Consider the following 57,671-nt stretch of genomic DNA (forward strand, 5'->3'; position numbering starts at 1 on the left):
GATATTGTTATGCAAACATTATTTTTTGAAATAATGTTTGCTGACATTAATAAGGAAAAAATGATAACTATATGGCCAACAAGCCTTGGTAATATTAATTTTCAAGACGTTGAAGTGAAAGCAGTTTAATATGAAAGTAGTAATTCTTGCTGGTGGACTTGGTACGCGCCTTTCTGAGGAGACTGTACTGAAACCAAAGCCGATGGTAGAAATCGGTGATATGCCTATCTTGTGGCATATCATGAAAATTTATTCTTCGCATGGTTTTAATGATTTTGTTATTTGCCTAGGATATAAAGGTTATGTTATTAAGGAGTATTTTGCTAACTACTTTTTGCATAAATCAGACGTAACAATTAACCTTAAGGATAACACCCTGAAAGTACACGACAGCTTTGCGGAACCGTGGAATATTACGCTTGTAGATACGGGGCTTAATACGATGACAGGTGGGCGCATAAAACGAGTGAAACAGCACATTGGGGATGAGACTTTCCTATTGACATACGGCGACGGGGTTTCGGATGTAAATATCCGGGAGTCACTGGATTTTCACCAGAAAAGCGGTAAGCTATGTACTGTAACCGCAGTTCAACCTAGTGGCCGCTTTGGAGCGCTGAATTTTGGTGACCGTGACGATGTAATTTCCTTTACGGAAAAGCCCAAGGGGGATGGAGCTTGGATAAATGGAGGTTTTTTTGTGTGCGAGCCAAGTGTAATAGACTATATCGAAAACGATACTACCATTTGGGAGCGGGAGCCATTGGAGCACATTGCGGCGGCCAATCAGATGCAGGCATATAAACATCACGGCTTCTGGAAGCCGATGGACACACTTCGGGATAAGGTTGAACTAGAAAGTGAGTGGCAACAAGGAGTAGCTAAATGGAAAACCTGGTAACAATGGATTTACAGGCTACTTACCAAGGTAAAAAGGTGTTTTTGACCGGGCACACAGGCTTTAAAGGTGCTTGGTTATTGCAGTGGCTACGGCTGCTGGGCGCCGAAGTCAAAGGCTACGCGCTAGCTCCTGAGCAAGCGGAAGATTTGTATAACCTTTTGGCGGGTGATACGCTGTGTGAATCGGTGATTGCCGACTTGCGGGATGCGGTCCGGCTAGAACAGGAAATCTTATCCTTTCAGCCAGATTTTATCTTTCATCTGGCCGCTCAGCCGCTTGTAAGACTCTCTTACGAAATACCAGCTGCAACCTTCACCGTCAACGCTATTGGTACAGCTCATGTACTGGATGCCGTGCGTAAGCTGGCAAAGCCTTGTAGCGTTGTGCTCATTACGACGGACAAGGTGTATGAGAATAAAGAGTGGCTGTATCCCTACCGTGAAACTGACCGCTTGGGAGGTTATGACCCCTACAGCGCTAGTAAAGCTTGTGCCGAGTTAGTTATTAATTCCTATACCCAGTCTTTTTTTAATCCCGCTACTTTTGAGCAGCACCAAAAAGGTATTGCCAGTGCGCGCGCAGGCAATGTAATAGGTGGTGGCGACTGGGCTAAAGACCGTATCATCCCCGACATTGTACGAGCATTGCGAACCAGTCAACCCGTGACGGTGCGCAACCCGCAGGCGGTGCGGCCATGGCAGCACGTATTGGAGCCCCTTGGTGGCTACCTACTGCTAGGTGCTCAACTGGCTGGAAAACCATTGGAATATGGTGGTAGTTGGAATTTTGGCCCATATGCGGAAGACAATAAAGTAGTGGAGGAGCTAGTACAGGCTGCTTTACGAATATGGGGTAGTGGCACCTACGAAAAGCCTGTTTTGACAGGGCAGCCGCACGAGGCTGGCCTGCTGAAACTAGATATAAGTAAGGCTGTGAGTCAGTTGAGCTGGAAACCGCAGTATACTGCTGATGCCGCTATTGCCGAAACGCTGCACTGGTATAAATTCTACCAAGAAGAGCCGGCCGCTATCCAGCAATTCACCATCGGACAGATTAACGCGTTTATTCCACATGAAGACTAAACCGACTGCTATAGAAGGCGTTTTTCTATTGGAAAACTTTGTTAGCCAAGACAAGCGCGGCACGTTTGTTAAGACTTTTCACGCCAATGCTTTTCGTGACCAGGGCTTAGCCATCGATTTTCAGGAAAGCTATTATTCTGTGTCCCACAAAGACGTCATTCGGGGAATGCACTTTCAATTGCCACCGCACGAGCACGCTAAACTCGTATATGTGACCCATGGAAGTATCTTGGACGTAGTTGTGGACCTACGCCGTACCTCTGCTACCTACGGGCAGCACGTAGCCATTCCTTTAACCGAGCATTCGCACACCATTTACATTCCCAAAGGGTGCGCCCACGGTTTTCTGACGCTCAGCGCAACAGCTACCGTCGTGTATAATGTGACGAGCGTGTACGCGCCGCAAGCCGACGCGGGTATCAGATGGGACAGCTTTGGCTTTGAGTGGCCGGTGCAAGCGCCCATTATATCAGACCGCGATGCCGCTTTCGGCAGCTTGGCGAGCATTAACGCTGCTTTCTAGTCGCTATGAATGTTCTAATTGTTGGCGCTTCCGGCTTAGTCGGAGGCAATTGTCAGGCTTACCTGACTCAGTTTGCTGAGTATACAGTGCATGGAACTCACTTGTCCTACGGTACCCCCGCCAGTGTTTATTTTAACTCATGCGACTTAGCTGACCCTAAAAACGCGGAGTTTACTGGCTTTGCTCCCGATGTTATTGTGCATTGCGGCGCCTTGACTTTTGTGGATTACTGCGAAAGCAACCAAGAAGAAAGCTACCTAAAAACGGTTACTTCTACTGCTAATCTACTAGCGTTATCTAGTCAGCACAAATCCAAATTTGTTTACCTATCTACAGATTATGTCTTTGACGGTCAGCAAGGCCCTTACACTGAAGAGCAATTGGTAAATCCTATTTGTGTGTATGGGGCGCACAAACTGGCCGCCGAGCGACTCGTAATTGATAGTGGATTGCCTCATCTTATTTTGAGGATTACGAATGTATATGGCAATGAACTGCGCGGTAAGAACTTCGTGGCGCGTATACTTAATCAAATAGCTGCTCAAGAGCCAATTAGTTTGGTACTACCTATTGACCAATATGCGACGCCTATTAATGCGCTTGATGTTGCCAAAGCCTTAAAATCGCTATTAGATGGTGACAAGCAAGGTATCTATCACTTAGGTAGTACCGACTATATGAACCGCTACCAGCTAGCTGACCGGGTAGTGCGTAAATTTGCTTATGCAGCTGCCACGCTCACTCAAACTACCACTGCGGCCTTGGCCCAGCCCGCTCCACGCCCCCTCAATGGAGGGCTGATGTCGCATAAGTTTCTGAGCGAATTCCCTGATTTTCGTTTCTCTAATATTGATGATTATTTAACGACCAAGACTCATGCTTAAGAATATTACGGCCGATAATGGCCTCCTACAGTCCCTAACTGAGGTTGCTACTAAAAACGTTACCAAGACTATTCAGCCGGGGATTGACTACATCCCTGTCACGGGAAAAGTACTCGATGCGGAGGACTTGCTGTACGGTGTAGATGCTACCCTAGATGGCTGGCTAACTACCGGGCGCTTTGGTCCCAAATTCGAGCAGAAGCTGGCCAAATGGATGGGGTGTAAGTCGGCTATCTTGGTCAACTCCGGTTCTTCGGCTAATTTGGTCGCGTTCTATACGCTCACCTCGCCTAAGCTTGGCGACCGAGCTATTAAGCCTGGCGATGAAGTGATTACAGTGGCAGCGGGCTTCCCTACCACCGTTAATCCTCTAATTCAGTTCGGCTGCGTGCCGGTGTTCATCGACGTGGATATTCCCAGCTATAACATCAAAGTTGAGTTGCTGGAGCAGGCCGTTACCCCCAAGACCAAGGCTATTATGATGGCGCATACGTTGGGCAATCCTTTCAACCTGGATGAGGTAATGCGCGTGGCGAAGAAGTACAACCTCTGGGTGATTGAGGACGACTGCGACTCGCTGGGTGCCACTTACAACGGTCAGAAGACCGGTACCTTCGGCGACCTTGCTACTCTTTCGTTCTACCCCGCCCACCACATCACAATGGGAGAGGGTGGGGCCGTACTCATCAACAATATCCGGCTGAAGATGATAGCCGAGAGCTTCCGCGACTGGGGCCGCGACTGCTACTGCGAACCTGGTAAGGACAATACCTGCAACAAGCGCTTCTGCCAGCAGTTGGGCGAACTTCCTTACGGCTACGACCACAAATACACGTATTCGCACATTGGTTTCAACCTGAAGGTAACCGATATGCAGGCGGCCATCGGCCTAAGCCAGCTCACCAAAGCCGATTATTTTGTGCAGCGCCGCCGCGAAAACCACGCGATGCTACTTAATAAGATGAAGCAATTCGAAGAACACTTCATTCTACCCGAAGCAACGCCTGGCAGCGAACCCAGCTGGTTTGGCTTCCTACTCACGCTGCGCGATGACAGCCCCATCGGCCGGGCGCATCTGGTAGAACACCTAGAGGCAAATAAGATTGGCACCCGCCTGCTGTTCGCTGGCAACCTGTTGCGTCAGCCCGCTTACCGCAACATCGAGCACCGTGTGGTAGGTGACTTAAGCAACACCGACACTGTAATGAACCGCTCATTCTGGCTTGGCGTGTGGCCCGGTTTACAGGAGGAACATTATGATTACATGGTAGAAGTTATTAGTAAATATTTAGTTGAGGCAAAAGTGTCTTCTAAAGCGGTTTAATACTGATGTCATTATTATTTGCATAAATTTAGTTGACTGTGCTTTGACCAAATTTAAGCAAATAACAATGATAAATAATTTTAATAAATGGACAAGCAAAAAATAGACTCGCAGACCGTACCGAACGACGGTTTGCTTGGTATATACGTGATAACTTATAACAGAGCAGAAAACCTGAGGCAAACCTTGAATTATATTGATAATTCAAGGTTACGTGATTTCCCAATAACTGTCCTGAATAATTGTTCGGATGATAATACCGTAGCAGTGGCAGAATCCTTTATTGGTCAATTACCTGATTTTAAAGTAATATCTAATAAATATAATATTGGGCTAGGAGCAAATTTCCTCAAGACATTTGATTTAGGAGACTATAGATACACATGGGTTTTGTGCGACGATGATTTCATATCCCCTTCTGATATGGATGATGTGCTTCAAGTTATACAAAAAGGCGAAGTTGACCTCATTCATGTTGGAGCACACGCACAGAAAGTATGGCCATTTGGTGGTTGTACTTTAACCCCTAAACAGCTACTGGATAAAGGATACCCATATTTTAAGTTTTCTAGTTTTATACCTTGTAACATTTTCAAAACCGAATCTTTTATAAATTATTCAATGGCTAAGGCCTATGGGAATATAGTCAATGCTTATCCACATATGCCTTTTTTATTCAACATGTATGAACAGGATGTTGAGTTATATATATGCAAGAACCCCTTAGTCATTGCTAATCCTTCTAATAGTGGGTATTCACTAGAAACTTGGTATAATTGGTGGATGAAAACTTGTGAGTTGCTATCTAACAAGGAGGATGTGCGCCAAGCTTATTTAGACCAATGGCAAAGCATTTGTGAAAGCAATGTTGAGGATGCTTTTAGGAATTTTTCTCGCGCTAAAAAAGAATTTAAAAACAAGAGTTATTTTATTCAATTTCAGGAAAAATATTTCAATAAGCAAGATATAAAAACTATTGCAAAATATGATAAATTCCTTCAAACCCGAAGTGAAAGGATTCAATCTATAGTTTCTAACAAACTAAATGCGTTAAAAAAAGTATTAATTAGCTAAGAGCTTCTGAATTATTAAGATAGTTGTTTAATAAATAATAGGCCTCTTGTATCAGTGATAACACCTACCTGCAATCATGTTCGGTGTTTGCCACAGCGCATAGAGAGCATATTTACCCAAGCTTTCCAAGATTTCGAGGTAATGATGCTTCTGGAAATAATAGCAGGGAAGTGATAAGCAGTTAGAAGTAATAGGGAGTTATGCGTAACACCCTAAGGTAAGTTGTGTATTGTTTAATGAATCTAATAGTGGTTCAATAATTAAGCAATGGCAGAAAGGTATTGCGCTAGCGAAATGCGAATGGTTGTGGATTGGTAAATGTATGTACACAATGCCCAGGATAGCTGTTGGAGAAAACTCAATAATTGGTGCTAACGCGGTAGTCACTAAGAACATTTCATCTAGTTTCATTGTAGCGGGTATGCCTGCATTGATTATTAAATAGTTTAAGCTATATTTCCTGAGCACATTTTCCTGAATATTATGATAAAGAAGTTCTTAATAATAATATCTAATTTTTTATATAAGATTCATTATAAAATATATATACTTCTTAACGATTACTTGCAAGATAAGAAGCATTTTAGTCCTTATATTTTGAAGAAAAAATATAGTAAGGGTACAATAAGAATAGTTCATGTCAATGGTAATTTTGTGGTTGGGGGTACTACCCAACTTATAGTGGATATTATAGAGAACATGTCTGAGAAATATGCTCATGAAATAATAGTTCCTGATTATCCTGAACCTTTACCATACCAGCCTGTTAATATTCATAAATATTCTATTTATGAATTAAGCAAATTGTACGATTTTTTAAAAGAAAACCCGCCTGCTGCTATTCATATTCATTATTGGGTTAGATATAATAGCAGACATGATTCTATCGCGCTGTGGTACGCAGCAGTATTTAAAATTTGTGAAGAGCTTGCAATAAAGGTAATTCAAAACGTTAATGTGCCTACAGAACCTTTTGATTCTTCTGCTGTTGTTTGTAATATTTTTGTAAGTAAATATGTCCTAGACAATTTCAATACTAGTAAAATTTCTTGCTCAGTAATTTACCCAGGCTCAAATTTTAATCATTTTAAAAATGATAGCGATTCTTTATTGTCTAACGAATCAATCGGTATGGTATACCGTCTCGATAAAGATAAGTTAAACGCTGAAGCTATTGAAATCTTTATTTCTGTCGTTAAGAAGAGGCCCTCTATTCAGTGTTATATTGTCGGTGGAGGCTTCTACTTCGATTATTACAAGCAGAGAGTAAAAGAGGAAGGACTCGAAAGAAAAATTATTTTTACTGGATACGTTAGCTACAAAGCTCTACCTGATTACTACAAAAAAATAGGGTTGTTGGTGGCTCCAGTTCATGATGAAAGTTTTGGACAAGTTACTCCATTTGCAATGAGTATGGGTTTGTGTGTTGCAGGATACGACACCGGAGCATTAAGTGAAATTTTAGGCTCAAAAGAAACTTTAGTGAAGTACGGAGACATAGATAAGCTTGTAGATTCTATTGTTTCGTTGATGGGTGACCATAGAAAACGTTTAGCTATTGGCTTATCAAACCGAAAAAGAGCACATGAATTGTTTGCCGTCGAAAGTATGATAGTAGAATATGAAAAAATATATAATACTTATGTATAACATTTGTAAAAAATAAGTATAATAAAAAACTTAGAATGTATGAGAATTGCTTTTGTCTCTTTAATGAAAGTATTTCCTTGGGGAGGTAGCGAAGAATTATGGTATAAAACTGCAAAACTTGCTGTAGAAAAAGGCCATAAGGTTTATTCACTTACACAGTATTGGTCTGCTCCACATCCAAAGATTATTGAATTACAGCAGGCAGGTGTTAACACTATGTTCTACCAGAGTAAAGCATATTCTTTGATTAACAGAATCGCTATTAAAGTTGGTATAAAGACCAGAACTGTAGAAATTGTACCTGAATTAGACGCTGACATTTATGTAATATCAAATGGTACCCTTTTTGATTTTGTTAATCACCGTGGAACCATAGAAGGAATTACTGAGGGAAATAAGCCATATATTATAATTAACCAGCACAATTATGATAATGGGAATATTCTGCCTATTGCCGCTAGAGCTTCCACTGTTAAAATTATTGATAAGGCAAAATTATTCTACTTTGTATCAGAAAGAAATCTATTATCTGCTGAAAGACAAATATCTTATAAATTTACGAACGCTAAATTAATTAATAATCCTATTAATATAAAAAATAGTTGCGTAAAAGCATTTCCTGAAAATGATAAGCTTTTGATGGCTTGCGTTGCTAGGTTTGACTGTAATTACAAAGGTCAAGATATTCTTCTAGAAGTTCTCAGCGCATTACCGTGGCAAAGCCGTTCTTTTAGTTTGAATTTATACGGTGCTGGTCCACACTTAGATTATTTAAAAGCATTGGTAGAGTTCTATGGCCTAGCCAATAAAGTTTCTATTATTGGGCACGTAAATAATATTGATGAGATATGGGAGAATAACCAAGTGCTGGTGCTCCCATCACTTAGCGAAGGCACGCCATTATCATTAATCGAAGCTATGCTCTCCGGGAGAGCAGTAGTTTCTACGGATGTTGGTGGTAATGCATTATACGTTATTAATGGAGAAACGGGGTATCTAGCAGAGGTAGCGTCTGTTAAGTGTATAAGTGAGGCTTTGGAAAAACTTTGGAGTAATAGAAGCCTCTTGCCTAATATGGGTATAAATGCTTTCAATAGAGCAGTGGAAATTACGGATTTACATCCTGATGATACCTTGTTGCAAGCTATTGTAAGTTGCGCTTAATATTTAATATGCGTAATTTTTTTGCTTTCAAGTAGAAAACTGAATACACATGAAAATTTCTCTTTCAGTAATAATTTGTTGCTATAATAGTTCGCATTTATTGCCTGAAACATTAAAGTATATAGCACATCAAGAAGTAAGTGCAGATATAGACTGGAATTTGATAATTGTTGATAATAACTCTTCAGACAGTACTAGCGAGGTAGCAGACACTCACTGGTGCCAATTAGGTGCACCTGTGCCAATGCATATCATACATGAGCCAAACCCAGGTCTATCAAATGCCAGAACTGCAGGTGTTAAGAAATCAACTTATGATTTGATTTTATTTTGTGATGATGATAATTGGCTTGCATCTGATTATATTGAGGAAGCTTGTAAATTGATGTTTGAATTGCCAAAAATTGGTATCCTTGGAGGTTTAAATATACCTATTTCTAGTGTTGCATTACCTGTATGGTTCGCTAATTTTGAAACAGCTTATGCTTGCGGACCACAAGCCACTTCTGATGGCGAAGTATCAATTGAGCGCCTGTACATTACTGGCGCGGGAATGGTAATTAGAAAAGAACTACTCAATTTACTTCAGCAAGTAGGATTTACATCACATCTTACTGACAGGAAAGGGGAAGAATTATCATCTGGTGGTGACACAGAAACTTGTTTCATTGCCTCTATATTAGGTTACAAATTATATTATTCCTCTAAGCTTAACCTTAAACATTTCTTAGAGCCAAGGAGACTTAACTGGTCGTATCTAATCGCGTTAATGCGGGGGCATGCAAAATCATATTATAAGTTGAGTTTTTATAAAAAAATGTACACTGGCGAGAAGTATGATTATCGCTGGTTCCCCATGTTTTGGAAGAATAGTAAGTATTTTCTCAGTCGCAACGGGTTATCAACACTCTACCGCTACTTTTATAAAGATGTACAAGACGTTGAGAATATTAGCAGTATAAGCAGATTATGGCAGATTGAAATGTGGAAGGCTCACTTCCAAATGCGCACTGAGTATTCTAGTTTTATTGATTCATTATCAAAACTTGCTAACATCTTAAAAGAACAACGCATTTATACCCAAAAGCTATAGTTAAATGATAGATGTATTATTTGAGGTTTTAAAAAATTTATCTAAATATCATATGACAAGCAATAAAGTATGATATTTAAATAGATTTTAAGTTAGCTTTATAGTTGAGTGCTGAGTAGACAGTTGTACCAGTCGCTATGGAAAGAGTTTTACATCAGAGAGGAATTTCTGTCCTTATCTGTACATACAACGGAATTGGTAGGTTAAAACCTACTTTAGCACATCTTGCACGGCAAGTAGTGGCATCAACAATACCTTGGGAAGTTATAGTCGTCGATAATAATTCCAGCGATGGTACTTTGACGTATTGCAAAGCCGAATGGAATTTACTTGGGAAACCAGTTCCGCTATACCTTCTGAGTCAACCAATACCAGGCAAGCAGTTTGCTTTGGAAATGGCTTACGATGCAGCTAACTATGAGTTCATGTGCATCGTAGACGATGACAACTGGCTACAAGTTGACTATTTGCAACGGGGATATGATATACTCTGCGTCAATCCAGCTATTGGGTTGGTAGGTGGCAGGAATGTGGGTGCCTTTGAGATAAAAATGCCAGCTTGGTTTCCAGCTTTTCAGGCATCCTATGCGGTAGGAAAGCCTATTGTTTACTCGGCGGAGAGTAATGATAAAGTTGCGTCTGGCGAAGTTCTAAATGGTACCCTATGGGGTGCTGGGCTATTTGTTCGACATGCCATATGGCGCGAACTACGAGCACTGAAATTTAAAAGTCTCTTCACGGGTCGCCAAGGTGATAAGCAACTGGTTGCAGGAGAAGATGATGAGTTGTGCTTTTTAACTCGTTTGCTGGGGTATAAAATTTGGTACAGTGACGACTTACAACTCACTCACTATATGACAGCCGGCCGACTGAATGAGAATTACTTATTGCGGTTGTGCTATGCTTCCTCACGAGCTTACCCAACTATGTCGGTATACCAGCGAATGATGGCTCCTGATTGGCTGAAGTACCGCACACTTACTCCTTGGCTAAAAGATTGGTTCTATATATCATTCAAGAGTATACAGGCAGCAGTGTCAAGCGATTATATAAAGTCTTTTTTTCGACTCGATTTAGCTTCTCGTCTTCGAGTAAATGGGCAATTGCTGACGTGGTATTATTTTACAAAACAGTTTGCTGTTTGTAGAAGAAATTTTGAAAATGTAGCCTTTTTTCAAAAGCGTATTGAGCAGTTTCAAGCACTTGTTGAAAATAATCCGCTATATTCTTTATCTACCATTAGGCCTGACGAAATTGAGCCAACTAACTAAAATTAACAAGTGAGCTATCATGCTAGCACGTTTTATAGGTTGGGTGCAACGCCGTCAGCTATATGCCGGTCAACAGATAGAGCGCCCCTGGCCTAAAAATCTGCTTGAAGAAGACCGGTCTTTTTTTGCGAAGAACCAAAAATACGAATTGCCACCTAGTTGGCTACTGCAGCTGCGGGAAGTTAGCTTGTATTGGGATGGGGTAGCTTTTCATGGTTTGCAACTTTATCCGGAGACGCTGATACTGCCTGACCGGCCGACCCATAACTGGCGCGGCTTGCTGCATATGCACCTGCGCCTACGTCGGCAGAAGTTATCGGCAACGTCTCAGTACCTGCTGATACACGATGCCTGGTCGGAGCCGTATTATCACTGGATGGTGGATGCGTTGCCCCGACTGCTGGCGATACGCAGCAAGTTGCCAGAACTTTTGGCTGAGTTAGTTCTGATACTGCCAGCTCATTACCAAAGCGATTATCACTACCAGACATTGCAAGCGCTAGGCGTGCATAACGTACAACGCATACAGCCTAAGACCCGCTATGTAGTCCCGCGCCTGCTGGCTCCCGGCCGGCTTTCCCGCGTGGCCAGCTACAACCCCCAGGTGATGCGAGACCTGCGCCAACTCTTGTGGGAAAAGTTTCCGCTATTGCCACAAGCTGATTTAGGCGACCGGATATATATAAGTCGTGAGCGGGCAACCCGCCGTAAGGTATTGAATGAGAGTGAGGTAACGGCTTACCTACGTGAACAAGGCTTTGCTATTGTCCAGCTAGAATGCTATGGCTTTACTGAGCAGGCAAGCATTATGGCTAGGGCTCGCTGCCTAGTGTCTATACATGGGGCAGGCCTTACTAACATGCTTTTCATGGTGCCGGGTAGTAAAGTGCTGGAACTGCAAATGAAGGACGACGGTACTAATCATTACTACTACACGCTGGCGGCCGATTTAGGTATTGGCTACTATTACCAATTCTGTCAGCCGAACGACCACACCCTAACTGTTCAGGATGCCGATTTACTGGTAGATGTAGCTAAGATGGCGCAGGTAGTACAGCAAATGCTGGCAGGCCATAATACCTGATACTTTACTTTCAATCAGTTTAGTAAAGGATAGTAGGTTCATAAATATTTTAATATATAAAAATAAATACAAGTAATGAATATATTTACACGGGTTGTTCGCTCGTTTTTATGGCGTTCTAAAATTGGTAGACTCACAGCAGAGAAATTTTGGAAAAGAAGGAATGCAGGGGATGATATGCGCTACCTTTTTTATAAGGAGGCAAGTGTTATAGAGGATTTGCCAATTTGTTTTGAGGAAGAAGTTTTCAATAAATTTCTTCGCGAGAACTTAGGTAAGTGGGAAATTCAAAGGCAAGCTGAGTATGTTCTTGAGATAGATGATGTGCTAGTAGAGCCTGAACGCAGCTTAGGGACAAAAGGGCTAAACCAATTGATAGAGCAAACCGTTGTTTTTACAGTTGACTATCAATATCCATATATTCTTCCTCACCTTCTAAATAGGAATAAATCCAAATTTATTAAAGCAGCTGTGCTTTATGACGGTTCCGCGACCAGAAACCTGTATCACCATCTCGTAGAAACGGTGTGCCGTCTTTCGATGCTGTCGAAGACGGATTTGCCAGCAGATATCCCTATCATCGTAAACAGATTTGTTTATGATAGCCCTTTCTTTCAATACCTCTTTTCTAAGAGTCCTTACTTTAAATCCTTTAATTGGCTCATCCAAGAACCACATGAGTGGTTACAAGTAGAGAAATTGTATCGGCCTAAAGCTCTTTACTTCGGAAAAGAGAGTTGGAATTTTACCAGAAAGTTGTATAATCTTGGTGAAATAACTCCTAGTAAGAAAGTATTTCTTAGCCGCGATAAGAAGCGCTATACGAGAGGCCTGAGCAATGAGGTAGAAATAATCAACATGCTTCATAGCTATGGATTTGAGGTGGCATATGCGGAACATTTAAGTCTTGACGAGCAAGTAAAGCTTTTTCAAGAAACCGAATATCTCGTTGCTCTAACTGGAATGGGACTTATACAACAATTTTTTATGAGCTACGAAAAGGCGCATGTTATCGAAATCATCCCAGTAAACAGGTTGATGCCTGAGTACTACTGTCAGGCGTATTCTTTAGGAATAAAGTATTATGATGTTGTTTTAGGGGAAGATATTGACCGAGTACCTATGTCAAACAGTAGCCACAAAAGGTATGAGGGGTTAAAGGAATATGAAGTAGATATTCACAAGCTAGAAAGTGCAGTCTTGAAAATGCTGAATGCTCCAGCTGATAAAAAACATTACGGAAACTTTAGTGCGCCACTTATTTAGGTGAAAATTTAGAGCGACTTTCAAAATGGTTTTGAGGGTTGATGGCAAATAAGCCTTACAATGTAGGTAGGGATATAAGTTTAGGTTTGCTCCCTGTTCACCGATGTCGCTGCAGTCTCAGTTAAGGCTTAACTCACGACAGAAATTCTGAATCTGGGTTTCATCCGAGGCTGGCCTGACAGCATCATTGAGGTGCTGGGCTACTTCGCAAAAGTTTGCGTTATAGCTTTTTATCAGGCCACTACTAAAGTTGGTTGCAATTTTTTAATGCGTTAGGTTACCTACGACGGGAAACAGTTGCCTGCATTGCCGAGCGCCTATTTATCCTTGCTGGGTTGTTGAAAAGATGATTTTTATGCCCGCTCGGCCATCACGCGGTATCTTTGTCCGCGGTTTGCCGTGCTTTTGATTGGCTATTTGTTTCGTATACATGAGTCTTGCCGCTATCCTATCGACCCGTTCGTACCTAAAGGCACCGCTGTATCATCTGATTTATGAATGGGAGGACGAACTGGCAGCGGACTTCAAGGTACCCGTGCTGAATGCCCTGCCGCCGTTTCGCCGGGCGCTTATCAACCAGGTGAGCCGAAAAATTCTCAAGGCTTTTGGCCCGCAGGCGTTAGCCGCCGCCAGCAATGCCGCCGAAACGGCCAATGTATTCCGCCCGTCGGCCGGGCTGTACTTGGTGTTCGAGTTGGGAGCCACTACGCAACCCAGTTTTTCTACCTCGCCCAAGGCCATTCCTGCGTTTATTGACTTGTGGAAGCACTCGGACTGGAAGGCGTTTGAGGCACTGTACCAGGCCTGTCCCCTGGTGCTGATTTCCAGTCTAGAAACGCTGGAGTACATGAAAAGTATTGGTTGCGCGCTTAACCTAGCGCATTTTCCCCTCAGTCTGGCCGACCGGCACCGCGCGTTACCAGGCACGGTGTACGAAAAAAAGTACGACATTTTGCTGGCTGGCCGGCTCGACGTGCGCACTAGCCAGATACTGCGCGACTACCTGCAGGCCTTTGCACAGAAGTACCCGCAAGTGGAGTTTCTCTACCAGCAGGAGATAGATGGCGAGTTTCACTATGTGTCGAACAAGCGCGGGCCGATTGGCAAGTTTCAGGACCGCGAATCGTATCTGGAGCTGCTGCGCGCCAGCAAAATTTCCTTTTACAGTACGCCGGGCCTGGATGGAGGCGAAAAGCGCACTGGCGGCTTCAACCCCGTGACACCCCGCTATTTAGAGCTACTCAACGCGCAGTGCCTGCTGCTGGGCCGCTACCCCGACAACGAGGAAACGCGCTTTTACGAGTTGGCGCGGGTGTGCCCCAACGTCACCTCCTACAAACAGTTTGAGGAAACTATGCTGCGGTACCTAGCCCAGGAAACCGCGCCGCTGGCGCTCTACGACGAAATTCTCCAGAAGCACTACACCTCGCAGCGTGCCGAACTGCTGCGCGGGCTGCTGCAAATGGCCTAACCAGGCGCATTGCGCCGGTAGTTGCATTTCCCCTTTTTTTACACCGTCCATGAATTCGAAGTCCTCCATTGTCATTACATCCATTTTCGCGCCGACTGAAGCCGTGACGAAGTTTGCCGCCCTGCCTGACTACCAGCTCACCGTGGTAGGCGATAAGAAGTCGCCAGAGCAGTGGGCGGCCCCAGGCGTAAACTACCTTTCCGTGGCCGACCAGGAAGCGCAGGGCTTCGCGCTTGCCAGCAAGCTGCCCTTCAACCACTACGGACGCAAAATGATGGGCTACCTACACGCTATGCAGCAGGGAGTTCAGTTGATTATCGACACCGACGACGACAATATTCCCTACGACGACTGGGCGTTCCCGGCGCTGGAGGGCACATTTGCGACGGCTCCGGTCAATAAAGGGTTCGTCAACATCTATAAGAGCTTCACGCCGCACCACATCTGGCCCCGGGGCTACCCGCTCGACTTGATTCTGGACGAAACCCACAACCTGCAAAACGACGAGCTTACGCAGCAAACCAGCAAAATTGGCATCTGGCAGGGCCTGGCCGACAGCGACCCCGACGTGGACGCCATCTACCGGCTGGTGGACAACACCGAAGTCTTCTTTGATAAGCGCGCCCCCATTGTGCTGCCCGAAGGCACGCTCTGCCCGTTTAACTCGCAGAATACGGCCGTGCGCCGCGAGCTGTTTCCGCTGTTGTATTTGCCGGCGTACGTCACGTTCCGCTTCACCGACATTCTGCGTGGCTTAGTGGCCCAGCCCATCATGTGGGCGCACGGCTACCGGCTGGGCTTCACCGAGGCCACAGTGATTCAAGTGCGCAACCCGCACGATTACGTCAAGGATTTTGAGTCGGAGATTCCTTGCTACCTGCACCCCAACCGGGTGATTGCGGCCGTGAGCCGCGCTATTGACGCCGGCGCAACCGTGGCTGAGAACCTGCGTCGGGCCTACGCCGAACTCGCCAGCGAGAATATTGTGACGGCGCAGGAACTGGAGCTGCTGGACTTGTGGCTGGCCGATGTCCAGCACCTGATGCAGCCAAGCGCCTAACTGTGGCGGGGCACCGCTGAATAACTTACGCCTGCATCAGGTGTCCTGCCTGCTCCAATTCGTCCCTTGCCGATGACCCCTTGTGTATCCGTCGTACTGCCTGTTTATAATGTTGCCCCTTACATTGAGGACACCATTGCCAGCATTCTGACGCAGACGTTTGCGGACTTTGAGTTGCTGGTGCTGGATGACTGCTCCACCGATGACACGGTGGCCAGGGTGCAGGCAATTCGGGACCCACGCCTGCGTCTGGTGCAAAACCCGCGTAACCTGGGCCGGGCCGGCACCGACAATGCGGCGCTGGCTTATGTGCGGGGCAAATACGTTGCCAAAATGGACGGCGACGACCTGTGCCATCGCGAGCGGCTGGCCCGGCAGGTAGCCTTTTTGCGCCAGCATTCGGAAGTAAATATGGTAGGCTGCTGGCTGCAAAACTTCGGGGCCAGCACGTATTTGCACCGTTACCCCGCGAGCCCCGCCGATTTAAAGGTGCACACCCTATTCACGCTGCCGGGTGGCAACAACTGCTTTATGCTGCGCGCCAACCTGCTGCGTGAGCGCGGCATGCACTACGACGCCAGCCTGCGCCAGACGGAAGATTATGAATTCTGCGTGCGCTATCTTGACGAGCTGGTTATTGCCACCATTCCGGAGGCATTGGTACAATACCGAGTGCTGCCCCGAGTAGTCAAGCAGGAAATTTTAACCGAGCGGGCGCGGGTTTCTGAGCAGGTACAGGCGCAGCTGTTTGCCAGCTGGCAACTCCCAGTATCGGCCCGCGAGCGGCGTATTCACAGTGCGGTATCGCTACTGGATAGCCCGTTGGGTGACCTGACACTGGCCGAAATAGAGCAGTGGCTCTGTCGCTTGCTTGCCCACAATGAGCAGCACCCACGCTTCGACCCCGTAGCCTTGCGCCAGGGGCTAGGCAAGCGCTGGTTTGAGGTATGCTACACCCACACGCAGCCGTTTTTCGCCAACTGGCGGCATTTTAACAAAAGCCAGTTAGCGGCTTATTATCCCCTTACAGCCAAGCAGCGACTCAAAATGTGGGCTAAATCAATGCGAAAGCCTTTCTAGAAATTGTTAGTGTTCAGTAAGCTGCTTATTTATTCATGCTATTCAAAGCCAACGTCTTACTTGTAATTCCGAATTTTGGCCTGGGGGGGGCACAGCGAGTTTTTCACGACCACAGCGTAGAACTGGCCCACTACTACCACGTTACGGAAGCAGTCTTTAACCTGGATGGCGGCAATATGTACCCCAGTTCCAACGAAGTGGTGAGCCTGGACGTGGCCGGCGCGGGTGGCCCCATCAATAAGCTGCGCAACTTCTGGCGCCGCGTGACCCGGCTCAAAGCCCTGAAGCGTCAGCTGAACGTGGCAGTAAGCATCAGCCACCTGGAAGGCGCCGATTATATCAACCTGCTCAGTAAAGGGCCGGAGAAGGTTATTCTGTGCATTCACGGCTCCAAGCTGCATGATGCCAATATTGCGGGGCCCGTGGGCTGGCTGCGCAAGAATATGCTCATGCCCGCCCTCTATAATCGCGCTGACCGCATTGTAACAGTTAGCCGCGACATCATACCAGAACTGATAACAAGCTTCGGCGTAAAACCAGAAAAGCTTTTGACCATCAATAACTTTTTTGAGGTGTCAGATATAGAGACCAAAAGCCGGGAGGCCCTTTCAACTGCTGAAGAAATGGTATATGCTGCCGCACCGGTGCTAGTAACCGCCGGCCGGCTGTCTATCCAGAAAAACCAAGCGCCACTGCTTGCCATTTTTGCTGCTTTGCTCAAGCAACAGCCTACCAAGCTCCTATTTGTGGGTGATGGCGACTTGCGGGACTCGCTAGTGGCACGGGCGCGGGAGCTAGGGTTGCGCGTGTATGCGCAATGGGAAAATCCGTCAGCACTCACCCCCGACTACGACGTATATTTTCTGGGCTTGCAGCACAACCCGTTTAAATACCTGCGTCCAGCTACGGCCTTTGTCTTTCCCTCGGCGTGGGAAGGTTTTCCGATGGCACTAGGCGAGGCTATGATTTGTGGCCTACCCGTGCTGAGCGCTGACTGCCCTACCGGCCCTCGTGAAATGCTGTCACCCACTACGACTACCCCTGCTACGCCATTGCGCCAAGCTGAAATGGGTGCCTATGGCCTACTACTCCCTGTGCTGACGCAGCCGACTACACTAGCTGCCGACGAAGCTGTATGGGTTGCCGCCTTGGCTGCGCTATTAACTAACGCTGCTGAGCGCGAACGCTTGGGCCAACTAGCACGCGGGCGGATGCAGGACTTCACTCGGGAGCGTATTGCAGACCAATGGATACAATTGGTAGAGCAAGTGTGTCAGGCATAGCAACGCTACACGCACTCCTTTTTAAGTTGGGTGCCAGATTGCTTTGTTAGTATTCACGGCTACTTACTATTTGCTTAATATAACTGATTGCTAAACAAATATTTAGTGTTCTATAATTGCCTCTTGCCGCTGGCAGTAGCGTGCCGCTGCCAACTAAATTAGTCGGGTTTTTCTTATGCAGCCATCTATTCTGCAGGTGCTATTAACTACTCCGGCCACTCGGCGCATCTATTTTCCCAACCTGGACGGCTTGCGCTTCCTGGCGTTCTTCAGTGTTTTCCTGTTTCATTCCTTTTACACGCCTGACGCGGCTATTCGGACCAGTACGGCCTACCGGTGGGCGCACGGACTAACCCGCTCTGGTGACCTAGGCGTAAACTTCTTCTTTGTACTAAGCGGGTTTCTAATTACTTACCTGCTTCTATGTGAGCAACAGGCAACCGGGCGTATTGCCATTGGGCCGTTCTACGTGCGGCGCATTCTGCGCATCTGGCCGCTGTATTTTATACTACTACTACTCGGGTTTGTAGTACTGCCAATTGTACGAGCGCACTTTGGAGAGTATGAGTTCCACGAAACGGCGCATCCTGCGTACTTCTGGCTATTTCTGGCCAATTTCAACAACTTATACTATGGCTGCAAAACGCCGACGCTTACCGTGTTGTGGTCGGTGTGCGTGGAGGAGCAGTTCTACCTGGTTTGGCCCTTGCTGGTAGCGGCTGTACCCACGCGGCGGCTGGGATGGCTGTTTGGCGGTATCCTGGTAGCTAATCTGTTATTTCGAGCGTGGCACCAGGATAATATTACCATGCTTAACCTACATACGTTTAGCGTGATAGGCGACATGGCGCTGAGCGGCACGGCGGCCTGGCTTTGCTTTCGGGATGACCGCCTTACAAACGCCGTAGCCGCATGGCCGCGCTGGGGCATCAGGCTAGGCTATGCGTTGGGCTTGGCGCTGTTGGTGGCTCGCTGCTGCAACTGCCCGGCTATATTATTTTCGACCGGCTGGTACTGGCTTCGCTCTTTGCCTTCGTTTTGCTGGAGCAGAATTACGCCCGCCACTTTTTCGTCAAGATGGGGCAGCTGCGCTGGCTCAGCTACTGGGGCAATTATACTTACGGGTTGTACTGCCTGCACTTTGTGGCCCTGCTGGCCGCCTATCAACTGCTACACCGCCTAGGCCTGAACCAAACGGTGGCTGGCGTACTGCTGGGCGATAACGCCTTGGGCCTGGGCCTAGCCATGCTGCTGAGCTGGCTCAGCTTTACGTATTATGAAAAACCTTTTTAAAGCTGAAAAACCGGTTTGCCTTCATCAAAACCCACTAATACTTTTCCGCCAGCCAGCCTAGTGCTGCTGGTGGACAACTCACGGGCCGTGACCGGTGCCCTGAATGCCCTACGCCACGCGACCCTGTCTCTACAGGAAAGCGGCTTAGCCTTCGTCTACGTGCTGCCTAAAGGCAGCGCGGCCCGGCCGGTACTGGAAGCCGATGGCTACATAGTGCATGAGCTACCTTTTGTGGAAATCAGCCGGCGCAAAGGTGACCTGCTGCGTTACCCCTTCGCGCTATTGCTCAATGGCTGGAGGCTATGGCGGCTGGCCAAGCGCGAAAAGGCTCGTATCATTCACCTCAACGACTTTTACAACCTTACGGGTTACCTAGCGCAAGCATTGAGTTTCGGGCGGCTACGGGTCATTACGCACGTACGCTTTCTGCCGCAGAGCCTGGTGCAGCCGCTGGCCCGCACTTGGCGCTGGCTGAGCGGGCGGCTGGCCAGCCGCACAGTATGCGTGTCACAGGCGGTCGGGCGCTACTTCGACGGCGTGGTTAATGCCCAGGTAGTGTATGACCCGCTGCCAAGTACTGAGCGCTACCCACTGCCGCAGCACTTACCTCGCCTCGATGGCTCGGTGGAGCTGCTGTATCTGAGCAACTACATTCCGGGCAAAGGCCAGGATTTGGCGCTGGCCGCTTTCCGGCGGGCCTATGCCCAGGATGCGCGCCTGCGGCTGCGCTTCGTGGGCGGTGATATGGGGATGGCTAAGAATCAGGAGTTCCGGCAGCGGCTGGAGGCGGAAGTACAACAAGCGGGCCTGGGGGGGGTAGTGCGGTTTGAGGGTTTCGCGGCCGATGTGGAGCATATAATAAAAGTGGCGGATATCCTGCTCAACTTTTCGGAATCGGAGTCCTTTTCCCTTACCTGCCTCGATGCCCTGTTCTTCGGCACGCCGCTTATTGCCAGCGACTGCGGCGGGCCGGCAGAGCTGTTTGAGAGTGGGCAGTCGGGCCTGCTGGTGCCCAACCGCGACGTGGCGGCGATGGCTGCTGCCATCAATAGGCTGGCAGCCGATGCGGAGCTGCGGGCCCGGTTTGCCGCGGCGGGACGGGCGTTCGTACGTCAAAAATTTGCCCCGGCCAATACGTATGAAGCGTTGGGCCGGCTCTACAGGCAGGTGCTGGCCAAAAAGGCGGGGTAGGGGCGGCGTACCTTTGCGGTTCGTAGTCAGGGCCAGTTGCCCAGCCACGATTCTGTTTTGCGTATTCTGTTTCTGATTCCCTACCCCCCTGGGCAAGCCCCTTCGCAACGCTTTCGCTTCGAGCAGTACCTGGGCCTATTGCGACAGCACGGGCACGAGTACCTCCTGGCTCCGTTTTTAAGCGAGGCTACCTGGCGAATTTTATATGAGCCCGGCCAGGCGGTGTGCAAGGCGCTCGGGATTCTGGGCGGTTTTGGGCGGCGGGTAGGGCACGTGCTGGCCGCCAGCAAGTACGACTATGTCTTCGTGCACCGGGAAGCTGCCCCGATGGGACCACCCGTTTTTGAATGGCTGCTGGCTAAGGTGCTGCGCAAGCGCCTCATCTACGACTTCGACGATGCTATCTGGCTGGCCAATACTTCAGAAGCCAACAAGATAGCCGCTGAACTGAAATGGCATCACAAAGTAGACAGCATTTGCCGCTGGGCTTATAAAAACAGCTGTGGCAACGACTATCTGGCCGCTTATGCCCGGCAATTTAATCCCCAGGCGGTCGTAAACCCGACCACAATTGATACGGAACACCTGCATAATCAGGTGCGCGACCAGCTGGCTCCCGGCCCGTTGGTAATTGGTTGGACGGGTACCCACTCCACGCTTAAGTATCTGCGACCGCTAGTGCCGGTGCTGGCGCAACTGGAAGCTGAGGGGCTGGATTTTGAGTTTCACGTTATTTCTAACCAGCCGCCCGATTTTGAGGTAGCGCTCCGCTCACTGCGGTTCGTGCCCTGGCAGAAGGCTACCGAAATACCAGACCTGCTAACCTTTCATATCGGCCTGATGCCCCTAGAGGACGACCCCTGGGCCAAGGGTAAGTGCGGCTTCAAGGCTTTGCAATACATGGCGTTAGGCATTCCGGCGCTGGTGTCGCCGGTAGGCATGAATACGGAGGTAGTGCAGGATAGTGTAAATGGCTACATCTGCCGCGAGTCGGCTGAGTGGCTGCGCCACCTGCGCCACCTGCTTACCGATGCGGGGCTTCGGCAGCAGTTGGGAAGCGCTGCCCGCGCCACTATCGAGCAGCGCTATTCGGTGCATTCAAACACGCCGAATTTTTTGGAATTATTTACGTAGTGCTCGTCTGGTTGTGGTTTAAATACTTCCTGTTCACTGCTGTTATCCAGGCGAACGCGGAGGGCGCCCCGCCCGCGTAACAGCTTTACAATTAACCTATGGCTCATCGTCTTGCTAAGCCAGTTAGGCGCGCCGCATCGTTACGGCCGGCCGCCGGGTAGTTACTACCACGGGCTGCGTCATGCTCTGTAGGATATATAACCCACTTAGGTAAAAGGGCATTAGCGGGATTTTATAACGCACAAGCGTGCCAAAATTACCGCTAGAAATTCCAACCGAAATAGCAAAAACCAGACTGAATACAAAGCACAGTGTAAGTACGGGGGAAGCGGTAATAGTCCGTAAGGCTTTGAAAAGGCCTACCCGATAAAAGATACGCACTGTTAGAAAGAGAAAGTAAGTAGCCTCCAGCGCCGAGAGCAACATCGTGGGGTTGCGCGATTCCCAGAGAAAAGGCCGAAAGAGTGCAACCACCACAGCTTGTGGAGCTAGCTTAGCCATGCCTGCGATGGTACCGTCCTGCTCGCCAATATTGTAACCAGAGCCATTTTCCTGTTTGCTGACACCTTGCAAGTAGGTTGCCGTAAGCTTGCTCTGAGCGCCAATTTTATCAATATTAAAGCGAGCATCAGCCGCGGCGATTTGCCCCATCGCGTAAATTGCTACTAAAGAACCTCCCAGTAGTAAAAAGGGCCGTGCCATCCAACGTACGGCCACTGAGCGAATGCGGGCAGTATTCTCATTAAACACCCACAAGGCTGCTGGAGGAACAAACGCCAACAAAATATAAACCTTCATGTAAGCAACAACCCGTACAGCAATTATGCCAATAATTACGCAACGCAGAATATTTTTCTTTTCAATAGTTCCGCGGTAAAAGGCATAAAAAAGCCAGCCTAATCCTCCTAAGCAAAGGGAATCCTTGAGCAGGCCCGAGCCCCAAAAAAACACGGAGGGTAGAAAAAAAACTGCCACAGCTAACTCCTTATAAACCTGTGGTCTAATTTTGGCGAAGGTCATGTACATGGCCCACATGCCGCTGAAGCTAAGCACGGCAAAAAAAAGCGCGGTAACCGAATATGTATCAAAGCCAAGCAACGCTCCTAACGCAGCTACCCTAATTACAAAATATTCCTTGCTGTCGGCTCCAAACCAAGTCATCTGACTGGTGTAGCGTGCAATGTCTGGGGTGACAGTGCCATCGGTGGTCAGCAAGTGCAGTCCCGCGCTGAAGGAGTCGCCAAACGCCCTATATATAATTGAAGCGTGGTGAAAATAGTTATTGGTATCGCCTGCGTAAATAGTATGGTACAGTATGCCTAACGCAATTGCTCCTAGTAGTTTAAGAGATAATGCAGGAATAAAATAAGGCTTCGTATACTTGTTAGTCACGCCCGGCCGAATGGCGAACGCTATAGCGTAAATTACTCCTAAGTATATGGGCGTGAGTAGGTAATCGCTTAGTTCCATAGCATTTTAATTCTTTTATATAATGCCAGTAGTAAACGAGCCGCAATGTTGCTAGTGCTTGCCTGGTAACAATCTACTAAACTTTTAAGAATTCTTCTTCAGCCACGCCTTAGCCTCTTTGTATTGGTCCGACTTGTGGTCGGCTTTATCGGCTACTACTTCGTAGTAGCGGCGGGCGGCCACTAAGTCACGGTCGCGCTCGGCCATGCGGGCCAGGTTAGCATTGGAAAATAGGTAGAAACCGCCATCGGTTTCCCCGTTGCTTTCGGCGAAGACGATGCAGCGCCGGTAGTAGTCTTGCGCCTTGGGTAAATCGCGGTATTTGTACTGCATGAGGTAGCCCATGAAATACATGGCGTAGCGGCCGCTGGTAGCCTCGTAGCCGGGCATGCCGGCGTTGATTTTATCGATGATGTCGCGGCTGACGCGCTCGCACTCGGCAAAGTCAGCTTGGTCGAAGCACAGCAGGGCGTAGAAGCGGGCGAAATAGCCGTTGTCGGGGTATTTTAGGGCCAGGCCGCGCGCGACGGGCATGGCGGCAGCTGTTTGGTGCTCATCGTTGTGTAGCAGCTTCATCAAAAATACCTTGGCCTCGACCCCAGTGTAAAAAGCGTTGTTGGCTACGGTGCGCAGCTGACTGAGGCCCAGTTTCTTGTCGCCTTTCGGAAAGAAGAGTAGTACCGGCTTGAGCAGGGGGTAGTTCTCGGGAATCCAGACGGCGTAGTAATTAAACAACGCCTCACCAAACAAAAATTCGGGGCTCAGGCCGTTGGCTTCGCTGCTCTTCTGCAAGAAATTGAGGGACCGCTTGCTGCTGACGGTGGCCTTGCGCCAGTTGTGGCGCTCGGCATTGAGGCGGGCGTCGAAGCCGTTGGCGGCCGAAAGGAAAAAATAGCCTTCGTAGTTGTGCGGGTCCTCCTTCACCATGCGCTCGGCATAGGTGTTGGCCGTGTCCATGTAAGCAAAGAAGAGCTTGTCGTACTGCTTGGTGTCGAAGTTGGTGGGCATTATCTTCCACCAGGTACTCAGGCCCAGCAGAAAGTAGGGCATGGGGTGGTGGGGGTAGCGCCGACGCAACGAACGGAATTGCTTCTCAGCCTTGTCGTACTTGAAATTGTACAAGTTCTGCACCGCACCATCCAGCTCCAGCTGAATGTCCTTGTCCAGGAGCAGCCAGCCCTTGGTGTCGGCAGCAGTGGGTAGGACGTTCACCGTATCGACTGCGATGGTGCGCATGGTCGGCACTTGGCCCACGCGCAGCCGGGTAGTATCGGCCGGCTGTTGCGCTTTACTAACTAGCGCAAAGCCCAGCAGCCCAACAAGTGACAGCAGACGTAAAAAGCAAACGGGAGCGGACATGCGGGCAAAAAGTGCTAAGTAACCAAGCGCTTACTGGCGGTGGATGGGAAATGAACTGGCGAAAGTACGGCGATAGTCCTAGCTTTAGCTTTCCTACTCTTCGCTCTTCGCTGATGCAGCTTCTCCAAACTCTTTGCCAGATTGCGGCGCCCTCGGGCAATGAGGTCGCGCTGACTCATTTTCTGCTTGACTATGTGCGCACACATGGCCCCGGCTGGCGCCAACCGCCTATCGTGGTGCACGACGAGCGCCGGTTTCAGGATTGCCTGCTGCTGGTATTTGGGCAACCGCGCACGGCGGTATTTGCCCATCTCGACAGCATCGGCTTCACGGTGCGCTACGGGCGCGAGTTGGTGCCTATTGGCGGGCCAGAGTGCGTGGCGGGCTATCGGCTGGTCGGACGCGATGCGCAAGGCGAAATAAGCTGTACGCTGACAGTGGAGAAAAAGGACGATGAAGAGGAAACGGAGGTACTCGGCTATGAGTTCAGCCGTGACATTGAGCCAGGCACTAGCCTCACCTTCGCCTGCGACTTTCGGGAGACGGACACGACCGTGCAAAGCTGCTACCTCGACAACCGCCTCGGGGTGTGGGCGGCCCTGCAACTGGCCGAAACGCTGGAGCATGGCATCATCGCGTTTTCGTGCTGGGAAGAGCACGGCGGCGGCTCGGTGCCCTACCTGGCTCGCTTCATTTACGAGACGTACGGCGTGCGGCAGGCGCTCATCTGCGATATTACCTGGGTGACGGAGGGCGTGAAGGGGGGTAGGGGCTGCGTTATCTCGCTACGCGACTCGCTCATCCCGCGCCGGGCCTACGTCGAGCGCATCCGGGCCATTGCGCGAGCAGCGGGCATAGCGCATCAGGTCGAAGTGGAGGGGGTAGGGGGCTCTGATGCCAAAGACCTGCAGCGCAGCGATATCCCCTGGGACTGGTGCTTTGTGGGGGCGCCCGAAGAAGAGGTGCATACACCCAATGAAATAGTAGCTAAGGCCGACATACTGAGCATGGTAGCGCTGTACGAGGTTTTGATGCGCGAATTGTAGCCTCAACCGCCTACATTTGCCCATCTGGGCTCATTTTCATGGGCTTAGGTGTCTTTCTCCCACCCAACCCTGCTGCTTATGCCTCCTATCCTCTACGCGGTGCCCGCGCTGGGCATTTTTGCCTTATTCTACACCTGGCTGCGCTCGGGCTGGGTAGCCCGCCAGGATGCCGGCGACGAAAAGATGACCACCATTGCCGGCTACATTGCCGACGGAGCTATCGCCTTTCTGCGGGCCGAGTACCGCGTGCTGGCGCTGTTTGCCCTCATCGCGTCCATCTTCCTGGGCTACCTGGGTTTTACGGGCGAAAGGTCGAGCCCGGTCATTGTTATTGCCTTTTTGATTGGGGCGGTGTTTTCGGCCACGGCCGGCTACATCGGGATGAAAATCGCCACCAAGGCCAATGTGCGCACCGCGCAGGCGGCCCGCACTTCGCTGACGCAGGCGCTGAAAGTATCTTTTTCAGGTGGTTCGGTGATGGGCATGGGGGTAGCGGGGCTGGCCGTGCTGGGGATGGGCTCGCTTTTTATCATCTTCTATAAGCTGTTTGTGCCGAGCGGCCTTGCCACGGGCCCGGAGATGGAAAAGGCCCTTGAAGTCCTTACCGGTTTCTCGCTCGGGGCCGAGAGTATCGCGCTGTTTGCGAGGGTAGGGGGCGGTATTTATACCAAGGCGGCTGACGTGGGTGCCGACCTCGTGGGCAAAGTAGAGGCCGGTATTCCGGAGGATGACCCGCGCAACCCGGCCACCATTGCCGACAACGTGGGCGACAACGTGGGCGATGTGGCCGGCATGGGCGCCGACCTGTTTGGCTCGTACGTGGCCACCATATTGGCCACGATGGTGCTGGGCCGCGAAGTGCGCCTAGGCAATATGGACCAGTTTGGCGGCCTATCGCCCATTTTACTACCAATGGCCATTGCCGGGCTGGGTATCGTGGCCTCGCTGGTTGGTATTCTGTCGGTGCGGGTGAAAGAGGGGGGTAGCGTGCAGGGCGCGCTCAACCTGGGCAATAATGTGTCCATTATGGTGTCGGGCGTTTTCTCCTACTTATTGATTAAGTGGATGCTACCCCCCGGCGACATCACGCTGCGCGGCTACACTTTCGATGCTAACCACGTGTTTTACGCCGTGGTGGTGGGGCTGGTCGTGGGCTTTTTGATGAGCACCATCACCGAGTATTACACCGCGATGGGCAAGCGGCCGGTAAACAGCATCGTGCAGCAGAGCAGCACCGGGCACGCCACCACCGTCATCGGTGGCCTGGCCGTGGGCATGGAGAGTACCGTGGCACCTATTTTGGTGCTGGCGGCTGGTATTGTGCTCAGCTTCAAGGCGGCGGGCCTCTACGGGGTGGCCATTGCGGCGGCGGGCATGATGGCCACCACGGCCATGCAGCTGGCTATCGACGCCTTCGGCCCTATTGCCGACAACGCCGGCGGCATTGCCGAAATGAGCGAGCTGCCCAAGGAAGTGCGCGAGCGCACCGACATCCTCGACGCGGTGGGCAACACCACGGCCGCCACCGGCAAGGGCTTCGCCATTGCCTCGGCGGCGCTCACTTCGCTGGCCTTATTCGCGGCCTTTATGGGCACGGCAAACATCACTACTATTGATATCTCGAACGCGAACGTGCTGGCCGGCTTGTTCGTAGGCGCCATGATTCCGTTCATCTTCTCGGCGCTGGCCATCACGGCGGTGGGGCAGGCGGCCATGGCCATGGTGCAGGAAGTACGCCGGCAGTTTCGCGAGATTCCGGGCATTATGGAAGGCACGGGGCGGCCCGAGTATGAGAAATGCGTGGCCATTAGCACGGAGGCGGCCATACGCAAGATGGTGGCGCCGGGAGCTATTGCGCTGCTTACGCCGATTATCATCGGCTTCGCCTTCGGGCCCGAGGTGCTGGGCGGCACGCTGGCGGGCGTCACGGTGAGCGGCGTACTCATGGCCATGTTTCAGAGCAACGCCGGCGGCGCCTGGGACAATGCCAAAAAGTCGTTTGAGAAGGGCGTGCTGGTCGATGGCGTCATGCAGTTCAAAGGCTCCGAGGCCCATAAGGCGAGTGTGACCGGCGACACCGTGGGCGACCCGTTTAAGGACACCAGCGGCCCGAGCATGAACATTCTCATCAAGCTCATGAGCATTGTGTCGCTGGTGATTGCGCCGCACATTGCCCGCGTGGGCGGCGAGCGCGGCATGGCCCCGGCCCCGCGGCATGAGCGCGTGCAGCTGAGCCAGCCCCGCGTGCGCTTCGTACAAAACCCTACCCCCGCCATTGAGGCCCTCCTGCTCACCACCTGGCGGCAGCTGCGCTAAGTAGTGATTAGCAGAAGAATAACGCGGCGCTTACCCCCAGGGGTAGGCGCCGCGTTGTCGCTAGCGGGTAGCCGGCCGGCTGATGGGGGGTAGGGGCCGGGCTACTTGCCTGCGTTGTACTTGCGCAGGTAGGCCCGCGTTTGCCGGCCCGATTCTTTCAGGTCGGCGTCTGACCACGGGCCGGTCGAGCTGGCCGATTTTTGCAGCATCGAGCACGTCTCGTCCTTGTCCGACACCGACCACACTACCCAGCTCAGGCCGCGGGCTTCGAGCCAGTCGATGTATTCCTGCCAGGCCACGGGGTTGAGTGGGCCATCGCCCGAGGCTTCCATGCCCGCCGACTCCGACACGAATACCGGCAGCCCGCTTTGCAGGGCCGCGTCGGTGCGGTCGCGCAGCCACTTGCCGTGCGTGGCGGCGTAAAAGTGCATGGTGTACATCAGGTTTTTGTAGCCTTTAATGGGGTCGGCGGCGGGCAGGTTGATATCCTGGTCCCAGTGCGGGCAGCCCACCAAAATCACGTTCGTCGGGTCGTTGGCCCGAATAACCTTAATTATCTCCTCCGAATACGCCTTCACTTCGGGCCAGCTTTCCTGGTCAGGCTCGTTGAATACCTCGTAGATAATGTTCGGATACTTAGCGTATTTCTTCGACACCTCAGCAAAGAACCCCTTGGCTTCCTGCAAGTTGATGTTGTGGCTGTGCCAGTCGATAATCACATACATATCCGCTTTGATGGCGCCCGCCACCACGGCTTCCACTTTGGCTTTTGAGAAAGCCGGGTCCTGCTTGTAATTGCGTTCGCCTACCTCAATGCCCATGGCGGCCCGCACCACCGTGCACTGAAAATCCTGCCGCAGCCACTGCACCGCCGCCTCGTTGTAGAAGCGCGGCCACAGGCTGTGCCAACCCAAGCTGACGCCCCGCAGCGCAATTTTACTGCCATGCTCATCCAGCAACTGGGTACCGGCCACATGCAGGCGGCCGTGCTGCTGCACAAACTTGCCGGCCGCCGCGCGGGCAACGGGCCGGTAGATAGAAGGATGAGAAGCGGAGGTAAGGGGCGGCGCGGGCGGCTGCGATACATTGGGCATGAGCAACGCCACCACAGCGGCGCACAGGGTCAGGAGAAAAGCCATAGTAGGGAAAATTTCAAGAGGTTACTGGAGGTAGTCAAAATAAACAGGTGCCGAAGTTTCAACAAGAAAATACACACCTGCAGCCCACAAAAAGCCAGGATAGGGTAGCTTTTGCCCACCCTACGGCTTGCGTGGCCCAGGTGGGGGTAGGGACGCAGCCGCCAACGCGCCAGCGTTGGCGGCTGCGTCCTGCGCTAGCCCTCCTGCCGGGGGTTGTGTTGCCGGCGTTACCTTTGCAGCCCGAAACGGCTACCCTGGCTGTTCTTCCTCGCATGGGTCAACCCCTTATCACCCTTCACGACAAGGCCTTCCAGCCGTATCTCTCGGCCGCTGAAATCGCCACGGCCATCGACCAGGTCGCCCTTCGCCTCAACGCTGATTACGCGGGCCGGCAGCCCCTCTTCGTAGTGGTGCTTACCGGGGGCTTCATGTTTGCCACCGATTTGCTCAAGCGCTTCACCGGCAACTGCGAGATTGTGTTCATCCGCGTGGCTTCGTACGAAGGCACGGGCAGCACCGGGCAGGTGCAGGAAATCATGGGCTTGCGTGAGGATGTGCAGGGCCGCGACATTATCCTGGTTGAGGATATTGTAGACACTGGCACCACACTCAATCACCTGCTACCCACCTTGCAAGCCAATAAACCGGCTTCCATTGAGATTGCCGCCATGTTTTTTAAGCCCGCCAGCCTGCGCTACCAGTTGGACTTAAAATATATTGCCTTGGAAATTCCAAATGATTTTGTAGTCGGCTATGGCCTCGATTACGATGGGCTGGGTCGTAACTTGCCCGATGTGTACGTGGCCGTTTAGCCCTGTTTTTCGTAGGCACCCTATCCCATCCCGCCTCGGCGTTCGCGCCCAATTCCCGTTTTTAGTATGCATAACATCGTCCTCTTCGGCCCCCCCGGCGCGGGCAAAGGCACTCAAAGCCAGAAGCTTATTGCCAAATATCACCTTGTGCATCTGAGCACTGGCGACCTGCTACGCGCCCAAATTGCCGAAGGCACCGACCTGGGCCTGCAAGCCAAAAAGCTGATGGACGAAGGTTTCCTCGTGCCCGACGCTGTGGTTATTGGCATGATTGGCAGTGCATTGGAAAAAAACAAGCAGGCCGCCGGCTTCATCTTCGATGGCTTTCCGCGCACTGTGGCCCAGGCCGAAAGCCTCGACCGCCTGCTAGCCGAGCACAACACGAGTGTAGCCTGCATGGTAGCCCTCGAAGTAGGGGAGCAGGAGCTGGTGAAGCGCCTGCTGGAGCGCGGCAAAACCAGCGGCCGCCCCGACGACCAGGACGAAGCCAAAATTAGCCGCCGCGTGCAGGTCTACAACACCGAAACGGCGCAGGTAGCCGGCTATTACGCCAGCCAGCAAAAGTTTTACTCCCTCAATGGCATCGGCGAGATTGAAAGTATTTTCGCCCAAATCAGCGACCTCATCGACCAGCACAAGCCCGCCGAAACGGCCGCTGCCGCCGCTACGCGTGAGGTAAAAGCGTAAGGCGCGTATGCATTGAAACAGCACGTCATGCTGAGCTTGCCGAAGCATCTTGGCCGCTTCATCCAACGAGGCGGCCAAGATGCTTCGGCAAGCTCAGCATGACGTGCTGTTTCAATGCATAACTCATAACTCATAACTCATAACTTAACAAGGTGGCTAATAATAATTTCATCGACTACGTCAAAATCACCTGCCGCTCGGGCAAGGGCGGCGCGGGCTCGCACCACTTTTTCCGGGCCAAGGGCCTGCCCAACGGCGGCCCCGACGGCGGCGATGGGGGTAGAGGCGGCCACATTATCTTGGAAGGCAGCGCGCAGCTCTGGACGCTGCTGCACCTGCAATACCGCAAGCACCTCTTTGCCCAGGATGGCGAGGGCGGCGGTGGCAACCTGCGCTCCGGCGCCCAGGGCGAGGATATCGTCATTCAGGTGCCGCTCGGCACCGTAGCCCGCGACGCCGAAACTGGTGAGGTAAAGCTCGAAATAACCCAGGAGGGCGAGCGCCGCATCCTGACCCCCGGTGGGCGCGGTGGCCTCGGCAACGACCACTTCAAAACCTCCACCAACCAAGCGCCGCAGTATGCCCAGCCCGGCGAGCCCGCCATTGAGGAGCAGGTCATTCTGGAGTTGAAGCTGCTGGCCGACGTGGGCCTCGTGGGCTTCCCCAACGCCGGCAAGAGCACGCTGCTTTCGGTGGTGTCGGCGGCCAAGCCCAAGATTGCGGATTACGCTTTCACCACGCTCGTGCCCAATCTGGGGGTAGTGGCGTACCGTGATTTTCAGTCGTTTGTGATGGCCGACATTCCCGGCATCATCGAGGGCGCGGCCGAGGGTAAGGGCCTGGGTACCCGCTTCCTGCGTCACATTGAGCGCAACTCCATGCTGCTCTTCATGGTAAGCTGCGACAGCCTCGACGTAGCCGCCGAATACAAGGTGCTGCTCAACGAGCTGGAACAGCACAATCCCGACCTGCTCGATAAAAAGCGCCTGCTAGCCATCACTAAGTCCGACATGCTCGACGAGGAGCTGGAAGCCGAGCTGCTCGCCTCCCTACCCCCCGATATGCCGCCCACGCTGTTCATCTCCAGCCTGACTAACAAGAACATCCAGCAGCTGAAAGATATGATTTGGGGGGCACTGCACGAGTAAGCACCAACTAAGTGCCAACTTGGCAGCCTCTTCGCCTTTGGCAAACTCCTTGCGCCCGGCCTGGTACCCCTATGGGAACTCCTTTCACTAGCCGATTCCGCCATTTTTTCCAGAAAATGACCGACGATAATCATATGAATCCTGACGACCAGCCGCTGACCGATAATACCGCCGAGCACACCGCCGGCGAGCAAGACATTGCCACCAACGACACTACTTCGGAAGCCGGTGCTAGCGAAGGTGCTACCCGCGCCGAAGCTGACTTGGCCGAGCTGAAAGACAAATACTTGCGCCTGGCCGCCGAGTTTGAAAACTACAAGCGCCGCACCGCCAAGGAGCGCACCGACCTCTTCAAAACCGCCAACCAGGAGTTGATGGTGGCGCTGATACCGGTGCTTGATGACTTCGACCGGGCCCGGCTACACACGCAGGGCACCGCCGACCCGGCCGCGCTGCAAAACGCGCTCGATATTACTTATAATAAGCTTAGCAAAACATTGCAGCAAAAAGGCTTGACCGCGATGGATGCGAAAGGCGGCGACTTTGATGCCGAGCTGCACGAGGCCATCACGCAGATTCCGGCGCCCAGCGACGATTTGCGCGGCAAGATTGTTGATGAGATTGAAAAAGGCTATTACTTAGGCGATAAGGTTATCCGGCACGCCAAGGTAGTATTAGGACAATAGAATAGGACAATCATATAAGAGCGTCATGCTGAGCTTGGCGAGGCATCTTTACCGCGTGAGTAACCCTAACGCTAGTAGTTAGTTGCGCGGTAGAGATGCTTTGGTAAGCGTAGCACGACGGTCAAACGCAGTAAATAGCAATGGCAACCGTAAAGCGCGATTATTACGAAGTATTAGGGATAGCGAAGAACGCGGAAGGCGACGTTATTAAGTCGGCCTACCGCAAAATGGCTATTAAGTATCATCCCGATAAAAACCCCGACGACCCCACGGCCGAGGACAAGTTTAAGGAAGCCGCGGAGGCCTACGAGATACTTAGCGACGGCGACAAGCGGGCGCGTTATGACCGGTTTGGCCACCAGGGCGGCGGCGGCAGCGGCCACGCGCAGAACATGGAGGATATCTTCTCGCAGTTCGGCGATATTTTTGGTGGCGGCGGTGGGGGCTTCGAGGGCTTCTTCGGCGGTGGGCGCGGCCAGGGCGGCCGGCGCGTGAAGAAGGGCTCCAACCTGCGCATCAAGCTGAAGCTTGATTTGGAAGAAGTTGCTAACGGTGTTGAGAAAAAAATAAAGGTGAAGCGCTACGTGGCTTGCCAGCCGTGTAGCGGTACCGGCGCCAAAAACGGCACCGAGCTCAAAACCTGCGCTACCTGCCAGGGCACCGGCCAGACCAAGCGCGTGGTGAACACGATGCTCGGCCAGATGGTGAGCGCCAGCACTTGCCCTACCTGCCACGGTGAGGGCAAAACCATCTCCACGAATTGCGACGTGTGCAAGGGCGAAGGCCGCCAGCTGCATGAGGAAGTAATTCCCATCAACATTCCGGCCGGAGTGGCCAACGATATGCAGCTGAGCATGAGCGGCAAAGGTAATTTCCCCGAGCGTGGCGGCGTGCCCGGCGACCTGCTGATTCAGATTGAGGAGGAGCCACACGAGTTCCTCAAGCGCGATGGCAACAACATCATGTTTGAGCAGTACATCTCGTTTATGGATGCGGCGCTGGGTGCAAACCTGGAGGTGCCTACCATCGAAGGCAAGGTAAAAATCAAGGTGGACCCCGGCACGCAGCCGGGCAAAATCCTGCGCCTGCGCGGCAAGGGCATCAAGGACCTGAATGGCTACGGCCGCGGCGACCAGCTCATTCATCTCAACGTGTGGACTCCTAAGAACGTGAGTAGCCAGGAGCGCGAAATCCTGGAGAAGCTGCGCGAGTCGGACAACTTCACGCCGCACCCTGGTAAGAATGAAAAAGGCTTCTTTGAGAAAGTAAAGGAGTACTTCCAATAATCGCGCGGCATTACTTGTCTGAACCGCGGATTTTTCGGATTCATCGGATTAGTCGGATTTTGTGGACGATTTGCTGCCATTAACCCACTAAAAAAGGCCACCCACACGGGTGGCCTTTTTTAGTTTGTATCCACAAAATCCGACCAATCCGATGAATCCGAAAAATCCGCGGTTCAGACAGTAATGCTACGCGGCCTTCGGCGATATATCTTCCCGAAACACCTTTACTCGCATGAGCGCTGCCCCGTCTGCTGATTTTCTGGCTGCTTTGCACGACTACCAGCCGCTGGTGCGGCGCGTGTGCCGGCTCTACTGCCAGGACGCCGACGACCGGCAGGACTTGTTCCAGGAAATCGTGCTGCAATTGTGGCGGGCCTGGCCGCGATACGTGCCCCAACCCGATACCAAGCTCAGCACCTGGCTATACCGCATTGCCCTGAACGTGGCCATTTCTAACCTGCGGCAGCGCACCCGCCGGCCGGCCCCGGTCAGCGTGGAGGGCGAAGCCTGGCATCTGGCCCAGCCTGCTGAAAGCAGCCTTTATGAGCCGGAGGAAACAGCCGCGCTCTACCGCGCCATCGACCAACTTTCGGACGTGGATAAAGCCTTCGTGCTCCTGTACCTGGAAGACCGGCCGTATGACGAGATGGCCGATATTCTGGGCATTACCCAGAACAACGTGCGCGTGAAGATGCACCGGGTTCAGGAAAAGCTGCGCCGCCAATTGATTCGGGCTTAACTACTTATTGATTATGGAACTTGATGATTTGCGACGGCACTGGCAGCAGCACGAACCGGTGGCTCCCACAGGGCTTACGGCTGACTCCCTTATTGCGCTGCTGGCTCACCAACGAGTGGGAGTAGTAGAAAAAATGCGCCGTAACGCACGGTGGGAAATGGCCCTGATGGTAGCGCTAGCGGTATTCACAGCTGGGTTCTTACCCTATGTGCCAGAGTTAGGTTTATTGCCTTACTTGACGTTGCTGCTTGCCTTAGGGCTATTTTACTACTACTACCGAGTGCTGGGCGTACTGCGCCAAATGACAGAAACGGCCAGTAGCGTGCGAAGCCACTTAATGCTTCTCTGCTTTGGGCTCCGGCAGCTACTGCGCTTCAACTACCGCCTGACGCTGGCTATGGTACCAGTTACCATGTTGACGGTATTAGGGATGCCATTCGGTCGGGAAATGGTCCATATTGGCCAGCAGCTAGGACGCCAAGAGCAAGTAAATTGGGGGCGGCTACTACTGCTCACTGGTATAGGGCTCGCGGCTGGTGCGCTGATGCAAGTGCTGGTGATACCTGTTACCCGTTGGTACCTACAGCGCCTCTACGGCCAGCACCTCGACCGGCTCGAAAGACAGCTGCGCGAGCTGGACGACAGTGAGCTGCCGACCAGCCCCAGTTTAGCGCCCGATTTCACCGCTTAGGAGCCCATTCTGACGGTTTGAGCAGCCGGGCGAGCTGCCCGCCGCGCCTAGCTGCTACATTTACACCACCACCCTACCCCCCTTTTTCTATGCAAAACCCTACCTCTCGGCCTATTCTGGAAGCCCGCGACGTGCGCAAGCACTACGCCGCCCACACGGCCCTCGATGGCGTGAGCCTGGCCGTGCCCGAAGGCAGCATCTTCGGCCTGCTCGGGCCTAATGGCGCAGGCAAAACTTCGCTCATTCGCATTATTACCCAAATAACGGGGGCCGACTCGGGCGAAATTCTGTTTCGTGGGGCGAAGCTGAACCCGAGCCACATCGGCCAGATTGGCTACTTGCCCGAGGAGCGGGGGCTATATAAAAAGATGAAGGTGGGCGAGCAGCTGCTGTACCTGGCTCAGCTGCGCGGCTTACCCCGCGCCGACGCAGTGCAGCGCATCAAAGGCTGGCTCGACCGGCTCGACCTGAAGGCCTGGGCGCAGAAAAACGTGGAAGACCTCAGCAAGGGCATGCAGCAAAAGGTGCAGTTCGTGGCCACGGTGCTGCACGAGCCCAGCCTGATTATCCTGGATGAGCCGTTTTCGGGCTTCGACCCGATTAATGCCAACCTGATAAAAGATGAGATTTTGCGGCTGCGCGACCAGGGCGCCACCATCATCTTCTCGACGCACCGCATGGAATCGGTGGAGGAGTTGTGCGACAATATTGCCCTCATCAACCGCTCGCGCAAGGTGCTCGACGGGCCGGTGTCGCAGATTAAAAACCAGTTCAAAACCAATACTTACGAGGTAGAGGGCCAGGGCCGGCTGCTGGTAGTGCACCCCGACTTTGAGGTGTTGGAGCAAAAGGAACGCGAAAACGACCATTTCTTTGCCCGCATTCAGCTGCACGCCGGTACTACGCCCAACGACCTGCTGCGCTTTCTCATCGGGCAGGTGCAGGTGCAGGCTTTCCGGGAGCGCATTCCGAGCATCAACGAAATATTTATTCAGCGGGTGCGCGAAACCATGCCCGAGTCTTTAACCGAAGCCGTCACTGCCTAGCCCCCCCGAACTCATGGATAAAATCTGGCTCATCATTCAGCGCGAGTACCTGACCCGCGTGCGTAAAAAAAGCTTCCTGGTGATTTCGCTGCTGGCCCCGCTTCTGCTGGCTGGCACTACCATCGCCGTGAGCAAGCTCAACTCGGCCTCGGGGCCCGATGTGGTGGCCGTGCACGACGCCAGCGGCCTGCAAGTAGCGGCCCACCTTACCGATACCGACGAGATTCACTTCGTGCCCGCTACCCCCGGCACCCTGGCCCAAGCCCAGGCAGCTTTCGAAAAAGCCAAGCCCAAGCAGGCTGCGCTGCTCAGCTTTCCGGCCGGCTTTGGCCTCGACAGCGCCAAGGGCACCCAGATTCTGGCGAAGGGTAACGTGTCGCTCAACCGGCAGAATAACATCCGCAAGGCTGTGAATAAGGCCATTGGCGAATTGAAAATGGCCCGTTCGGGCCTCAAGCAGGAAACGATTGACAACCTGCAGGCCAAGGTAGACCTCGCAGCCATCAACCTGGATGAGCTTGGCGGCAAGCGCAACGACGTGGGTACGACTACAGCGATGGCCTATTTTCTGTCCATCCTGGTGTATATGTTCATCTTCATTTACGGCGTGCAGGTGATGCGCGGCGTGAGCGAGGAAAAGTCGAACCGCATCATGGAAGTCATGATTTCGTCGGTGAAGCCGTTTCAGCTCATGATGGGAAAAATTCTGGGGATTGCGGGCGTCGTGCTCACGCAGTTTGCGCTGTGGCTGGTGCTCTCGTGGGGCATCACAACCGTGGTAATGCCCCTGCTGTTGAAGAATGATAAGCCGACGACGACCATCACGACGAATGGCGCGACGGTGGTGCGCCCGGCGGCGCCAGCTAGCAGTCCGGCCGTGGCCGCCACTAGCCCCGCGGGCGACCAGGCGGCCGTGGCCACGCCGCAGCCCGGCCATCCCTTCAGCATCTGGAGCGTGCTCGATGGGCTGCCCATTGGCAGCATTATCGGCGGCTTCCTGTTCTATTTCCTGGGCGGCTACCTGCTGTATTCGGCCATGTTTGCGGCCATCGGTTCGGCGGTGGACGACCAGACCGATGCGCAGCAGTTTATGTTTCCGGTTACTATTCCGCTCATCCTGAGCTACATCGTGAGCATCAACGTTATCATCAACGGCGACCCCAATGGCCCGCTGGCCTTCTGGCTGTCGATGATTCCGTTTACCTCGCCCATCGCCATGGTCATGCGCCTGCCCTTCGGCGTACCGACCTGGCAGCTGGTGCTATCGGGCGCGCTGCTGATTGTGGGCTTCGTGGGCGTGACGTGGGTGGCGGCCCGCATCTACCGCGTGGGCATCCTTATGTATGGCAAGAAAGTGACCTACAGCGAGCTATCGAAGTGGATGTTTTATAAGGGGTAAACAAGGGGCTAACATATCCGTTTGTCATTGCGAGCGCAACGAAGTGGAGCGCGGCAATCTCTCCTTCCCGTTTGGGTTAGTAATCCAACGATTAGGAAGGATTACCGCGCTCCACTTCGTTGCGCTCGCAATGACAAACGGATATGATACAAAAACTTCTTTCGCTCCTATTGCTGCTACCGCTACTGGCCTTCGCGCCCGCTGGCGACCGGCCCGCCTACCGCCTCTTCACCGCGCAAGGCCAGGTGGCCGATTATGACCAGATGCTCGCGCAGCTGGCGCAGGCCGACGTGGTGCTCTTTGGCGAGCAGCATAATGACCCCATCGCCCACTGGCTGGAATTGCAGGTAGCCAAAGACTTAGCCAAGTTGAAAGGCCCCGGTAAGCTGGTGCTGGGGATGGAGATGTTTGAGCGCGACGTGCAGCCGCTAGTGGCGCAGTACGCCGCCGGTACGCTGCCCGACTCGGCCTTTGAGCGCCAGAGCCGGCCCTGGCCCAACTACGCCACCGATTACCGGCCGTTGCTACAATGGGCCCGCGAGGTGCAAGTGCCAGTCATTGGCACCAATGCGCCGCGCCGCTACGCCCAGCAGGTAGCGCGTGGCTCATCGGCGGCCCTTGACAAGCTGCCGGCCGAAGAAAAGGCTTACTTCGTGCCCCTACCCCTCAAAGTAGACTACGAGCTGCCAGGCTATAAGAATATGGCTGCCATGTTTGGCGGCGATGGCTCGGCCCACGGCGGCGGGGCGCGCAACATCATTCAGGCGCAAGCGCTGAAAGATGCGACAATGGCCACCTACATCCGTCGTAGCCTCAGCCCCGGCCAAACGCTGCTCCACTTCAACGGCTCGTACCACTCCGACCACCATGATGGCATCGTGGCTTACCTGCGGGCGGGTAAGCCAGCCTTGCGCATTCAAACGGTGAGCATGGTGACCCAGAGCCAGTTGCAGCAGCTGGATAAGGAAAATGTTGACCTGGCCGACTACGTCATCGTCGTGCCCGACGACATGACCAAGACTTATTAGGAGCCGTAGCGCGAACTTTGTAGTTTGCGCCCCCCCTGCCGTTAAAGTCAACCAAATGGCGCGGGGACGCGAACTACAAAGTTCGCGCTACTGCGCTAAATGAGCGCATCAGGCGTAGTGGCGGCTGGGTGGCGGCGCACCTGGATGGTCGCGTACACCACCAGCGCTACCAGCAGGCCCATTAGAATGAGCGAGGAGCCTTCGGTGCCAAAGCCCAGGCCCTGCTTTTCGACGGGTTTGGTAAGCAGGTCGCCGAAGGTGGCGCCGAAAGGCCGCGTTAGCACAAAAGCAATCCAGAAGAGCAGCACCGAGGAAATTTTAGTGAAGTAATGGGCCAGCACCACCAGCACCAGTAGGCTGCCGATGAGTAGGGCGCCGCCCCCAAAGCCCAGGCCCGAATCATCGGCCAGGTAGTCGCCCAGCGCCGTGCCCAGCGTATTGGAAAACAGGATGGCCGTCCAGTAAAACAGCTCGCCCCGGCGGGTAGTAATGTCACTTACCGACAGCGACTTCTCCGTTAGGCGCCAGACGCCCAGTACCACGAGTAGAATGGTAATCAGGATGGCCGTGCCAGTGGCGTAGCCCAGGCCCAGGGTGCGGTCCATGTAGTCGGACATGGTAGTACCGGCCGTGCTGGTGGCCAAAATCACGGCCCAGTATAACGCTGGAATGTAGCGCTTGGCCGCCAGCTGCCCGGCCAGCGTGACCAGAAAGAACCCAATAAAAAGCAGCGAGCTGACGGCGTAGCCTACGTTCAGGGTCTGGGCTAGCAGGTCACCGCCCGTTTCGCCGAGCGTGGTGGCGCAGATTTTCATTATCCAAAAGAGCAGGGTTACTTCTGGTATTTTTTTCATGCGATAAGCGAGGCAAAGCGATAGGAGGGGGGTAGGGAGCAGCGCTGCCGATGCTATGCGGCTTCGGGGCAGTTGTGCGCTCCGAAGCGCAACAATAGGGCATGATTCTGAGCATAATCTGAGGGTGTAATGCAGCTTGGCCGCGCCTCAACTACTGGGGGCGCGGGCCGTATGCGAAAGCAATCCATCGGCTATCGCTATGCTTTTTCACCGTTTTTTGTTTGTAATCCGGGCCGTTTGGCAGCGCCATCGGCCGTTGCTGCTGGGGTTGTTTATGGGGTTGGTGCTGCCGTGGTTCCTCTTCGTGCGGCTGGCCCGCGAGGTGTGGGAGGGCGAGGGCCTGCCCGGCGACCGCGGCATCCTGGAGTTTTTACACGCCCACGCCAGCCCGGCGCAGGATGCGGTGGCCCTGGCCTTGTCCCGCCTCGGTGGCCCCGTGGGCGGGTCGGTGCTGGCCGGCAGCATTGCGCTGGGGCTGTGGCTGGCGGCGCAGCGGCGGGCGTTTGGGTTTTTCAGCCTGGCTGTGGTGGGGGCCGAGCTGCTGAACGCGGCCGCCAAAATGCTGCTGGCGCGTCCCCGACCCGACCTGTGGGTGTCGCTGACGCCGCTCACTTCTTACAGCTTCCCGAGCGGGCACTCGATGGCGGCCGCCGCGCTGGCGGCGGCGGGTATCGTGCTGCTGTGGGGCACGCGCGGGCGCTGGGTGGCCGTGGGGCTGGGCAGCGCGTGGGCACTGAGCATGGGCTGGTCGCGCCTGTACTTGGGCGTGCACTACCCCTCCGATGTGCTGGCGGGCTGGGTGGGGTCGGTGGGCTGGGTGTGGGGCCTGCATGTGCTCTATGCTAAGCAGTTTGGCGAGCTGCGCGCCACCTGGGGCGCAATCGGCCCCTACTGGCGGGGCTCGGCCGTGCAGGCGCTGGCGCGGCCTTCGGCCTCCGAGTAGGGGGTAGGGTACGAAAAAGCCCGGTAGAACCGGGCTTTCCGTAACATCAAACTAGCGGCTAATCTTCTGAATCGTTGGGCTTGAGGTGTTCCAGCGCGCCGGTTAGCTGCTGGCGCAGCTGCTTGCCCGAGTCAGCGGGGCCGTCCTCCTGAATGTTGTACTGCTTTTGCAGGCGCTGCCACTCGTCAAGGGGAATAAAAACCCCCGTAATGTTGCCCTTGGCATCGGAGAGATACTTGATATCCATAGCTATGCGCGGGCTTGGGGCCAGCAAAGGGGGTAGGGACTACGCCGAAAACGACGAGCCGCAGCCGCAGGTGCTCTTGGCCTGGGGGTTGTTGAAGGTGAAGCCGCGGGCGTTGAGGCCGTCCTGAAAGTCAACCTCCATGCCCAGCACGTACATAGCGTGCTTTTTATCCATGATGAGCTGCACGCCGTCGAGGTCGTACACTTCGTCCTGCTCCTTGGCCTTGTCAAAACCCAGCAGGTAGCTCATGCCCGAGCAGCCGCCGCCCTGCACGCCAATGCGCAGGCCGTAGTCGGCGGGCACGCTTTTCTCCTGAATAATATTTTTAACCTCCACTAAAGCGCGGGAAGTGAGGCCAATGGGCGGAGCTAGCGTGGTAGTAGCCATATCTGGTGCGAGTGTAGAATGAATGTAACTAAGACAAATATACGCGGGCTACAGGTAGGCCGCCCCATTCAACAAGGTAGGGTAGGCGGCGGTTCACGCTGGCGGGTGGGGGTAGGGTTTTGGGGCACCAAAGGAGCATAAAATCCGGCGCTACCGTAGTTTCACGGCAAGCTATAGCATTTACTCCTATTTTATGGACGCCACCACGTATTTCTTTGACTTACTCAAGACTATTCTGCCCGCGCTCATCGTGGCCGGAGCCATCTACCTGCTTTTTCGCCAGTATTTAGAAAAAGAACAGCAGCGCCGGCTCATCGAACTGCGCCTCGACAGCAGCAAAACTACCCTGCCCCTGCGCCTGCAAGCCTACGAGCGCGTAACGCTGCTGCTGGAGCGCATCGCGCCCAGCAATATTCTAGTGCGCCTGAGCAGCGCCGGCCAGAATGCGGCCGACTACCACCGCCTCTTACAGCAGGAAATCCGGGGCGAGTTTGAGCACAATTTTGCGCAGCAGCTTTACATGAGTCCCGAAGCCTGGGGCCAGGTGAAGCAGGCCAAAGAAGACGTGCTGACGATGGTAAACCGCGCCTTTCACGGCCTCCAAAACCCGACCCAGCTGCGCGGTACCGAGCTGGCCAAGCGCATCCTCGAAGGCCTCATGACCGACGCCGCCGACCCCACCGCCCAGGCGCTGGCCATGGTAAAGCGCGAGGCCGCCGGGCTGTTTTAATGTAAAACGGAGTGGTACTCCGTTTCCACCCGCGCTAAACACGCGCCAAACGGAGTGCCACTCCGTTTTACAACCTCATGCCCAAACAACGAATTGCCATTGATATGGACGAGGTAATGGCTGACTCTATTGCCCGATTTCAGGAGTGGTACGGCCGCGATTTTCAGGTAGAATTGACGCTGGAAACGCTGCGCGGCAAAAGCCCGTACGAGGCCGTGGCGCCCGAGCACCAGCCCTCCTTGCGCGCCTACCCCAACGCCGAGGGCTTTTTTCGCGACCTTCCGGTTATCCAAGACAGCCAGCGCGTTATCGAAGAATTGAATCGAAAATACGAGGTGTTTATCGCCACGGCCGCGATGGAATTTCCAAATTCCTTTCTTGATAAATACCAGTGGCTGCAACGGCATTTTCCGTTTCTGCACTGGCGCAACTTCGTGTTTTGCGGCGATAAAAGCATTATCAATGCTGATTATCTCATCGACGACAATGCGTATAATTTCGACGGTTTTCGGGGGGTAGGGCTGCTGTTTGATGCGCCGCACAACGCGCACGAAACTGGCTGCCGACGCGTGCATAGCTGGCAGGAAGTGGCAGATATTCTGCTGTAAGCGTGTGCGGTAAGCTTTAGCTTGCCGGGCCGGCTGATGGTGGCCCGGCAAGCTAAAGCTTACCGCACACTCAGCGCCAGCTGCGCGGCGCGCTCGTAACAGGCCTCGTAGAGCGGCACGATGTTGTCCACGGCAAACTCTTCGGCGCGGGCGCGGGCGGCGGCTTTAAAGCGGGGTAGGTTGGCGTCGTCGAGCACGTAGAGGGCATTTTTGACCATGTCGTCGATGTCGCCGATGTTGCTGAGGGTGCCGGTTACGCCGTCCACGTTCAGCTCGGGGATGCCGCCGGCGTTGGTGCTCACTACGGGCATTTCGCAGGCCATGGCTTCGAGCGCGGCGAGGCCAAAGCTCTCATTCTCAGAGGGCATGAGGAACAAGTCGCCCACGCTGAGGACTTCCTCCACGGCTTCGAGCTTGCCCAGGAAGCGCACGTCGCGCTGGCAGTCGAGGTCGCGGGCCAGCTTCTCCATGCGCGAGCGGTCGGGGCCGTCGCCCACCAGCAGCAGCTTGGCCGGAATGACCTTGCGCACCCCGCAGAAGATGCGCAGCACGTCTTCGACCCGCTTCACCGCCCGGAAATTGCTGGTGTGGATGAGCAGCTTTTCGCCCTCGGGCGCAATGGCGGCCCGGAAGTGGCTCTTATCCTGCTTCTTAAAGCGCTTGAGGTCGATGAAATTGGGGATGACCTCAATCTTGCGCTCCACGGGAAAATACTCGTAGGTTTCGCGGCGCAAATCGGCCGACACGGCCGTGACGCCGTCGCTCTCGTTGATGCTGAACGTAACCACCGGCTCATAGCTGGCATCCTTGCCCACGAGCGTGATGTCGGTGCCGTGCAGGGTCGTGACCACTGGCACCGTGATGCCCCGCGAGCGCAGAATCTGCTTGGCTAGGTATGCGGCCGAGGCGTGCGGAATGGCGTAGTGAACGTGCAGTACATCAAGCTTTTCGTTCTGCACAATATCTACCATCTTGCTGGCCAGCGCCGACTCGTAGGGCGGAAACTGGAAGAGCGGATACGTGGGCACGTACACTTCGTGGTAGAAGACGTTCTCGTTGAAAAAGTCGAGCCGCACCGGCTGGCTGTAGGTGATAAAATGGACCTTGTGACCGCGTTGGGCCAGGGCCTTGCCCAGCTCGGTGGCAACCACGCCGGAGCCGCCAAAGGTGGGGTAGCAAACAATGCCGATGTTCATGTGAGAAGAATAGGGGGGCGAGGGGCTAACCAGAATACGCGGCGGAGGTTTGGCCGCAACCTCGCCCGGCTAGTTGGTGACTTTACGCGGAGCGGGTGCGCAAAAGGCTCCGTGAGCCAAACGGAGGCTGCCGCGTAGCTTTGGGTTGCTATTTATTCTTGATTTGTTAATGAAGCATATTTTACTGGCAGGTTGCCTGGTGGCCGGGCTGGCCCTACCCACCCTAGCGCAGCCCACGCGCGCCAAAGCGCCCACCGCCAGGCCAGTAGGCTCTTCGCCGCTGGCGGCACTGTTTACGAATTATTGGGAAGAGCAGGCCCGCCTGTACCCGCTGCAAGCCACCGCGCAGGGTGATAACCGCTACAACGACCAGCTGCCCAACTCTGGTACCGTGGCGTTTCGGCACTTGCAGCGCAGCCTCTACGAGCGCTACCGCGACCAGCTGGCGCGGATTGACCGCAGCCGACTGACGGCCGCTGACCAGACCAGCTACGACGTGTTTCAGTACGAAATGACGAGCCGGCTGGCCAGCCTGAAGCAGCCCACCTGGACGATGCCGTTCACGCAGTTCAGCGGGCTGCCCATCGAACTGGCGCAGCTGGGCGCGGGCACCGGCGCGCAGCCGTTTAAAACGGTGCCGGACTACGACAACTGGCTGGCCCGCGTGCGGCAGTTTCCGGTGTGGGCCGATACGGCGATGGCCGACTTCCGCCAGGGTATGCGGCGGGGGGTAGTACTACCCAAGGTATTGGTGCAGAAAATGATGCCGCAGCTGGAAGCGCTGGCCGTGGCTGAGCCCGAGCAGAGTGTTTTTTACGGCCCTGTCAAGCTGCTGCCAGCCACGTTTTCGGCCGCCGACAAGCAGCGGCTGACTGCCGCCTACGCGGCCGCTATCCACACCCAACTGGTGCCGACCTACCGCAAGTTGGCAGCTTTTCTGCGCGATGAGTACCTGCCCGCTGCCCGCACCAGCACCGGTATCGCAGCCGTGCCCGGCGGGGCCGATATGTACGCCACCGCCGTGGCCTACTGGACCACCACGACCCGCACGCCGGAGGAAATCTACCAGACTGGCCTCTCTGAAGTGGCCCGCATCAAGGGCGAGATGGAGCAGGTGCGCGGGCAAATTGGCTACTCAGGCACCTTGTCCGAGCTGTTGGCTTCGCTTTCGACCGACCCCAAATTTCGGCCTTACAAAACACCCGAGGACGTGCTCAATGGCTTTCGCGCTATTCAGGGGCGGGTCGAGCCGGGCCTACCCCGCCTGTTTGGGCGTATGCCCAAGACGGCGTTTGAGATTAGGCAGACGGAGGCGTTTCGCGCGGCTTCGGCCAGCGCGCAGTACAACCGCGGCGCGGCCGATGGCTCGCGGCCGGGCATTTTCTACGTGCCTATTCTTGACGCCACCAAGTTTAAGACGCCGGGCATGGAGTCGCTGTTTTTGCACGAGGCCATTCCGGGCCACCACTTCCAGGTATCGCTGCAGCAGGAGAATACGAATCTGCCCAAGTTTCAGCGGTTTGCGTTTTACTCGGCTTTCAGCGAAGGCTGGGCGCTGTACACCGAAAGTCTGGGCAAGGAGCTGGGCATGTACACCGACCCCTACCAGTACCTGGGCGCGCTGAGCGCCGAGATGCACCGCGCCATCCGGCTGGTGGTGGATGTGGGTATGCACGCCAAGGGCCTCACCCGTGAGCAGGCTATCGAGTACATGCTGGCCAACGAGGCTACGACCGAGCCGGGCGCCACCGCCGAAATCGAGCGCTACATGGCCTGGCCCGGTCAGGCGCTGGCCTACAAAACCGGCCAGCTTAAGATTCGGGAGCTGCGCACGCGCTACGAAAAGCAGCTCGGGCCGAAGTTCTCACTGAAGGCTTTTCACGATGAATTATTGCTCGACGGGGCCATGCCGCTGGCCGTGCTGGAGCAAAGAATGGATGCCTGGGCGGCCAGGCAATAGCGCGCAGAGTTTCGCGGAGTTGGCAGAGTTTCGCGGAGCTTTTAGTAAATAATACTTTGTGAAACTCTGCCAACTCCGCGAAACTCTGCGCTAAAGAACCATCAACCACTAACACACATGAAACATAAATTCTCCCTGCTCGCCGCCCTGGTGCTGAGCCTGCCGCTGGCCGGCCAGGCGCAGAAAAAGGCGCCTACCCCCTCCGCTGGCGCCAACGCCGAAAGCGCCATCAAGGAAGCCGACATCAAGCGCGACCTGTTTGCGCTGGCCGACGACCATTTTCGGGGCCGCGAGGGCGGCACGCTCGACGAGCTGAAAGCCTCCGTGTGGCTCGCCGACCAGATTCGGGCCACCGGTATGCTGCCGGCCGGCGACGATGGCACCTACTTCCAGTGGTTCCATTTGCAGCGCACCCGCCTCACCAAGGCCAGCACGCTGCGCATCGGCACGCACGAAATCAAGCTGGACCAAGACGGCTCGGTGGTGGCGCCCACCAACGCCAGCATCAATGCCCCGCTGGTGTACGTGGGCACTGGCTCGCCCGCCGAGCTGGCCAAAGTGGACATCAAAGGCAAGGCCGTGGCCGTGCAGATTAGCGGCGCGCCTACCGACGGCATCAGCTACCGGCGCTACGTGTTTGGCAAGTTTGCCGGGCAGGCCGGCGAGCTGACCAAGGCCGGCGCGGTGGCGGTAGTGTTTGTGTCGGATGCGCCCTCACAGGCTGTCTACGACCACTGGAGCCACGTTTTTGAGCGCGGCCGCTACAGCCTGCCCGGCGCGGCCAGCACCAAGGTGATGAATACGCCGCCCGTGATGTGGCTGCCAATGAGCGCTGCCAGCTGGGTGCAGCAGGCGGCTGGCCAGCAGCTCGTCGCCGACCTGAAGGTGGAGAGCTTCCAGTACCCGTCGGTCAATATCGTGGCCAAAATGCCCGGCACCGACGCCCAGCTGAAGAAGGAATACGTGCTCTTCAGCACCCACCAGGACCACGACGGCGTGCGTGCGCCCATCGCCGGCGACTCCATCTACAACGGGGCCGACGACAATGCCACCGGCTGCGCCGCCTTACTGGCCATTATGCGGGCCTTCAAGCAGAAGCCGGCCCGCCGCTCGGCGCTGTTCGTGTACCAGGGCTCGGAGGAGCGTGGGCTGATTGGCTCGACCTACTTTTCGGCCCACCCCACCGTGCCACAGTCGTCCATTGTGGCCGTGCTTAATGCTGAGATGATGGGCCGTAACGCCCCCGACTCGGCCGCCCTGCTGGGCTCGACCCCGCCGCACCTGAACTCGTCGGACCTCGTGAAAACGGCCCTGGCGGCCAACCAGGCCGGCCCCAAGTTCAAGCTCGATACCGAGTGGGACAAGGCTACCCACCCCGAGGGCTGGTACTTCCGCTCCGACCACCTACCGTATGCCCGCCTGGGCATCCCGGCCATTATGTACACCTCGCTGCTGCACGTGGACTACCACACGCCCCGCGACGAGGCCAAGCGCATCGACTACAATAAGCTGCTGCACATGACGCAGTGGATGTACCTCACCGGCTGGGCCGTGGCCAACCGCACCGCGCCGCCCGCCCGCGAGCCCGGCTTCAAGCTGGAGCGATAGGGTAGGGCCTTTTTGGCAACTAAAAGCGTCTATAAAACAAGTATAATTACTTGTTTTATAGACGCTTTTGCTTTTGATAATTATGCACTGACTTTATTTGCGACCATCAAATCAAGTAATTAATGTAACCCGCTTACTCACCCGCTCTTCTGATGAAAATAAGATTTTTTGCACTGCTGCTTTTGACTGCGATGTGGCACCCGGCAGCTCAAGCGCAGTCGCCCGCGCCTACCCCCTCCGCTCCGCTCGACGTGGCCGCCGTGGATGCCGTGGTGGCCCGCACTCTTAAGGCCTTCGACGTGCCGGGCATCGCCGTGGCCGTAGTCAAGGACGGGCAAGTGGTGATGGCCAAAGGCTACGGCGTCAGCTCCTTGGCTACCAAAGCGCCGGTGGATGCCAACACGCTATTTGGCATCGCCTCCAACAGCAAGGCCTTCACCACGGCCGCGTTGGGCTTGCTGGTAGATGAGGGTAAGCTGCGCTGGGACGACAAGGTGACTGACTACATTCCTGAGTTCAAGCTGTATGACCCCTACGTGACGGCCGAGTTCACCGTGCGCGACCTACTCACGCACCGCAGCGGCCTGGGTCTGGGAGCCGGGGATTTGATGCAGTTCCCGGACTCGACCGATTTTACCGTGAAGGATGTGATTCACAACCTGCGCTATTTCAAACCTGTGTCTTCGTTTCGCAGCAAGTTCGACTACGACAATAATCTCTACATCGTGGCCGGCGAAGTGGTGGCGCGCATTTCGGGCCAGCCCTGGACGGAATTCGTGGAAGCCCGCCTGCTCAAGCCGTTGGGCATGAGCCGCACGGCCACCAGCTTTGCCCGCCTACCTGACCCGACTAATGTTATCGACGGGCACGGGCCAGTGGACGGTAAGGTGCAGGTGATTCGCCGTGATTTGGGAACGGTGGCTCTGCCGGCCGGCGGCATCTACAGCAGCGTGAATGATATGAGTAAGTGGGCCCTGATGCTGCTGGGCGGGCCGGGTGCGCCCGCGCCGCTGCTGAAACCCCGAACGCAGTGGGAAATCTGGTCGCCCCAAACTATCCTGCCCGTGGGCCCTGGCCCATCGCCCTACAATACGCATTTCTCGGCCTACGGCCTGGGTTGGTTCATGAATGACGCGCGGGGCTACAAGGTGTTGTCGCACACGGGCGGCGAAATTGGCATGGTGACTAAGGTGCAGCTGGTGCCCGAGTTACACCTGGGCATTATCGTGCTCACCAACCAAGAGGAAGGCTTGGCGTTCACGGCCGTTTCGGCCCACATTCTGGACCATTACCTGAGCGTGACCGGCCAGGACCGGGTGCAGGAAATGCTCGGCTACCGCCAGGCGGGCACGAGCAAAACCGATAAAATCATCGCTGCCGCCTGGCAGCAAGTAGCCCTGGCCCAGAAAGCCGCCCCCAAAAAACCGGACTACACCGCCTATGTGGGTCGCTATCACGATGCTTAGCTGGGCGATGTGAACGTGTACGCGCAGCACAATCAATTGTGGATGAAGGCTGTGCGCGCGCCACGCCTGGTAGGCCAACTGCTGCCTTACCGCGGCAACACCTACGCCGTGCGCTGGAAGGCCCGCAGCATGAACGCCGACGCCTTCGCCGCCTTCACCCTCGACGAGGGGGGTAGGGCGGCCAGCATCAAGATGAAGCCGATTTCGCCGGCCACCGATTTCAGCTACGACTTTCAGGACCTGGACTTGCAGCGGGCCGAGTAGGCTGCGTGGTACTTACCACCCGGCAGTAGCGCGAACTACAAAGTTCGCGCTACTGCCGGGTGGGCTATTTTTGCGGGCTGGCTTGCAGCGTCGAGCCAAATTTTGCGTTAGTAGCAGGCGCGGCGCGTTTTCAACTGAAAACGGCCCGTACGCTTCACCAGCGCCACATTTTAGCCTGTTTTTTTGAAATCCCTACCCCTCCTTTGCCGCTTGCCGCTGCTGTGGCTGCTGGCGCTTACCTACTCGGCCAGCCAGGCGCAGACGGCCCTGCCCATGCCCCGCAACCTGCGGGCCACCTACGCCAAGGGCACCCGCGCGCCCGATGGCCGCCCCGGCCCGCACTACTGGCAAAACACGGCCGACTATACCCTGCAAATTGAGTTCAACCCCGCCTCGCGCAAGCTCGACGGCACGGTGAAGGTGGTGTACCAAAACAACAGCCCCGATGAGCTGCGTGAGCTGTGGTTCAAGCTTTACCCCAACCTCTACCAGGCGGGTGCGCCGCGCTCGACCAAGTTTCGGGCCGAGGATATCGGGGCGGGAGTCACGATTGAGAAGCTGAGCATTGCCGGCCAGCCGCAGGCCGTGAAGTCGCTGGCCATCGACAACACCAACATGGTGGTCCCGCTGGCGCAGCCGCTCGGGCCTGGCCAGTCGGTGGAGGTGAGCATCGCCTATTCGTACGTGCTGAACGAGGGCTCGCACCAGCGCACGGGCGAGATTGAGCCGGGCGCGGCGTTCATCGCCTACTTCTTTCCGCGCATCGCCGTGTACGATGACATTGATGGTTGGAACAAGACACCGTACACCGGCGGGCCGGAGTTTTACAACGACTTCTGCCACTTCTCGGTCGATATCACCATGCCCCACAACTACGTGGTGTGGGCCACCGGCGACCTTACCAACGCCAGCCAGGTGCTCACCAAAAAGTACGTGAGCCGCCTGCACGAGGCCAGCACCAAAGACGGTATCGTGAGCATCATCGACAGCACCGACCTGCGGCGGCGCGACTACTCGGTGGGCCGCGGCGACCTGACCTGGCACTTCGACGCGCGCGACGTAACGGACTTTGCCTTTGCGACTTCCGAGCACTACGTGTGGCAGTCGAGCAGCCTCGTGGTGGACCCCGCCACCAAGCGCCGCACCCGCGTCGATGCCGTGTACAACACCCGGCACCGCGACTACCTCGACGTGATTGAGCTGGCCCGCCGCACGGTGCAGGCCATGAGTTACACCTTCCCGAAGTGGCCCTACCCCTACGCCCACGAAACGGTATTCGACGGCCTCGACCAGATGGAGTACCCGATGATGGTGAACGACAACCCCTCGCCCAACCGCGAAGCGGCCATCACGCTCACCGACCACGAGATTTTTCACACAATGTTCCCGTTTTACATGGGCATCAACGAGACGAAATACGGCTGGATGGACGAGGGCTGGGCCACCATCGGCGAGTGGATTATCTCGCCCCTCATTCAGCCCGGCCTCGTCGACGACTACGGCATGGTGCCCTACGCCCGCGCCGCCGACACCGAGGACGACCTGCCCATCGTGACCCTCACGACTCAGCAAACCGGCGCGCCGTTCTTCCTCAACTCCTACCCCAAGCCGGGGCTGGGGTATCTGTACGTGAAGGACTTGCTAGGCGAGGAGCTGTTTACCAAGGCTTTGCATACCTACATCCGCACCTGGCACGGCAAGCACCCGATGCCCTACGACTTCTTCTACTCGATGAACGCCGGGGCGGGCCAGAACCTCGACTGGTTCTGGCAGCGCTGGTTTTTCGACGCGGGCTACCCCGACCTGGCCATCACGAGCGTAGTGCGCCCCGCCGATAAGCCCGCCCAGATTACGGTGACCGCCAAGGGCAGCAAGCCCGTGCCCGTGGACCTGACCGTGACCTTCGACAACGGCACGGAGGAGAAAATCCACCGCACCATTGCCGTGTGGCAGGACGGCGCCAAGAGTGTGACGGTGCCCGTGCGCAACGGCCGCACTATCAAGCAAGTGACGCTGGGCAGCCTCTACGTGCCCGACAGCTACCCGGCCGACAACGTGTGGACGGCGCCGCAGTAGCGTAAGCGGGGAATTCGCTACATTTACCAACTTCTTCACTCACTGGCTGGTAGCTTGGCAGTCTCCGACTGCGGGCGTGGCCAGCCTACCCCCTTCTTTTTATGCGATTTGCCTCTCAGTTGCTCGGATTCTCTTTAGCTGTCATGGGCAGCGGCTGGTTGGCGAGCTGCTCCGAAAACAAGACCGCTGAAACTACTGCCGCAGTCAGGGGCCCCGAACCGGCTTCCGACCCCAAGGCTGTGGCCATTGCCGACCGGGTTATGAAGGAAATGGGGGGTAAGGATGGCTGGGACAAAACCCGCTACCTGGCCTGGGATTTTTTCGGCAATCAGTACCAGATTTGGGACAAGAAAACCGGCGATTTCCACTGGGAAAAAGATACGCTGGTTGCCAACTACAACCTCAACAGCAAGCAGGGCCACGTGTACAGCCGCGGCAAAGACGTGTCGGCCACGCCGGCCGGCAAGGAGGTGCTCGACAAACTCACGCCCATTTGGATTAACAATTCCTACTGGCTGGTGATGCCCTTCAAGCTCGAAGACCCCGGTGTGACTCTCAAGTACTTAGGCGAAGGCAAAACGATGGATGGCGCCGCCACCGACCGCCTGCAAATGACCTTCAACAAGGTGGGCGTGACGCCCGACAACCGCTACGAGGTGCTGGTGAACCGCAACACCGGCTTGATCGATGAGTGGGCCTACTTCCCCAAAGCGTCGGACGCGGAGCCGGCCTTCCGCCGCCGCTGGAACGAGTATAACCGTCACGGCGAAATTCTACTGGCTTCGGGCCGTAGCGAAGCCGACAAGCCCTCCCGCTTCGAGTACGTAACGGCCGCGCAAACCGTGCCTGAGGGCGTAATGACGAGCGCTACCCCTGTAGCGAAACTGAAATAGCGCTCGTCTGAATAACTTGGTTTACAGCGAGAAGAAGTAGGTGCCCGTGAGCTGCGCCACGCGGTTGTATGCTGCGTCGTTGTGAAAGTTATAGAGAGTCAGGGGGGAGAATCCGGGGTCAATGCTAGGAATATCTCGGTGTAAATTGACGAACCCCAGCCCAAAACCAGCTTGCAGTTGCACTGGACCTTGCCGGTAGCCCAGGCCGAAATTTACGCCGGTGTCGAAGCGACGGTTATTGGTATTGGAGCCGTAAATTATTTGGTTATCAAACTCATAAGGAGTATAAAAGGCATTGGGAGAGGAGAAGTAGCTAGTGCCGGTTTGGCGCCCGCCTACCCCCACTGCCACGTAGGGTCCGGCGAATATTTGCAGGCCGTGGTCGCCGTGCAGCGTATATACAAAGTTTACGGGTACTTCCAACCAGTTGTAACGGTTGGTGCTGCTGCTCCGGGCGGCAAACCCACCGCCTAGCCCATTGAAGTAGACGTTGGTGTTAAACCTTTCGCCTTTCTGCGAGAATACTAACGCGGGCTGCACAGCAAATCTGCCAAAAGCGGCTTCCAGCACGAGGCCCGTCTGCCAGGCATAAACAACAGACTTATCAGCTGTACGGTTATAGGTATTGATGCCAGTCGCACTGCTGGCCGCATCCACCGTCGTCAGGGCCCGGTTGAGGCCGCCGCGCACGCCTAGCTTAAAAGTAGTCTGGGCCGAAGCGGTTGCAGCGCTCAGTAGCAAAGCGGTTGATGAAGCGAGGGTAGCAGTCCGTTTCATGGGTAGCACGTGAAGAGTGATGCTACTTTGAGTGTTACCAGCCTGGCAATCGTTGCATTAGCACGATTATTTTTCCCGCCTGCTTGAAGAGAGCGCTCTTACTGCCCGCCGGCCGCGCTACTCGCCCGCGCCGGCCGGTTTTGGGCCATTGCTTTGTAAATCACCTCCTGAATGCGGGTGCGGATGTTGTAGGTCCGCAGCTTGATGTTGCCCGCGTCGGGGTACACGCGGTTGGAGAGGAAGACGTAGAGAATCTGGTTTTCGGGGTCGAGCCACACGCAGGTGCCCGTGAAGCCGGTGTGGCCGAAGGTGCTGGCCGGCGCGAGGTTGCTGGTGGGGCCGCTGGGCTTGCTGGGGTCGCCGCGGTCCCAGCCCAGGCCGCGCTTGTTGCCGGCCACCTGCGGCCGCGAAAACTCGCTCACCACCGGGTTCTGGAAGAACCTGGTGCCGCCGTAGCGGCCGTTTTGCAGGTTCATCTGCATCAGCACGGCCAGGTCGTTGGCGGTGGCGAAGAGGCCGGCGTGGCCGCCTACCCCCCCCACGAGGGCGGCCGTCTGGTCGTGTACGGTGCCTTGCAGCTGCTCGCGGCGGTAATAAGTGTCGTTCTCGGTGGGCGCAATACAGCTCTTGGGGAAGCGCGTGAGCGGGTTGTAGGTCATGCTGCCCAGGCCCAGCGGCTTGTAGAACTCCTTAGGCAGAAACTCGGCCAGCGGCTGGCCCAAGAGCTTCTCGCTCAAGCGCTTCATGATGATAAAGCTAAGGTCCGAATACTCCACCGGGTACTTGCCACGCACTTTAGGCAGCAAGCCCGAGCGCAGGGTCCAGGTCCACACCGAGTCGTCGGCGGCCTTGATGGAAAACTCGCCGGGCGCCACCTCGTTCGGGAAGTCGTCTGAACGATTACTCGAATAATAAGCGGGCTTGAGGGAGCCATCGCGCACGGTGCGCTCCCAGGTTGGGATGCCCGGCTTGAGGCCCGCCTGGTGCAGCAGCACGTCGCGCACGGTGGCGTCGCGCTTATTGGTACGCTGCATTTCGGGCAGGTAAAAGGATACTTTGTCGTCCAGGTTCAGGCGGCCCTGGTCCTTGAGGTACATGATGGCCTGTAGCGTGCCGGCCACTTTGGTCACCGAGGCCAGGTCGTAGAGCGTGCTGTTGGTCACGGGCTGGCTCTGGTCGTAGGTGCCGTAGCCATAGCTCTGGTCAAATACCACGGTGCCGTTTTTGGCGATGAGCACCTGGCAGCCGGGGGTAGCGGCCGTCACGATGCTTTCGAGGGCAATGTGGTCAATCTGGGTCATGATGCGCGAGTCGAGGCCCTCGCGCTCGGGGGCGGCGTAGCGCAGGCGGTGCAGCTCGGGCGTAGCCAGACCAGTGCCTACTTTCAGCGTTTCCGACACCGTGACGGGCAGCTTGCCCCGCGCCGGCAGCGCCCCAAACAGGATTTGCGGCACTACCAGCTGCGCTGCGTAGTGGTCCTCGTAGCCACAGACCAGCGTGCGGGCGCCTTCCAAAAACTTGAGGCCGTAGGCGTTGCCCATGGCCACCACCACCGTTTTGCGGCGCTTGTCAGCTTCCAGGTTTTTAAGAAATTTCAGCGCCCCATCGCCCAGGCCGTAGTTGTGGCTGGGCGTATTGTTCATGGCGTGCAGACTGACGACCACCACGTTGGCATCGCCGAGGCGCGCCTGAATGCGGCTGAAGGTCGAGTCGGGCGCGTAGCGGTCGGGCACGGCGTATACCGGGCCGGGCTGATACTTGTTGAAAATGGTGGCGTACGGGCCCTCCGGCTGGGTGCCGATGGTGATGGCCGCAATGCGTAGCGTATCGAGCCGCTGGAAGGGTAGGAGCCGGTCGTCGTTCTTGACAACAGTTACGGCGTGCTCAAAAATCGTTTGCGACAGCACCCGTGACTCGGGCAGGTTGAGGCTGTCGCGCACCGTCAGGGCATTGGCGGGCCGGTACTTGTTCAGCCCCGCCCAGTACTTGGCGCGCAGGATTTTCTTGACCCGTGCATCCAGGTTATCCTGGTTGAGGTGGCCCGCCGCTACGGCATCCTTGATGCGGATGAGGGCAGCCGGCACGTCTTCCGAAAACAGGAGCACGTCGTTGCCGGCGGCCAGCGCCATCGCGTCCAGCTCACCGGCCTTGTAGAGCTTGCTCACGCTGCGCATGTTGAGCGCATCGGTGAAAATCAGGCCTTTAAAGCCCATGCGGTCTTGCAGCAGGCCGGTTACGAGCGCCCTAGAGAGGGTAGTGGTTTTGGCGTCGGTCGTGTCGAAAAGTGGCATGTAGAGATGCGCCACCATCACGCCCAGCGCGCCCGCCTCAAACGTCTTCTGAAAGGGCACCAAATCGACTTTTTCGAGCCGCGCCAGGTCAATGTTAATCACCGGCAGGGCCACGTGCGAGTCGGTGTCGGTGTCGCCGTGGCCGGGAAAGTGCTTGGCTACGGCAATCACGTGCTGCTCTTGCAAGCCCTTGACGTACTGCACGCCCAGCGCCGCCACGCGGTCCTGGTTCTCGCCAAACGAGCGGTTGCCGATGACCGGGTTGCCGGGATTGGAATTGACGTCCACGACCGGCGCGAAGTTGATGTGCACGCCCAGCGCCCGCAGCTTGCGGGCCAGGTCGCGGCCCATCTGGTACACCAGCTTGTCGTCGTCCATGGCGCCCAGCGTCATCTCCTTGGCAAAGTGCGAGGTCGAGTCGAGGCGCATATCGAGGCCCCATTCAGCATCGGTAGCGATGAGTAGCGGCACCTTAGCGGCCGCCTGCAAGCGGTTGGTCAGCAGGACCTGGCGCTTGGGGCCGCCCTGCAAAAACATGACGCCGCCGATGCCCTGGTTGCGCACCAGCCGCTCGATGCGGTCGGCGTGGGCCTTTTCGCGGTTGGAGTAGGCGGCCACCATAAAGAACTGCCCCAGGCGCTGGTCGGGCGTGAGGGAGGTAAATACGCTATCTACCCACCGCTGCTCGGCGGGGCTGTTGGGTAGCGGGTCGGGCAGGGGCTTGCGGGGCTCCGAAAAACCTAGTAGCAACCCGGCGACCCCCAGCAGCAACCCCAGAAACAGAAACCGAAAATCGACGCGCATCAGCCCTGAACGGGAAGTATAGAAAGGTAGAAAAGGCGGTCCGGCCGGCCTACTTTTGCCGGGGGATGCTGCCGGAACCCCCGGCTACCCGTAGCGGTTCCGTAGGAACCGAACTACTTGGTAGCCGAAAATAAGCCGGGCAGCTAGCCCAAATTGGCCGCAAAGGTAGGCACCAAGCTAGTAGCTACTGATGAAAAACGTTGGTATCGCTAGCTAATTGCCTGCCCAGCGTCCAAAATTTGGTGGCCCTGCTGGCCTACCCTCTCTTTTATGCCCGACATCATCCAACTATTGCCCGAGTACCTTGCCAACCAGATTGCGGCGGGCGAAGTGGTGCAGCGTCCGGCCTCGGTGGTGAAAGAGCTGCTCGAAAACGCCGTGGACGCTGGCGCCACCAGCGTGCAACTCATTGTAAAAGAAGCGGGTAAGCAGCTGGTGCAGGTAGTGGACGACGGCCTCGGCATGTCGCCCACCGACGCCCGCATGAGTCTAGAGCGCCACGCCACCAGCAAAATTCGCTCGACCGAAGATTTATTTCGGATTCGTACGCTGGGCTTTCGGGGGGAGGCGCTGGCCAGTATCGCGGCCGTGGCGCAGGTCGAGATTCGGACCAAGCCGCGCGGCCAGGAAACCGGCTCGCTGCTACTCGTGGAGGGCTCGCAGGTGACGAGCCAGGCGCCCACCGCCTGCCCCGATGGTACTAGCATCGCAGTTAAAAACCTGTTTTTCAACGTGCCTGCCCGGCGCAATTTTTTGAAAAGCAACGCCGTGGAGATGCGGCATATTCTGGATGAGTTTCAGCACGTGGCGCTGGCTAACCCGCAGATTGCCTTTTCGTTGTATCAGAATGACCTGGAGGTGTTTGGCCTGCCCGCTGGCAAGCTGAGTCAGCGCATTGTGGCGCTGCTGGGCAACAACTACAAGGAGCAGCTGGCGGGCTGCGAGGAAGTGACGCCCTTTATCACGGTGAAGGGCTACATCGGTAAGCCGGAATCGGCGAAGAAGAGCCGGGGCGACCAGTTTTTCTTCGTCAACAACCGTTTTATCCGCTCGGCTTACCTCAACCACGCCGTGCTGGCGGCCTACGAAGGCCTGCTGGCCCGCGACACGCACCCGTTCTACGTGCTGTTTCTGGAGCTGGACCCCAAGGCCATCGACATCAACGTGCACCCCACGAAAACGGAAATTAAGTTTGAGGACGAAAAAACGGTGTACGCCGTGGTGCGGGCGGCCGTGCGACAGGCGCTGGGGCTGCACAGCCTCACGCCATCGCTTGATTTTGAGGGCGATGTGAACTTTGCGCCTATTCGGCCGCTGCGCACCTCGGCGGGCGGCAACTCGTTTGGCAGCGGGGGCGCGGCGCTCCCTACCCCCTCTCGCAACGTCGAGTTCAACCCCGACGCGCTGGCCGCGTCGGTGAGCGCCGCCGCGCGCGGTGGGGGTAGGAAACCCGCAGCCGACGCCGTGCCGCCGCGCCCCACCGAGCAGGCTAAGCGCGACCTCGAAGCGTTTTACCGCGAGCTGGGCCAGCCCGTGCGCCCGGCGGGCGAGGAGCGGGCCGGCCCTACCCCCCCGCCCAACGTTGAAGCGCCCGCGCCGCTGCCCGAGCTGCCGTTTGTGCACCCGGCGCCGGTTGAGGGCGGGCGGCCGCAGCCGACGCCGGCGCAATCAGCCCTTCATCCGGTCACCCATTCGACCAGGGCCACGCAGGTGCTGAACCGCTACGTGCTGCTGCCCGTGAAGTCGGGCCTGATGTTGATTGACCAGGAGGCTGCCCGCGAACGCATTCTGTATGAGCAATATGCGGCCGGGCAGGAGCGGGGCGGCGGCGGGCACTCGCAGGCGCTGCTGTTCCCCAGGCCGCTCAGCTTTTCGCCGGCCGACTAC

51 protein-coding genes (2 of these 51 cut by a window edge) are annotated in these 57,671 nt (G+C 55.2%); 42 read left to right on the plus strand and 9 right to left on the minus strand.

Annotation, left to right across the window (positions count from 1 at the left end):
- The 20 genes from E4631_RS05320 to E4631_RS05415 form a co-directional block, all read left to right on the plus strand.
- On the plus strand, window positions 1-129 hold the end of the coding sequence (locus E4631_RS05320; protein ID WP_133660067.1) for a polysaccharide ABC transporter ATP-binding protein. 1,170 nt of this gene lie to the left of the window's left edge; 129 of the gene's 1,299 nt are visible here — the last part of the coding sequence; its start codon lies off the left edge, out of view; it ends in the stop codon at window positions 127-129.
- Between the two features lies 1 nt (window position 130).
- Complete coding sequence (gene rfbF / locus E4631_RS05325; protein ID WP_133660068.1) at window positions 131-901, plus strand: glucose-1-phosphate cytidylyltransferase; 771 nt, start codon at window positions 131-133, stop codon at window positions 899-901.
- Complete coding sequence (gene rfbG, locus E4631_RS05330; RefSeq protein ID WP_133660069.1) at window positions 886-1,983, plus strand: CDP-glucose 4,6-dehydratase; 1,098 nt, start codon at window positions 886-888, stop codon at window positions 1,981-1,983. Before rfbF ends, rfbG begins: the two co-directional genes overlap by 16 nt.
- Window positions 1,973-2,506 (plus strand): dTDP-4-dehydrorhamnose 3,5-epimerase, encoded by a 534-nt coding sequence (rfbC, locus tag E4631_RS05335; RefSeq protein WP_133660070.1) that lies wholly within the window; start codon window positions 1,973-1,975, stop codon window positions 2,504-2,506. The genes rfbG and rfbC overlap by 11 nt, the downstream gene beginning before the upstream one ends.
- A 5-nt stretch (window positions 2,507-2,511) precedes the next feature.
- Complete coding sequence (locus tag E4631_RS05340) at window positions 2,512-3,390, plus strand: SDR family oxidoreductase (RefSeq protein ID WP_133660071.1); 879 nt, start codon at window positions 2,512-2,514, stop codon at window positions 3,388-3,390.
- Window positions 3,383-4,714, plus strand: a complete 1,332-nt coding sequence (gene rfbH, locus E4631_RS05345; RefSeq protein WP_133660072.1) for a lipopolysaccharide biosynthesis protein RfbH — start codon at window positions 3,383-3,385, stop codon at window positions 4,712-4,714. The genes E4631_RS05340 and rfbH overlap by 8 nt, the downstream gene beginning before the upstream one ends.
- 87 nt (window positions 4,715-4,801) lie before the next feature.
- Window positions 4,802-5,788: a glycosyltransferase family 2 protein gene (locus E4631_RS05350; protein WP_133660073.1), complete on the plus strand. Its 987-nt coding sequence runs from the start codon at window positions 4,802-4,804 to the stop codon at window positions 5,786-5,788.
- A 483-nt stretch (window positions 5,789-6,271) separates the two neighbouring features.
- Window positions 6,272-7,438 (plus strand): glycosyltransferase family 4 protein, encoded by a 1,167-nt coding sequence (locus E4631_RS05355; RefSeq protein WP_133660074.1) that lies wholly within the window; start codon window positions 6,272-6,274, stop codon window positions 7,436-7,438.
- Window positions 7,439-7,501: 63 nt separating this feature from the next.
- On the plus strand, window positions 7,502-8,602 hold the full coding sequence (locus tag E4631_RS05360) for a glycosyltransferase family 4 protein (RefSeq protein WP_166648269.1): 1,101 nt from the start codon (window positions 7,502-7,504) through the stop codon (window positions 8,600-8,602).
- A gap of 49 nt (window positions 8,603-8,651) precedes the next feature.
- Window positions 8,652-9,695 (plus strand): glycosyltransferase, encoded by a 1,044-nt coding sequence (locus tag E4631_RS05365; protein WP_133660076.1) that lies wholly within the window; start codon window positions 8,652-8,654, stop codon window positions 9,693-9,695.
- 137 nt (window positions 9,696-9,832) lie between these two features.
- Window positions 9,833-10,966 (plus strand): glycosyltransferase, encoded by a 1,134-nt coding sequence (locus tag E4631_RS05370; RefSeq protein WP_133660077.1) that lies wholly within the window; start codon window positions 9,833-9,835, stop codon window positions 10,964-10,966.
- Window positions 10,967-10,985: 19 nt separating this feature from the next.
- Entirely contained in the window at window positions 10,986-12,050 is a 1,065-nt protein-coding gene (locus tag E4631_RS05375) for a DUF563 domain-containing protein (RefSeq protein WP_133660078.1), read from the plus strand.
- A 75-nt stretch (window positions 12,051-12,125) separates the two neighbouring features.
- Complete coding sequence (locus E4631_RS05380) at window positions 12,126-13,316, plus strand: DUF563 domain-containing protein (protein ID WP_133660079.1); 1,191 nt, start codon at window positions 12,126-12,128, stop codon at window positions 13,314-13,316.
- 430 nt (window positions 13,317-13,746) lie between these two features.
- Window positions 13,747-14,787, plus strand: a complete 1,041-nt coding sequence (locus tag E4631_RS05385; protein ID WP_133660080.1) for a hypothetical protein — start codon at window positions 13,747-13,749, stop codon at window positions 14,785-14,787.
- A 49-nt stretch (window positions 14,788-14,836) separates the two neighbouring features.
- Window positions 14,837-15,847, plus strand: coding sequence for an STELLO glycosyltransferase family protein (locus tag E4631_RS05390; protein ID WP_133660081.1), 1,011 nt, complete (start codon window positions 14,837-14,839; stop codon window positions 15,845-15,847).
- Between the two features lie 72 nt (window positions 15,848-15,919).
- A complete protein-coding gene (locus E4631_RS05395; RefSeq protein WP_133660082.1) occupies window positions 15,920-16,927 on the plus strand; it encodes a glycosyltransferase family A protein in 1,008 nt (335 codons plus the stop codon).
- 35 nt (window positions 16,928-16,962) lie between these two features.
- Window positions 16,963-18,210, plus strand: a complete 1,248-nt coding sequence (locus E4631_RS05400) for a glycosyltransferase (protein WP_133660083.1) — start codon at window positions 16,963-16,965, stop codon at window positions 18,208-18,210.
- Between the two features lie 175 nt (window positions 18,211-18,385).
- On the plus strand, window positions 18,386-19,393 hold the full coding sequence (locus E4631_RS27015) for an acyltransferase (RefSeq protein ID WP_133660084.1): 1,008 nt from the start codon (window positions 18,386-18,388) through the stop codon (window positions 19,391-19,393).
- 125 nt (window positions 19,394-19,518) lie between these two features.
- Window positions 19,519-20,694 carry a glycosyltransferase family 4 protein gene (locus E4631_RS05410; RefSeq protein WP_133660085.1) on the plus strand — a complete coding sequence of 392 codons (1,176 nt, stop codon included), beginning with the start codon at window positions 19,519-19,521 and terminating at the stop codon, window positions 20,692-20,694.
- A gap of 57 nt (window positions 20,695-20,751) precedes the next feature.
- The gene (locus tag E4631_RS05415; protein ID WP_133660086.1) at window positions 20,752-21,828 is read left to right on the plus strand and encodes a glycosyltransferase family 4 protein; all 1,077 of its coding nucleotides are present in this window, start codon (window positions 20,752-20,754) and stop codon (window positions 21,826-21,828) included.
- 123 nt (window positions 21,829-21,951) lie between these two features.
- Here E4631_RS05415 and E4631_RS05420 read toward each other — a convergent pair whose 3' ends face one another.
- Together E4631_RS05420 and E4631_RS05425 are read right to left on the minus strand one after the other, a co-directional pair.
- Window positions 21,952-23,220 carry a hypothetical protein gene (locus tag E4631_RS05420; RefSeq protein WP_133660087.1) on the minus strand — a complete coding sequence of 423 codons (1,269 nt, stop codon included), beginning with the start codon at window positions 23,218-23,220 and terminating at the stop codon, window positions 21,952-21,954.
- Window positions 23,221-23,382: 162 nt separating this feature from the next.
- Complete coding sequence (locus E4631_RS05425; RefSeq protein WP_133660088.1) at window positions 23,383-24,657, minus strand: tol-pal system protein YbgF; 1,275 nt, start codon at window positions 24,655-24,657, stop codon at window positions 23,383-23,385.
- Window positions 24,658-24,770: 113 nt separating this feature from the next.
- Here E4631_RS05425 and E4631_RS05430 point away from each other — a divergent pair, with 113 nt between their 5' ends.
- Together E4631_RS05430 and E4631_RS05435 are read left to right on the plus strand one after the other, a co-directional pair.
- Window positions 24,771-25,703, plus strand: a complete 933-nt coding sequence (locus E4631_RS05430) for a M20/M25/M40 family metallo-hydrolase (protein WP_133660089.1) — start codon at window positions 24,771-24,773, stop codon at window positions 25,701-25,703.
- 78 nt (window positions 25,704-25,781) lie between these two features.
- Entirely contained in the window at window positions 25,782-28,019 is a 2,238-nt protein-coding gene (locus tag E4631_RS05435) for a sodium-translocating pyrophosphatase (protein ID WP_133660090.1), read from the plus strand.
- Window positions 28,020-28,120: 101 nt separating this feature from the next.
- Here the strand turns inward: E4631_RS05435 and E4631_RS05440 are convergent, their stop codons facing one another.
- Window positions 28,121-29,158 (minus strand): glycoside hydrolase family 5 protein, encoded by a 1,038-nt coding sequence (locus E4631_RS05440; RefSeq protein WP_240734692.1) that lies wholly within the window; start codon window positions 29,156-29,158, stop codon window positions 28,121-28,123.
- A 272-nt stretch (window positions 29,159-29,430) separates the two neighbouring features.
- Here E4631_RS05440 and E4631_RS05445 point away from each other — a divergent pair, with 272 nt between their 5' ends.
- The 10 genes from E4631_RS05445 (at window position 29,431) to E4631_RS05490 (ending at window position 38,680) form a co-directional block, all read left to right on the plus strand.
- Window positions 29,431-29,970 carry a phosphoribosyltransferase gene (locus E4631_RS05445; RefSeq protein WP_133660091.1) on the plus strand — a complete coding sequence of 180 codons (540 nt, stop codon included), beginning with the start codon at window positions 29,431-29,433 and terminating at the stop codon, window positions 29,968-29,970.
- A gap of 66 nt (window positions 29,971-30,036) precedes the next feature.
- Window positions 30,037-30,657: an adenylate kinase gene (locus E4631_RS05450; protein ID WP_133660092.1), complete on the plus strand. Its 621-nt coding sequence runs from the start codon at window positions 30,037-30,039 to the stop codon at window positions 30,655-30,657.
- A 152-nt stretch (window positions 30,658-30,809) separates the two neighbouring features.
- The gene (obgE, locus tag E4631_RS05455) at window positions 30,810-31,805 is read left to right on the plus strand and encodes a GTPase ObgE (protein ID WP_133660093.1); all 996 of its coding nucleotides are present in this window, start codon (window positions 30,810-30,812) and stop codon (window positions 31,803-31,805) included.
- 116 nt (window positions 31,806-31,921) lie between these two features.
- Window positions 31,922-32,491 carry a nucleotide exchange factor GrpE gene (locus E4631_RS05460; protein WP_133660094.1) on the plus strand — a complete coding sequence of 190 codons (570 nt, stop codon included), beginning with the start codon at window positions 31,922-31,924 and terminating at the stop codon, window positions 32,489-32,491.
- A 140-nt stretch (window positions 32,492-32,631) separates the two neighbouring features.
- Window positions 32,632-33,777 carry a molecular chaperone DnaJ gene (gene dnaJ, locus E4631_RS05465; protein ID WP_133660095.1) on the plus strand — a complete coding sequence of 382 codons (1,146 nt, stop codon included), beginning with the start codon at window positions 32,632-32,634 and terminating at the stop codon, window positions 33,775-33,777.
- A gap of 232 nt (window positions 33,778-34,009) precedes the next feature.
- Window positions 34,010-34,516 carry an RNA polymerase sigma factor gene (locus E4631_RS05470; RefSeq protein WP_133660096.1) on the plus strand — a complete coding sequence of 169 codons (507 nt, stop codon included), beginning with the start codon at window positions 34,010-34,012 and terminating at the stop codon, window positions 34,514-34,516.
- A 13-nt stretch (window positions 34,517-34,529) separates the two neighbouring features.
- Window positions 34,530-35,207: a hypothetical protein gene (locus E4631_RS05475; RefSeq protein WP_133660097.1), complete on the plus strand. Its 678-nt coding sequence runs from the start codon at window positions 34,530-34,532 to the stop codon at window positions 35,205-35,207.
- A gap of 89 nt (window positions 35,208-35,296) precedes the next feature.
- Entirely contained in the window at window positions 35,297-36,253 is a 957-nt protein-coding gene (locus E4631_RS05480; RefSeq protein ID WP_133660098.1) for an ABC transporter ATP-binding protein, read from the plus strand.
- Window positions 36,254-36,266: 13 nt separating this feature from the next.
- Window positions 36,267-37,652, plus strand: coding sequence for an ABC transporter permease (locus E4631_RS05485; RefSeq protein ID WP_133660099.1), 1,386 nt, complete (start codon window positions 36,267-36,269; stop codon window positions 37,650-37,652).
- Between the two features lie 143 nt (window positions 37,653-37,795).
- On the plus strand, window positions 37,796-38,680 hold the full coding sequence (locus tag E4631_RS05490; RefSeq protein WP_133660100.1) for a ChaN family lipoprotein: 885 nt from the start codon (window positions 37,796-37,798) through the stop codon (window positions 38,678-38,680).
- Window positions 38,681-38,775: 95 nt separating this feature from the next.
- Here E4631_RS05490 and E4631_RS05495 read toward each other — a convergent pair whose 3' ends face one another.
- On the minus strand, window positions 38,776-39,534 hold the full coding sequence (locus E4631_RS05495) for a hypothetical protein (RefSeq protein WP_133660101.1): 759 nt from the start codon (window positions 39,532-39,534) through the stop codon (window positions 38,776-38,778).
- 199 nt (window positions 39,535-39,733) lie between these two features.
- On the opposite strand from E4631_RS05495, the gene E4631_RS05500 reads away from it, so the two are divergent.
- Complete coding sequence (locus tag E4631_RS05500; protein ID WP_133660102.1) at window positions 39,734-40,477, plus strand: phosphatase PAP2 family protein; 744 nt, start codon at window positions 39,734-39,736, stop codon at window positions 40,475-40,477.
- A gap of 58 nt (window positions 40,478-40,535) precedes the next feature.
- On the opposite strand, the gene E4631_RS05505 is transcribed toward E4631_RS05500, so the two are convergent.
- A complete protein-coding gene (locus E4631_RS05505) occupies window positions 40,536-40,724 on the minus strand; it encodes a hypothetical protein (protein ID WP_133660103.1) in 189 nt (62 codons plus the stop codon).
- A 39-nt stretch (window positions 40,725-40,763) separates the two neighbouring features.
- Window positions 40,764-41,111 (minus strand): iron-sulfur cluster assembly accessory protein, encoded by a 348-nt coding sequence (locus E4631_RS05510; RefSeq protein ID WP_133660104.1) that lies wholly within the window; start codon window positions 41,109-41,111, stop codon window positions 40,764-40,766.
- Window positions 41,112-41,304: 193 nt separating this feature from the next.
- Between E4631_RS05510 and E4631_RS05515 the strand changes: the two genes are divergently transcribed.
- Window positions 41,305-41,841, plus strand: a complete 537-nt coding sequence (locus E4631_RS05515) for a hypothetical protein (RefSeq protein ID WP_133660105.1) — start codon at window positions 41,305-41,307, stop codon at window positions 41,839-41,841.
- Between the two features lie 77 nt (window positions 41,842-41,918).
- The gene (locus tag E4631_RS05520; protein WP_133660106.1) at window positions 41,919-42,449 is read left to right on the plus strand and encodes a 5'(3')-deoxyribonucleotidase; all 531 of its coding nucleotides are present in this window, start codon (window positions 41,919-41,921) and stop codon (window positions 42,447-42,449) included.
- Window positions 42,450-42,508: 59 nt separating this feature from the next.
- On the opposite strand, the gene bshA is transcribed toward E4631_RS05520, so the two are convergent.
- On the minus strand, window positions 42,509-43,645 hold the full coding sequence (bshA, locus tag E4631_RS05525) for an N-acetyl-alpha-D-glucosaminyl L-malate synthase BshA (protein WP_133660107.1): 1,137 nt from the start codon (window positions 43,643-43,645) through the stop codon (window positions 42,509-42,511).
- Window positions 43,646-43,814: 169 nt separating this feature from the next.
- Between bshA and E4631_RS05530 the strand changes: the two genes are divergently transcribed.
- The 6 genes from E4631_RS05530 to E4631_RS05550 all read left to right on the plus strand — a co-directional run bounded on the left by E4631_RS05530 (window position 43,815) and on the right by E4631_RS05550 (window position 51,912).
- Entirely contained in the window at window positions 43,815-45,605 is a 1,791-nt protein-coding gene (locus E4631_RS05530; protein ID WP_133660108.1) for a DUF885 family protein, read from the plus strand.
- Between the two features lie 117 nt (window positions 45,606-45,722).
- The gene (locus E4631_RS05535; RefSeq protein ID WP_133660109.1) at window positions 45,723-47,213 is read left to right on the plus strand and encodes a M28 family peptidase; all 1,491 of its coding nucleotides are present in this window, start codon (window positions 45,723-45,725) and stop codon (window positions 47,211-47,213) included.
- Between the two features lie 152 nt (window positions 47,214-47,365).
- Entirely contained in the window at window positions 47,366-48,679 is a 1,314-nt protein-coding gene (locus E4631_RS05540; RefSeq protein WP_240734694.1) for a beta-lactamase family protein, read from the plus strand.
- Between the two features lie 9 nt (window positions 48,680-48,688).
- Entirely contained in the window at window positions 48,689-48,943 is a 255-nt protein-coding gene (locus E4631_RS26430) for a DUF3471 domain-containing protein (protein ID WP_240734696.1), read from the plus strand.
- Window positions 48,944-49,126: 183 nt separating this feature from the next.
- A complete protein-coding gene (locus E4631_RS05545; protein WP_240734698.1) occupies window positions 49,127-51,019 on the plus strand; it encodes a M1 family metallopeptidase in 1,893 nt (630 codons plus the stop codon).
- A 101-nt stretch (window positions 51,020-51,120) separates the two neighbouring features.
- On the plus strand, window positions 51,121-51,912 hold the full coding sequence (locus E4631_RS05550) for a hypothetical protein (protein WP_133660110.1): 792 nt from the start codon (window positions 51,121-51,123) through the stop codon (window positions 51,910-51,912).
- 21 nt (window positions 51,913-51,933) lie between these two features.
- Here E4631_RS05550 and E4631_RS05555 read toward each other — a convergent pair whose 3' ends face one another.
- Entirely contained in the window at window positions 51,934-52,689 is a 756-nt protein-coding gene (locus E4631_RS05555) for an outer membrane beta-barrel protein (protein WP_133660111.1), read from the minus strand.
- 98 nt (window positions 52,690-52,787) lie between these two features.
- Window positions 52,788-55,784: a glycoside hydrolase family 3 N-terminal domain-containing protein gene (locus E4631_RS05560; protein WP_133660112.1), complete on the minus strand. Its 2,997-nt coding sequence runs from the start codon at window positions 55,782-55,784 to the stop codon at window positions 52,788-52,790.
- Window positions 55,785-56,054: 270 nt separating this feature from the next.
- Here E4631_RS05560 and mutL point away from each other — a divergent pair, with 270 nt between their 5' ends.
- On the plus strand, window positions 56,055-57,671 hold the 5' portion of the coding sequence (mutL, locus tag E4631_RS05565) for a DNA mismatch repair endonuclease MutL (protein WP_133660113.1). It continues 384 nt past the right edge of the window; the window shows 1,617 of its 2,001 coding nt (coding positions 1-1,617); its start codon is at window positions 56,055-56,057; its stop codon lies off the right edge, out of view.

The sequence above is a fragment of the Hymenobacter sp. UV11 genome, assembly GCF_004684095.1.
GTDB lineage: Bacteria > Bacteroidota > Bacteroidia > Cytophagales > Hymenobacteraceae > Hymenobacter.

What these genes read in the sequence shown, in the direction of transcription:
- E4631_RS05510 (WP_133660104.1), bottom strand. Translation starts at nt 41,111, where the DNA reads ATGGCTACTACCACGCTAGCTCCGCCCATTGGCCTCACTTCCCGCGCT.
- E4631_RS05480 (WP_133660098.1), top strand. Translation starts at nt 35,297, where the DNA reads ATGCAAAACCCTACCTCTCGGCCTATTCTGGAAGCCCGCGACGTGCGC.
- E4631_RS05400 (WP_133660083.1), top strand. Translation starts at nt 16,963, where the DNA reads ATGCTATTCAAAGCCAACGTCTTACTTGTAATTCCGAATTTTGGCCTG.
- dnaJ (WP_133660095.1), top strand. Translation starts at nt 32,632, where the DNA reads ATGGCAACCGTAAAGCGCGATTATTACGAAGTATTAGGGATAGCGAAG.
- E4631_RS05540 (WP_240734694.1), top strand. Translation starts at nt 47,366, where the DNA reads ATGAAAATAAGATTTTTTGCACTGCTGCTTTTGACTGCGATGTGGCAC.
- E4631_RS05435 (WP_133660090.1), top strand. Translation starts at nt 25,782, where the DNA reads ATGCCTCCTATCCTCTACGCGGTGCCCGCGCTGGGCATTTTTGCCTTA.
- E4631_RS27015 (WP_133660084.1), top strand. Translation starts at nt 18,386, where the DNA reads ATGCAGCCATCTATTCTGCAGGTGCTATTAACTACTCCGGCCACTCGG.
- E4631_RS05470 (WP_133660096.1), top strand. Translation starts at nt 34,010, where the DNA reads ATGAGCGCTGCCCCGTCTGCTGATTTTCTGGCTGCTTTGCACGACTAC.
- E4631_RS05500 (WP_133660102.1), top strand. Translation starts at nt 39,734, where the DNA reads ATGCTTTTTCACCGTTTTTTGTTTGTAATCCGGGCCGTTTGGCAGCGC.
- E4631_RS05485 (WP_133660099.1), top strand. Translation starts at nt 36,267, where the DNA reads ATGGATAAAATCTGGCTCATCATTCAGCGCGAGTACCTGACCCGCGTG.
- E4631_RS05460 (WP_133660094.1), top strand. Translation starts at nt 31,922, where the DNA reads ATGACCGACGATAATCATATGAATCCTGACGACCAGCCGCTGACCGAT.
- E4631_RS05490 (WP_133660100.1), top strand. Translation starts at nt 37,796, where the DNA reads ATGATACAAAAACTTCTTTCGCTCCTATTGCTGCTACCGCTACTGGCC.
- E4631_RS05375 (WP_133660078.1), top strand. Translation starts at nt 10,986, where the DNA reads ATGCTAGCACGTTTTATAGGTTGGGTGCAACGCCGTCAGCTATATGCC.
- rfbF (WP_133660068.1), top strand. Translation starts at nt 131, where the DNA reads ATGAAAGTAGTAATTCTTGCTGGTGGACTTGGTACGCGCCTTTCTGAG.
- E4631_RS05355 (WP_133660074.1), top strand. Translation starts at nt 6,272, where the DNA reads ATGATAAAGAAGTTCTTAATAATAATATCTAATTTTTTATATAAGATT.
- bshA (WP_133660107.1), bottom strand. Translation starts at nt 43,645, where the DNA reads ATGAACATCGGCATTGTTTGCTACCCCACCTTTGGCGGCTCCGGCGTG.
- rfbC (WP_133660070.1), top strand. Translation starts at nt 1,973, where the DNA reads ATGAAGACTAAACCGACTGCTATAGAAGGCGTTTTTCTATTGGAAAAC.
- E4631_RS05440 (WP_240734692.1), bottom strand. Translation starts at nt 29,158, where the DNA reads ATGGCTTTTCTCCTGACCCTGTGCGCCGCTGTGGTGGCGTTGCTCATG.
- E4631_RS05350 (WP_133660073.1), top strand. Translation starts at nt 4,802, where the DNA reads ATGGACAAGCAAAAAATAGACTCGCAGACCGTACCGAACGACGGTTTG.
- E4631_RS05430 (WP_133660089.1), top strand. Translation starts at nt 24,771, where the DNA reads ATGCAGCTTCTCCAAACTCTTTGCCAGATTGCGGCGCCCTCGGGCAAT.
- E4631_RS05515 (WP_133660105.1), top strand. Translation starts at nt 41,305, where the DNA reads ATGGACGCCACCACGTATTTCTTTGACTTACTCAAGACTATTCTGCCC.
- E4631_RS05385 (WP_133660080.1), top strand. Translation starts at nt 13,747, where the DNA reads ATGAGTCTTGCCGCTATCCTATCGACCCGTTCGTACCTAAAGGCACCG.
- E4631_RS05475 (WP_133660097.1), top strand. Translation starts at nt 34,530, where the DNA reads ATGGAACTTGATGATTTGCGACGGCACTGGCAGCAGCACGAACCGGTG.
- E4631_RS05370 (WP_133660077.1), top strand. Translation starts at nt 9,833, where the DNA reads ATGGAAAGAGTTTTACATCAGAGAGGAATTTCTGTCCTTATCTGTACA.
- E4631_RS05395 (WP_133660082.1), top strand. Translation starts at nt 15,920, where the DNA reads ATGACCCCTTGTGTATCCGTCGTACTGCCTGTTTATAATGTTGCCCCT.
- rfbH (WP_133660072.1), top strand. Translation starts at nt 3,383, where the DNA reads ATGCTTAAGAATATTACGGCCGATAATGGCCTCCTACAGTCCCTAACT.
- E4631_RS05360 (WP_166648269.1), top strand. Translation starts at nt 7,502, where the DNA reads ATGAAAGTATTTCCTTGGGGAGGTAGCGAAGAATTATGGTATAAAACT.
- E4631_RS05445 (WP_133660091.1), top strand. Translation starts at nt 29,431, where the DNA reads ATGGGTCAACCCCTTATCACCCTTCACGACAAGGCCTTCCAGCCGTAT.
- E4631_RS05450 (WP_133660092.1), top strand. Translation starts at nt 30,037, where the DNA reads ATGCATAACATCGTCCTCTTCGGCCCCCCCGGCGCGGGCAAAGGCACT.
- E4631_RS05560 (WP_133660112.1), bottom strand. Translation starts at nt 55,784, where the DNA reads ATGCGCGTCGATTTTCGGTTTCTGTTTCTGGGGTTGCTGCTGGGGGTC.
- E4631_RS05550 (WP_133660110.1), top strand. Translation starts at nt 51,121, where the DNA reads ATGCGATTTGCCTCTCAGTTGCTCGGATTCTCTTTAGCTGTCATGGGC.
- E4631_RS05390 (WP_133660081.1), top strand. Translation starts at nt 14,837, where the DNA reads ATGAATTCGAAGTCCTCCATTGTCATTACATCCATTTTCGCGCCGACT.
- E4631_RS05530 (WP_133660108.1), top strand. Translation starts at nt 43,815, where the DNA reads ATGAAGCATATTTTACTGGCAGGTTGCCTGGTGGCCGGGCTGGCCCTA.
- E4631_RS05380 (WP_133660079.1), top strand. Translation starts at nt 12,126, where the DNA reads ATGAATATATTTACACGGGTTGTTCGCTCGTTTTTATGGCGTTCTAAA.
- E4631_RS05555 (WP_133660111.1), bottom strand. Translation starts at nt 52,689, where the DNA reads ATGAAACGGACTGCTACCCTCGCTTCATCAACCGCTTTGCTACTGAGC.
- E4631_RS05425 (WP_133660088.1), bottom strand. Translation starts at nt 24,657, where the DNA reads ATGTCCGCTCCCGTTTGCTTTTTACGTCTGCTGTCACTTGTTGGGCTG.
- E4631_RS05535 (WP_133660109.1), top strand. Translation starts at nt 45,723, where the DNA reads ATGAAACATAAATTCTCCCTGCTCGCCGCCCTGGTGCTGAGCCTGCCG.
- E4631_RS05520 (WP_133660106.1), top strand. Translation starts at nt 41,919, where the DNA reads ATGCCCAAACAACGAATTGCCATTGATATGGACGAGGTAATGGCTGAC.
- E4631_RS05340 (WP_133660071.1), top strand. Translation starts at nt 2,512, where the DNA reads ATGAATGTTCTAATTGTTGGCGCTTCCGGCTTAGTCGGAGGCAATTGT.
- rfbG (WP_133660069.1), top strand. Translation starts at nt 886, where the DNA reads ATGGAAAACCTGGTAACAATGGATTTACAGGCTACTTACCAAGGTAAA.
- E4631_RS05505 (WP_133660103.1), bottom strand. Translation starts at nt 40,724, where the DNA reads ATGGATATCAAGTATCTCTCCGATGCCAAGGGCAACATTACGGGGGTT.
- E4631_RS05495 (WP_133660101.1), bottom strand. Translation starts at nt 39,534, where the DNA reads ATGAAAAAAATACCAGAAGTAACCCTGCTCTTTTGGATAATGAAAATC.
- E4631_RS05365 (WP_133660076.1), top strand. Translation starts at nt 8,652, where the DNA reads ATGAAAATTTCTCTTTCAGTAATAATTTGTTGCTATAATAGTTCGCAT.